This is a genomic window from Paenibacillus cremeus, assembly GCF_007786445.1.
Lineage (GTDB): Bacteria > Bacillota > Bacilli > Paenibacillales > NBRC-103111 > Paenibacillus_G > Paenibacillus_G cremeus.
This window is the reverse complement of the sequence record NZ_VNJI01000028.1, coordinates 1-57671: the sequence shown is the minus strand read 5'-3', so window position 1 is coordinate 57671 and position 57671 is coordinate 1. Positions and strand designations below refer to the sequence as shown.

The 57671-nt window shown below is 48.7% G+C and carries 55 protein-coding genes and 1 pseudogene (1 of these 56 running past the window's edge); 6 read left to right on the top strand and 50 right to left on the bottom strand.

All coding sequences use genetic code 11. From position 1 onward, the window contains the following. From FPZ49_RS37530 to FPZ49_RS20800, 3 genes and pseudogenes are all read right to left on the bottom strand, one after another. A pseudogene (locus tag FPZ49_RS37530) lies at positions 1-30 on the bottom strand (DUF3231 family protein); its annotated part reaches 300 nt to the left of the window's first position; the annotation flags it as partial. Positions 31-107: 77 nt separating this feature from the next. Beyond that, on the bottom strand, positions 108-206 hold the full coding sequence (locus tag FPZ49_RS37525) for a hypothetical protein (RefSeq protein WP_186445962.1): 99 nt from the start codon (positions 204-206) through the stop codon (positions 108-110). Between the two features lie 7 nt (positions 207-213). Continuing rightward, on the bottom strand, positions 214-450 hold the full coding sequence (locus FPZ49_RS20800) for a DUF3231 family protein (protein ID WP_186445961.1): 237 nt from the start codon (positions 448-450) through the stop codon (positions 214-216). A 180-nt stretch (positions 451-630) separates the two neighbouring features. Here FPZ49_RS20800 and FPZ49_RS20795 point away from each other — a divergent pair, with 180 nt between their 5' ends. From FPZ49_RS20795 to FPZ49_RS20775, 5 genes are all read left to right on the top strand, one after another. Then, entirely contained in the window at positions 631-1134 is a 504-nt protein-coding gene (locus FPZ49_RS20795) for a CBO0543 family protein (RefSeq protein WP_144850519.1), read from the top strand. Positions 1135-1253: 119 nt separating this feature from the next. Continuing rightward, entirely contained in the window at positions 1254-1739 is a 486-nt protein-coding gene (locus FPZ49_RS20790; RefSeq protein ID WP_144850517.1) for a MarR family winged helix-turn-helix transcriptional regulator, read from the top strand. 17 nt (positions 1740-1756) lie between these two features. Continuing rightward, positions 1757-2683, top strand: a complete 927-nt coding sequence (locus FPZ49_RS20785; RefSeq protein WP_261381515.1) for an HD-GYP domain-containing protein — start codon at positions 1757-1759, stop codon at positions 2681-2683. Positions 2684-3176: 493 nt separating this feature from the next. Then, positions 3177-3686, top strand: a complete 510-nt coding sequence (locus tag FPZ49_RS20780) for a hypothetical protein (protein ID WP_144850515.1) — start codon at positions 3177-3179, stop codon at positions 3684-3686. 228 nt (positions 3687-3914) lie between these two features. Continuing rightward, positions 3915-4190 (top strand): DUF2653 family protein, encoded by a 276-nt coding sequence (locus FPZ49_RS20775; RefSeq protein WP_144850513.1) that lies wholly within the window; start codon positions 3915-3917, stop codon positions 4188-4190. A 233-nt stretch (positions 4191-4423) separates the two neighbouring features. On the opposite strand, the gene FPZ49_RS20765 is transcribed toward FPZ49_RS20775, so the two are convergent. The 29 genes from FPZ49_RS20765 to nagA all read right to left on the bottom strand — a co-directional run bounded on the left by FPZ49_RS20765 (position 4424) and on the right by nagA (position 35413). Then, positions 4424-5212: an SDR family NAD(P)-dependent oxidoreductase gene (locus tag FPZ49_RS20765; RefSeq protein WP_144850511.1), complete on the bottom strand. Its 789-nt coding sequence runs from the start codon at positions 5210-5212 to the stop codon at positions 4424-4426. Between the two features lie 60 nt (positions 5213-5272). Then, positions 5273-6043: an SDR family oxidoreductase gene (locus tag FPZ49_RS20760; protein ID WP_144850581.1), complete on the bottom strand. Its 771-nt coding sequence runs from the start codon at positions 6041-6043 to the stop codon at positions 5273-5275. A 40-nt stretch (positions 6044-6083) separates the two neighbouring features. Next, on the bottom strand, positions 6084-6914 hold the full coding sequence (locus FPZ49_RS20755; protein WP_144850509.1) for an HpcH/HpaI aldolase family protein: 831 nt from the start codon (positions 6912-6914) through the stop codon (positions 6084-6086). Positions 6915-6960: 46 nt separating this feature from the next. Then, positions 6961-7902: a Gfo/Idh/MocA family oxidoreductase gene (locus FPZ49_RS20750; protein ID WP_144850507.1), complete on the bottom strand. Its 942-nt coding sequence runs from the start codon at positions 7900-7902 to the stop codon at positions 6961-6963. A gap of 28 nt (positions 7903-7930) precedes the next feature. Continuing rightward, on the bottom strand, positions 7931-8881 hold the full coding sequence (locus tag FPZ49_RS20745) for an aldo/keto reductase (RefSeq protein WP_144850505.1): 951 nt from the start codon (positions 8879-8881) through the stop codon (positions 7931-7933). A 60-nt stretch (positions 8882-8941) separates the two neighbouring features. Further along, a complete protein-coding gene (locus tag FPZ49_RS20740; protein WP_144850503.1) occupies positions 8942-9700 on the bottom strand; it encodes an SDR family NAD(P)-dependent oxidoreductase in 759 nt (252 codons plus the stop codon). After that, positions 9697-11022, bottom strand: a complete 1326-nt coding sequence (locus tag FPZ49_RS20735) for an aspartate aminotransferase family protein (RefSeq protein WP_144850501.1) — start codon at positions 11020-11022, stop codon at positions 9697-9699. Before FPZ49_RS20735 ends, FPZ49_RS20740 begins: the two co-directional genes overlap by 4 nt. A gap of 13 nt (positions 11023-11035) precedes the next feature. Then, a complete protein-coding gene (locus FPZ49_RS20730; RefSeq protein WP_261381514.1) occupies positions 11036-12535 on the bottom strand; it encodes a M81 family metallopeptidase in 1500 nt (499 codons plus the stop codon). A 66-nt stretch (positions 12536-12601) separates the two neighbouring features. Continuing rightward, positions 12602-12994, bottom strand: coding sequence for a RidA family protein (locus FPZ49_RS20725; protein WP_144850499.1), 393 nt, complete (start codon positions 12992-12994; stop codon positions 12602-12604). Between the two features lie 87 nt (positions 12995-13081). Then, positions 13082-14191: an alanine racemase gene (locus FPZ49_RS20720; RefSeq protein ID WP_144850496.1), complete on the bottom strand. Its 1110-nt coding sequence runs from the start codon at positions 14189-14191 to the stop codon at positions 13082-13084. Between the two features lie 31 nt (positions 14192-14222). Further along, positions 14223-15380: a trans-sulfuration enzyme family protein gene (locus FPZ49_RS20715; RefSeq protein WP_144850494.1), complete on the bottom strand. Its 1158-nt coding sequence runs from the start codon at positions 15378-15380 to the stop codon at positions 14223-14225. Continuing rightward, positions 15377-16390: a Gfo/Idh/MocA family protein gene (locus tag FPZ49_RS20710; RefSeq protein WP_144850493.1), complete on the bottom strand. Its 1014-nt coding sequence runs from the start codon at positions 16388-16390 to the stop codon at positions 15377-15379. Before FPZ49_RS20710 ends, FPZ49_RS20715 begins: the two co-directional genes overlap by 4 nt. Before the next feature lie 15 nt (positions 16391-16405). Then, the gene (locus FPZ49_RS20705) at positions 16406-17203 is read right to left on the bottom strand and encodes an SDR family oxidoreductase (protein WP_222429936.1); all 798 of its coding nucleotides are present in this window, start codon (positions 17201-17203) and stop codon (positions 16406-16408) included. A gap of 14 nt (positions 17204-17217) precedes the next feature. After that, positions 17218-18315, bottom strand: a complete 1098-nt coding sequence (locus FPZ49_RS20700; RefSeq protein ID WP_144850491.1) for a Gfo/Idh/MocA family protein — start codon at positions 18313-18315, stop codon at positions 17218-17220. Positions 18316-18346: 31 nt separating this feature from the next. Further along, positions 18347-19798, bottom strand: coding sequence for a hypothetical protein (locus tag FPZ49_RS20695; protein ID WP_144850489.1), 1452 nt, complete (start codon positions 19796-19798; stop codon positions 18347-18349). Positions 19799-19809: 11 nt separating this feature from the next. Further along, positions 19810-21216, bottom strand: coding sequence for a hypothetical protein (locus FPZ49_RS20690; protein WP_144850487.1), 1407 nt, complete (start codon positions 21214-21216; stop codon positions 19810-19812). Between the two features lie 51 nt (positions 21217-21267). After that, positions 21268-22314, bottom strand: coding sequence for an ABC transporter ATP-binding protein (locus tag FPZ49_RS20685; protein ID WP_144850485.1), 1047 nt, complete (start codon positions 22312-22314; stop codon positions 21268-21270). Beyond that, the gene (locus FPZ49_RS20680) at positions 22311-23315 is read right to left on the bottom strand and encodes an ABC transporter ATP-binding protein (protein WP_144850483.1); all 1005 of its coding nucleotides are present in this window, start codon (positions 23313-23315) and stop codon (positions 22311-22313) included. Before FPZ49_RS20680 ends, FPZ49_RS20685 begins: the two co-directional genes overlap by 4 nt. 29 nt (positions 23316-23344) lie before the next feature. Further along, positions 23345-24205: an ABC transporter permease gene (locus tag FPZ49_RS20675; RefSeq protein ID WP_144850481.1), complete on the bottom strand. Its 861-nt coding sequence runs from the start codon at positions 24203-24205 to the stop codon at positions 23345-23347. 50 nt (positions 24206-24255) lie between these two features. Beyond that, a complete protein-coding gene (locus FPZ49_RS20670) occupies positions 24256-25212 on the bottom strand; it encodes an ABC transporter permease (RefSeq protein ID WP_261381513.1) in 957 nt (318 codons plus the stop codon). A 90-nt stretch (positions 25213-25302) separates the two neighbouring features. Beyond that, positions 25303-26997 carry an ABC transporter substrate-binding protein gene (locus FPZ49_RS20665; RefSeq protein WP_186445959.1) on the bottom strand — a complete coding sequence of 565 codons (1695 nt, stop codon included), beginning with the start codon at positions 26995-26997 and terminating at the stop codon, positions 25303-25305. A 127-nt stretch (positions 26998-27124) separates the two neighbouring features. Continuing rightward, entirely contained in the window at positions 27125-27937 is an 813-nt protein-coding gene (locus FPZ49_RS20660) for an IclR family transcriptional regulator (RefSeq protein WP_186445958.1), read from the bottom strand. A 2-nt stretch (positions 27938-27939) separates the two neighbouring features. After that, on the bottom strand, positions 27940-29184 hold the full coding sequence (locus tag FPZ49_RS20655) for an MFS transporter (RefSeq protein ID WP_391563846.1): 1245 nt from the start codon (positions 29182-29184) through the stop codon (positions 27940-27942). A gap of 50 nt (positions 29185-29234) precedes the next feature. Further along, positions 29235-30155 (bottom strand): dihydrodipicolinate synthase family protein, encoded by a 921-nt coding sequence (locus tag FPZ49_RS20650; protein ID WP_144850473.1) that lies wholly within the window; start codon positions 30153-30155, stop codon positions 29235-29237. Between the two features lie 23 nt (positions 30156-30178). After that, on the bottom strand, positions 30179-31201 hold the full coding sequence (locus FPZ49_RS20645; protein WP_144850471.1) for a succinylglutamate desuccinylase/aspartoacylase family protein: 1023 nt from the start codon (positions 31199-31201) through the stop codon (positions 30179-30181). A 17-nt stretch (positions 31202-31218) separates the two neighbouring features. Further along, the gene (locus FPZ49_RS20640; protein WP_144850468.1) at positions 31219-31953 is read right to left on the bottom strand and encodes an MBL fold metallo-hydrolase; all 735 of its coding nucleotides are present in this window, start codon (positions 31951-31953) and stop codon (positions 31219-31221) included. Next, positions 31950-32969: a Gfo/Idh/MocA family protein gene (locus tag FPZ49_RS20635; RefSeq protein WP_144850466.1), complete on the bottom strand. Its 1020-nt coding sequence runs from the start codon at positions 32967-32969 to the stop codon at positions 31950-31952. The genes FPZ49_RS20640 and FPZ49_RS20635 overlap by 4 nt, the downstream gene beginning before the upstream one ends. A gap of 23 nt (positions 32970-32992) precedes the next feature. Continuing rightward, entirely contained in the window at positions 32993-34201 is a 1209-nt protein-coding gene (locus FPZ49_RS20630; protein ID WP_144850465.1) for a pyridoxal-phosphate dependent enzyme, read from the bottom strand. A 36-nt stretch (positions 34202-34237) separates the two neighbouring features. Beyond that, positions 34238-35413 (bottom strand): N-acetylglucosamine-6-phosphate deacetylase, encoded by a 1176-nt coding sequence (nagA, locus tag FPZ49_RS20625; RefSeq protein WP_144850463.1) that lies wholly within the window; start codon positions 35411-35413, stop codon positions 34238-34240. A 420-nt stretch (positions 35414-35833) separates the two neighbouring features. Here nagA and FPZ49_RS20620 point away from each other — a divergent pair, with 420 nt between their 5' ends. Beyond that, positions 35834-36604 (top strand): GDSL-type esterase/lipase family protein, encoded by a 771-nt coding sequence (locus tag FPZ49_RS20620; protein WP_144850461.1) that lies wholly within the window; start codon positions 35834-35836, stop codon positions 36602-36604. Between the two features lie 370 nt (positions 36605-36974). Here FPZ49_RS20620 and FPZ49_RS35895 read toward each other — a convergent pair whose 3' ends face one another. From FPZ49_RS35895 to FPZ49_RS20535, 18 genes are all read right to left on the bottom strand, one after another. Further along, entirely contained in the window at positions 36975-37145 is a 171-nt protein-coding gene (locus FPZ49_RS35895; RefSeq protein WP_186445956.1) for a hypothetical protein, read from the bottom strand. 985 nt (positions 37146-38130) lie between these two features. Then, positions 38131-38553 (bottom strand): hypothetical protein, encoded by a 423-nt coding sequence (locus tag FPZ49_RS20615; RefSeq protein WP_144850459.1) that lies wholly within the window; start codon positions 38551-38553, stop codon positions 38131-38133. A gap of 111 nt (positions 38554-38664) precedes the next feature. Further along, entirely contained in the window at positions 38665-39084 is a 420-nt protein-coding gene (locus FPZ49_RS20610; RefSeq protein ID WP_261381518.1) for a GNAT family N-acetyltransferase, read from the bottom strand. A gap of 995 nt (positions 39085-40079) precedes the next feature. After that, a complete protein-coding gene (locus FPZ49_RS20605; RefSeq protein ID WP_144850455.1) occupies positions 40080-40844 on the bottom strand; it encodes a sugar phosphate isomerase/epimerase family protein in 765 nt (254 codons plus the stop codon). A gap of 161 nt (positions 40845-41005) precedes the next feature. Continuing rightward, positions 41006-42184 (bottom strand): acyltransferase domain-containing protein, encoded by a 1179-nt coding sequence (locus FPZ49_RS20600; RefSeq protein ID WP_144850453.1) that lies wholly within the window; start codon positions 42182-42184, stop codon positions 41006-41008. A 170-nt stretch (positions 42185-42354) separates the two neighbouring features. Continuing rightward, complete coding sequence (locus tag FPZ49_RS20595) at positions 42355-43968, bottom strand: gamma-glutamyltransferase family protein (RefSeq protein ID WP_144850451.1); 1614 nt, start codon at positions 43966-43968, stop codon at positions 42355-42357. Between the two features lie 75 nt (positions 43969-44043). Further along, on the bottom strand, positions 44044-45438 hold the full coding sequence (locus FPZ49_RS20590) for an extracellular solute-binding protein (protein ID WP_144850449.1): 1395 nt from the start codon (positions 45436-45438) through the stop codon (positions 44044-44046). A gap of 97 nt (positions 45439-45535) precedes the next feature. Further along, on the bottom strand, positions 45536-46528 hold the full coding sequence (locus FPZ49_RS20585; RefSeq protein WP_144850447.1) for a Gfo/Idh/MocA family protein: 993 nt from the start codon (positions 46526-46528) through the stop codon (positions 45536-45538). 64 nt (positions 46529-46592) lie between these two features. Further along, positions 46593-47456 carry a sugar phosphate isomerase/epimerase family protein gene (locus FPZ49_RS20580; RefSeq protein ID WP_144850445.1) on the bottom strand — a complete coding sequence of 288 codons (864 nt, stop codon included), beginning with the start codon at positions 47454-47456 and terminating at the stop codon, positions 46593-46595. Between the two features lie 25 nt (positions 47457-47481). After that, positions 47482-48312: a sugar phosphate isomerase/epimerase family protein gene (locus FPZ49_RS20575; protein WP_144850443.1), complete on the bottom strand. Its 831-nt coding sequence runs from the start codon at positions 48310-48312 to the stop codon at positions 47482-47484. Positions 48313-48326: 14 nt separating this feature from the next. Continuing rightward, a complete protein-coding gene (locus FPZ49_RS20570) occupies positions 48327-49709 on the bottom strand; it encodes an ABC transporter substrate-binding protein (protein ID WP_144850441.1) in 1383 nt (460 codons plus the stop codon). 54 nt (positions 49710-49763) lie between these two features. Then, positions 49764-50630, bottom strand: coding sequence for a carbohydrate ABC transporter permease (locus FPZ49_RS20565; protein WP_144850439.1), 867 nt, complete (start codon positions 50628-50630; stop codon positions 49764-49766). A 15-nt stretch (positions 50631-50645) separates the two neighbouring features. Further along, on the bottom strand, positions 50646-51596 hold the full coding sequence (locus FPZ49_RS20560; RefSeq protein WP_144850437.1) for a carbohydrate ABC transporter permease: 951 nt from the start codon (positions 51594-51596) through the stop codon (positions 50646-50648). A gap of 20 nt (positions 51597-51616) precedes the next feature. Beyond that, positions 51617-52630, bottom strand: coding sequence for a Gfo/Idh/MocA family protein (locus FPZ49_RS20555; protein ID WP_144850435.1), 1014 nt, complete (start codon positions 52628-52630; stop codon positions 51617-51619). A 36-nt stretch (positions 52631-52666) separates the two neighbouring features. Then, positions 52667-53371: a PIG-L deacetylase family protein gene (locus tag FPZ49_RS20550; protein WP_144850433.1), complete on the bottom strand. Its 705-nt coding sequence runs from the start codon at positions 53369-53371 to the stop codon at positions 52667-52669. A 21-nt stretch (positions 53372-53392) separates the two neighbouring features. Then, positions 53393-54343, bottom strand: a complete 951-nt coding sequence (locus FPZ49_RS20545; RefSeq protein WP_144850431.1) for a glucosamine-6-phosphate isomerase — start codon at positions 54341-54343, stop codon at positions 53393-53395. Between the two features lie 125 nt (positions 54344-54468). Continuing rightward, on the bottom strand, positions 54469-55689 hold the full coding sequence (locus FPZ49_RS20540; RefSeq protein WP_144850429.1) for an ROK family transcriptional regulator: 1221 nt from the start codon (positions 55687-55689) through the stop codon (positions 54469-54471). 335 nt (positions 55690-56024) lie between these two features. Then, positions 56025-57242, bottom strand: coding sequence for an ROK family transcriptional regulator (locus tag FPZ49_RS20535; protein ID WP_144850427.1), 1218 nt, complete (start codon positions 57240-57242; stop codon positions 56025-56027). Positions 57243-57671: the final 429 nt, after the last annotated feature.

The window sequence follows — 57671 nt, the reverse complement described above, 5'->3', positions numbered from 1 at the left end:
AAACAATCCCTTTTGCAACAAACAATCCATTATTCTGTCTGTAAACTGAATAAAGGTGTTGATTCCGCTGATGAAAAACTGGCGAATATCTGCTCTGGAAGATATCGTTACCCAATTCGATAATTATCAATCGCCATTGTCGCCATGTAATAAACGTAATGCGCCATAAACGCATCGGTAAACAATCGCGGCGCGCTTACATTCATATCTTGATTAGTAAACCCCATTGGAACAGGGAGGGAAGTTCTCTTTTTTAAAAATTTCCGTTAAAGTCCGTATACGTTGCTCTTTTGTGTTTAACTTGTCTTTAATGATTGTAGCTATTTCATTGTCTTCAACCGTTGCGGTAAGTGCTTTAAGATACAGCGGTTTAACGTTTTCGAATATATACGTTTTCCAAAGGATGGACATCTCTGAGGAGGTTAAGTCCATCTTCGTTTTGTCTTCCATTAATTTAAACCTCCATCCAAGTGCATTTCGTCTTATTATTCCAAAATATACGTTATACATTCATCATGATTTAACAATCAGTAGGATTGCAAACTCAAATAATTTGATGATATAAGGATAAAATAATTTTAAGTTGCGGATACAAGTCAAATCCTTAGTTAAAACCGGGAGGTGTATCATTTGAAGGAAAAAACCATATTGAAGATAGCTACCGGCATTTCCGTTCTTTTGATACCAACCTTGTATAGAAAACCGTCGGTAAAATATTGGTCGAGTTTGTTTTTGCTTAGCGGCGTTATCAATCACGGCATTAATCGGTATTTGACTAAGAAAAGGTATATCACATACCCAAAACGCTTTGCGCCAAAGGTATTTAAAATTGAATTGGTTTATGATTATTTAATTTGCCCCTACATTTCAATTTGGTTTTGCCAAGCGACATACAAAGCAAATGTCAAAAAAATATTTGGTACATCCTTTTTATTCGCTCTTCCGCAAATGCTGCTTGAGCTTTGGGCGCTTAAGAAAACAAAACTTATCAGGTACCATAACCATTGGACATTGTTGCATACGTTTGTTGCTATTTTGTCTGTAAAATTGCTCTCCAGAGGAATATTGGGTGTAAGCAAAAAAGTCCCTTTTATCAACAAGACATTTTTAAATAATGAAAATCAGATAAAGTGAGCCAAGGCGCCTTCTACAGGGTGCTTTTTCTTTTTGTTAATCTTTGGAATAATATTTCCCAATATGCGCAAATTAATTTTGAGTTGTATATACATCTGACTTTGAGGTGACAATGGCAAATGGATAATGAAATGAAAAAGCAAATGGTTTTAATGATTCGCGCTTTGTATTTTTCCATCCTGGATCAGTGGTCACATATCGATAAAGAACATGGTCTCTCCTCAGCGCAGCAGCATCTTTTGTTTATTTTATCAACAAGTGATATAGCATTAACATTTAGCGATATCAGCAGATTAGGATGCTGGCACTTATCAACGGTCAGTCGGCTGCTGCCACCTTTAGTTAAAGAAAACTTCGTCCGTATTGAAAAGAATAAAACCAAATTCAAGTACGTTTCCCTAACTAGCCGGGGAATGGAGAAACTGATGGCTATTGCAATACAAGTCATGCCGCAAAAAGATTTTTTGTTTAATTCTTCAACTGTTAAACGCGAGGAGATACAAGCGTTCCTCGAAAATGGAATGGCGCTGCTACAGCATTACAAAGGGGAAAATTTTGTATCCTGGTTAACCCAGCCAAGCTCAACTAAATTTCAAATGCACTAGAAGAAAGTGGTGTTTATTTGAGTTCAAGATTTGTCAGTTCACTGGAAAATATCGTGGTGAATTGTAAGTTTTTTCGCTATGGTTTCTTTGTTCTTTTGGTTTTAGTTCCACTTGCAACGAAGGTTACTCATCAAGATATTTCGTCGCTGTACATTCTGACTTTAATATTTTTAGGTCTTGGCTTTTCAGAAATATCAAAGCCAGTCTTATTTCTTCTTTGTACATTTGTTGTATTTGCCCGTTCATTCGTTGATGACGGTATAGAACACATTGAAGCAATGTTGTGCCGTTTAATCTCATTTACGTTAGTTGTTTTTATTTCAGCCACTATGACAAAACACTATCACAAAATAAAAAAGCAAGAAAAAGAACTAACCATTGCACTTGCAAAAGCATTAGACTCAAGGGATTCGTACACGGCAAACCATTCTGAAAATGTAGCGAATTACGCTATTAAGATTGCTAAAGAAATGAATTTGAACGCCACTCAGTGCGAAGATATTAATACCGGTGGTTTGCTGCACGATATCGGGAAAATCGGCGTTCCGGAACATATTTTGATGAAAGCAGATAAACTAACCGCCGAAGAATATGAGTTAATAAAATTACATCCTGTAATTGGTTATGAAACGCTAAAGCATATTTCTGATTTTAAAACAAATGGCATATTGGACATCGTGTTATTTCATCACGAAAGATACGATGGCAAGGGCTATCCAAAGGGCTTAAAGGGAGAGCAAATTCCACTTTTTGCGCGCATTGTTTCCGTTGCAGATTCCTTCGATGCGATGGCTTCAAGACGGCTTTATAGAAATGTCATGGCACTTGACGACATCATGAGTGAAATAGATAAGAACAAGGGCACGCAATTCGATCCACAGATAGTCGAAGTTTTTATTAAGCTTTTGAAGATCGGGGAAATAAAAATCCGATCAGAACAATAAATTCTTTGGAGAGAGGAATATGCTATGGCGATAACCATATGTCTATCTGCAAGCTTGGCGTTTTTTATCTTTTTTATTGTTACAGACAGGCATCTTCATCTATTCGAAATTTTCGTTTGCTGGATGGTTTTCATTTTCATCTACGGGGATATAATGGCAATCTTAACTTTGAATTTAAAATTCATCACTTTAGATACCGATCTTGAAAAGATTTGGTCTTTTTTTTGTATCCGGTTTATGTTAGTTCCTTCGATCGTCGTATGTCTTATTGATCGCTTTGCATCGATTCGTTTTTGGGGTATGAAGATCATTTTATTTTCAATTGCTACAAGCTGTCTGGTAGGCATAGAATATACACTTGATTGGGCGAGCATTCTTCATCATACGCATTGGCATCTATGGTGGTCGTTTATTGTGTGGAGTGCGCTTATTTTAGTTGCTTATGCGCTAACTAGTGTGTTTCGTATTATTTTCAAGAAGGATGTGATACGTTATGATCGAGCTTCCAGTTAGCTTCGATGCCAACGAGTGGTTTATTCTATCATCGCTCATTATAACGTATGGTTTCATGTTATTACTCCCACAGAGGTTTCCAACCACCATCACGATCCTGCTCTTCTTATTTACAACGATTATCGCCAAAATGTTTGATTTAATTTTAGCAACACCGCCATATGATCTTTATGACATCAATGATACACCGGGATATGAGTTATTTGATTTTTTTACGTGGTTTCTTTATCCTCCATTTGGTTATTTTCTGGTTTATCTTTATGACCGATGGCATTTGCGCGGCGTTTCTAAATGGGTTTATATCTTGACTTACTCTCTGTTTTCAGTTGGATTTGAATGGCTTACAGATCAATTTCATGTTTATCAATACAAAGGATGGCATGTGATGTATTCACTCCCCATTTATTTAATCGTTATCTGTCTTACTTTACTGTTTTACCATTTTATTAAATGGTATTTCTTAAAAACGATAAATAAACGCACAATATAACAAACCGCTGCAATCCATCTGCAGCGGTTTGTTATATATAAGATCATAATGCCTTTCAAAAAGTATACGTTTTGAAATACATAAAAAACATTGTTTTGCGAGTTATGAAATATGGCAATATGTTCATCAGCCGTTCTCTTTCATGGCACTAATCTTAGATTTAGCAGTTGCAGCTTTAGTCATTTGGCTTATTGTGGTTATATTTAAATCTTTGAGAGGACGAAGATCATGAACATTCAATTTGATGAACAAGACATCATTGACTCCGTTTGTGTAGCGATTGCAGCAAAAGTAAACCATGGTCGAGTTGAAGGCAGTGAGCCGCACCATGTCAATGAGATAAAATTATTTTTTGAAGAGCACAAAGGATTCTCCGCTCGAGGTAGACTGAATTATCAAGAATTTTTCTTGAATCAGCAGGAATTAATTGATGCTGTAGCTCTTTATCTGTCTGCCTATTATTCGTTTAACGCAGCAAGATTGCTTATTAATTTGTCATGGTGATGAAATTACGAAAATATTTAGTGGTGATATTTCAGTAGAAAGATAAGGTTTACCTTTATATTAACAAAAAACAAAAACCCCACCAGCCGAAGGTGGGGCTCCTTTGAAGAAGGGTTACCCTTTGATATAAGGGTAACCTTAGCATATCCAACTGTTGGGAATGTTACTCTACCGTCTGCCCGCTAACCTTCCGCAGCTCGTTCGCCAGGCGGTGGAACTCATCTCGCGCTTCCTCATTTGGCTGTATATCCGCCATCCACAGGAAGATTCGTTCCCGTGATGTACAACGATGCATCAGAAGCCAGAAAAACAATTGGCCCCCAAATATCGTCCGCTCTGGCCATACGGCCGAGCATCGTTTTGGCATTGTACCGTGCAACGAATTCAGGTATATTTTTATCCGTTTGAAAGCCCCCCGGCGATATACAATTGCATCGGACCTTCTTAGCACCGTAATAGCTGGCAATAAAGCGGGTAAAGTTGATCATGCCGCCCTTATGAAAAAAATAATCTGGTATCAACCCGTTGCTCGAAAGTCCTTCGTATAACCCCGGCTCAGGGCCTACCATCCCTTGAATCGAGCCAATGTTAATAATTGAACCGCCCCCTTGTTCTCCCATCCAATCTCCGATAACTCGAGTCAGCTCAAACAATCCTGTTGCATTAACTGCCATGCTTCGGGCGAAGGCTTCGAGAGGAGCATTGTAATGCGACATAGTCCGAGCAACCGCATTATTTACAAGTACATCGCATTTGCCTGCCAAAGCATCCAGTTTGCCGCGTATAGATGGGATCGCGTCTAGCTGCTCCTGGTCAAATTGGATCGCTCGGACATTCAAACCGAGATTGCGAAATTCGGCTTCAATCCCGCTAAGCCGCGATTCCTCCCGTGAGGTTACAAAGACCTCGCCTCCTGCTTGTGCACACGCAATAGCTATCTGTTTACCATACAGTCCAGCGCCTCCCGTAATTAATACGGTTTTGTTCGTCAAAGAAAAGCTGTTTAAGACATGGGTATTCAAACTTTCCCCTCCTTTCTGAACGTTATGCTTATCTGAGTCCAAATCACAGCGGACACCCTGTTACCAGGCGGTCCAGCCTCCATCAATCATCAGGTTTGCACCGGTCATGTAGCTTGAAGCGTCCGATGCCAGTAAAAGCACCGCTCCAGCTACCTCATACGGCTTACCCGGTCGACCTAGCATCGTTTTTGCAGAGAGTCGCACCAAAAAGTCTTTATTCTCGCTGATGGACAAATTGGGGAAAGGCCCCGGCGATATGCTGTTGCAACGGATATTATGTTTGGCCAAGTGGGCGGCGCAATACTTGGTAAGCTGCACGACGGCCGCTTTACCGGCGCCATAATTAGGTGGATTATTGGCTCCGCTATCCCCGTAAATCGATGGATCCGGCGAAACGACACCATACATGGATGCAAAATTAATAATCGAGCCGCCTCCATTTTGTCTCAAGTACGGGATCGCTTCACGTGTGCAGCGAAAAGCTGTTCCAACCGCACCATCCACGCCTGTATGCCATACTTCGTCGGTCATAAACTCCAGCTCCGCCCCTTGGCCGTACCCGGCTCCGTAGGTAGCGCAGTTGATCAGAACATCTAGCTTGCTGCTCGTCGCCTGATGTAGCTTCAGCATATTGCGGATCGACTCGGTGCTGGACACATCACACACCAGATGCCTCAGCCGCCCCTCTTGAACCCCTTGCTCCAAAGCCGGACTGGCTCGGAACACTTTGTCGGCAACCGTCACCTCCGCGCCAAATTCAAGCAACGCTTCGACTATAGCTGAGCCCAAATAACCAGATCCCCCTGTAATAACTACACTTTTCCCGTGCATAGAGAATAGCTCTGTGTACAATGCCTAGCTCCCCCTTACCTTAGCTTTTAGCGGAACCATAAATCGAGTCAGCAGCTGGGGTTTCCGTACCGCTTGAGATCCCCTTGGCAATCCCGCTTAAATATTGACCGAAGCCAACGACATCTGCACCCACACTAACAAACCGGTAGCCCATGGCCTTCAGTTCGTCGAGATTGGCGGTACTGCCAACCGTGCCAGCGTATTTTCCATGCTTTTGCGCAAGCCGCGCTATCGTTTCACGAGTTTCCTTAATCAGAGGATGATTCCACTCACCGGGAGCGCCGATCCCTTGACTGAAATCTCCCGGTCCGAAGAAAATCAGATCCAAACCTGGCTCGGCGATAATGTCTTCCAGCTCAGAAAGCGGCTCCGGATCCTCGATTTGCAGCACGTTAAATCGCTGCTCGTTCGCCTGATGCATGTAGTCCGTTAAATCCAGATTGCAATAAGCTCCATCTGCATTGCCTCCATCCAGCGGTCTTCTGCCGACCGGATGAAATTTTGTATAATGGATGACCTGTCTGGCATCGGACAAGCTCATAATATGCGGTATCATAATTCCTGCAGCATCCATCTCCAGCGGACGGGTTAGATCGCTATAGCTGCCTCTTGGAACCCTAACGAGTACATCCACATCGTAAGCCTTAGCCGCCCAAATCTGCCGCTCGATTACGGCATAATCGTTCGGGACATGTTCCATATCCGTCCATAGACAGTCCACTCCTGAAAACCTTGCCGCCATCTCCGCGATTCTCGGATCGGCTAGGTTCAGCTTCAGGGCAATCGCCGTCTGTCCGCTGCGCAGCTTTCGCATTACTCGGCTTGGCCTCATCGTATATCGCTGGCTCATAGGAATATTGCCTCGCTTCCAAATAAAAATGGTTGGGCTGTAAAACTTATTCCGTTGCGATCTCCTCTAGCAGGACAACCCTGCCGTTCTCCTCCCGGCTGCGAATGCCCGCGATTAGCATTCGCATCAGTTCCTCCGTTTCGCTAAAAGGAAACGGACGCTCGCCTGTTTGCAAATAACCAACAAATGCCTGCAGCTGAGCTTTAAAAGAATAAAATGTATCCTGCAGTACCGCTGACGCGCTTCCTTTCGTACCGCACAGCTGCAGCTGACCGAATGCGCCATGCATATCGTCCATCGCCGCCACGACGACATCGCCGTGAACCCGATGCTTGAACAAAACAACATTACGTTCCTTGTTTCCACTGTTCTGGGCGGAAATAAATCCAGGTCCTAATATCGGATAAATAGATTCCAGGGCATGAATGCCATACCGCTCCCAGCTTTTAAACGTCGTGACCGTGGAAAACCGAAGCTCACCCAGGTCGTGGATGGAGGCGCGGTACGGCATAAACTCCTTGCAGTAGCGCATACAGCTGGAGGACATGAGTTTGGCTCCGTCACGCACCCAACGGGAAAATTGCATGAGATCGCTTTCGTTATCCGTCAGCGGCTTATCTACAAACACCGGCACACCAGCTTCAATAAAAGGCCGGCAGCGCTCTACATGCTCAGAGCCGATGTCAGTGGTAATCAATACACCGTCCACTTGACCGATTACGTCCTCGGGCCGATTCACCACATGGGGAATCAGCGACGCTTGTGCAACGTGCCTTGCCTCCTCCAGCCGGTCCGTCCAAATATGAGTAATGCGAGCTCCATGGAGTTGCAGCTGTTCCTTGGGTTCCTTTTCCAAATACCGCGGGATGCCCGGATAAGGGCATTGCTCCATCACGTTCGGTTCATACCCGTTAAAGATAGCGCTCCAGGAATATGGGTGCCCATTACCATCCACCATGCCAAGCACCGCAAGATTAATCTGCCTCATACAGCTCCTCCTTTCGAAACAAATGGGCTCAAGCTTTCCAAAGCGCAGGCGTAATAAGCTCTTCCGGTACATCGGCGAATACCCGCTGGATACGCTCCCGCGTCTGTTCTCGCAGCGGTCCTACCTGGAGGAGCTGCAAATTTTCACGAACCTGTTCCTCCGTCTCCGCCCCAATCAGTACACTTGTCACTCCGGTAGTAAAGCGGACATAAGAAAAACAAAATTCGGCAACGGTCAACCCCTCCTGCTCTGCCAGCCGGTGAAGCTCGGCTAGCCAAGGGGCCGCTTCCGCTAGATGCCTGGGAAGCGTCTGTGTATCCATAAGCAATAGCCCCTGCAGATAGGCGCTTCTAGCAAGTACTAGCTTTCCCGAGCTTTGCAGCGTTTTAAGCGCCCCATCTCGAATCAGACGCTGATCCCAAACATTGAGTGGTATTTGTACGATGGAATATAAGTCATCCTCAATGATCTCCCGCAACTCATCCAGCTCACGGTCCACATGCACACCAAGCGACACACCCACCTTGCCGATTCGGCCCTCCTGCACCCGTTCTCGAAGTAACCTTGTGATCTCTGCACCGTATTCCTTCAACATGAGTGGGGTGTGCAGCAGAAGGGCCGGAATGGGACAACGTTTCAGCCGATCCTCTCGTTCCTTAAGCATATCATCAAGCTGCTCCCGCAGTTCTGCCTCGGTTAATCGGGAGTTCCCATGATGTAATCCCCACTTAGTAATAATAAATGGCGCCGAGTCAAATTCCGAAAAATATTGTCCCAATATCTGCTCGGAACTGCCGTAAGTGGGAGCAGTGTCAAAGGAGGTAATTCCTCCTTCGACGGCAGCGTCCAGGATTTTTCGAGAACGAAGTTCATCCGGCTGGCCGGACCGATTCGCAATGCCATATGGTATGCCCAACTGCACCGTTCCCAATGTGATAGGTGAAAAACATGCATTGGGCTTCGGATTATTTACTCCCATGGCTACTTCTCTCCTTTTTTCACTTGCGTCAATCCCAAAAAAAGAAGCATGTAAAACCCGTCAAGACAGTTTGATCAACTGACCGCCGTCTACAACCATACAATGTCCGGTCATATAGCGGGAGTCGTTTGAAGCCAGAAACAAAGCTGCGTCAGCGATTTCGTCCGGCACCCCCGCTCTTCCCATAGGGATTGTATTTAAATATGGTCCGAATGCAGCGGAATTGTCGATGAGCGGCTTCGTTAATCGTGTTTCGATGAAACCAGGACATAACGCATTCACCCGAATGCGATAAGGAGCCAGCTCAAGCGCCATCGACATGGAAAGCAGATTCATGCCTCCCTTGGTGGCATTGTAATGAGCCTGATTGGCTTCCGCTGCCAGTCCGTTGACACTGGACATATTGATGATGGAACCTGGTTTGCCTTGCTTAACGAGCTCTTTTGCCACTGCCTGACCGGTTAGAAAGGTTCCTTTTAGATTGATGTCCATATGCTGATCCCATTCCGACTCTTCCAATTCAAGAAAGGGAGCCGGCTGACAAATACCCGCATTATTCACCAGAACATCCAATGTGCCCCAGCGCTCCAACACCGCACTGACCATACGACGTACATCTGTTGTGAATTGAACATCGCCCTCAATCCATATGGCCTCGCCGCCGGCAGCCTCGATCTCACCAGCTGTCTCTTGCAGCAGACCCCGGCTGCGGCCGGATATGGCCACCTTGGCGCCTTCCTTCGCAAACCGCAAGGCAATCGCCTTGCCGATACCGGTCGACCCGCCAGTAATCAGTGCTATTTGCTGTTTTAGCCTCATACTGAGGTTCCTCCCTGCAGCTTCTGGAATACCCGATCCACAGCGGCGAGCGTTTCGTCAACCTCCCGTAAACCATGTGCGGTCGATACGTACCATAAGCCATTAGGGCGCACGAGGATTCCCTCGTGCAGCAGATACGCTGCAAATTCAGCATAACGGGCTACATCCCTCTGATTAAATGAAGCAAAATCATCCACCTTTAGTTCACGGGTAAACATCATGTGAAAGACAGCTCCAGCCTGGTTGATAATTCCCGCAATGCCGTTCTTAGCGAACAACCCGCGGATTCCTTCAACCAATTGGGATGCGGTTTGCTCCAGACGGCTATATACCGCCCCACCATCTTTGGACAACTCGGAGATTGTAGCCAATGCGGCAGCAGTGGCAATACAGTTGCCATTTAATGTGCCGAGGTGGCTAACCGTTCCGCTGGCTATGAGATCCATGATGTCCTTGCGTCCTACTACAGCGCTGATAGCGATGCCTCCGCCGAGCGCTTTGCCAATGGTAACCAAATCCGGCTTCAGCCCAAATTTCCCGTGAGCTCCGCCTAGACCGAGCCGAAAACCGGTAATCACCTCGTCGAGAATCATGACGATATCCAGTTCTTCTGTTAGCTCTCTCATCCGCTCAAGATAGCCTGGTTTGGGCAAAATGCAGCCAGAGTTACACATGACCGGCTCAGAAATGATTGCGGCGATCTCGCCATGATTTTGCCGTAAAGTGACCTCCAGCGCTTCCGGATCGTTCCATGGAAGCAAGATAATGTCCTCCAAGGCTAACTGGCTCTGGCCTCCTGTTCCCGGCAAAATGAGGTCTGTTGATACGACGGAATCGGACTGTCGCATATCGGAACTTGGGAAGGAAGTAAAGATGGAGTCGGCCCACCCATGATAGTGTCCGTGGAAGCGCACAATTTTCCGTTTGCCCGTATGTGCCCTGGCAAGCCTAAGCGCCAGCATAACGGCTTCCGTGCCGGACCCGCTTATTGCAACCTGCTCCGCACAGGGCAGTAGCTCCGTTAATCTGCGGGCGAGCTCGATTTCCCCGATATGCTGGAGGCCAAAGGTGGTACCGCGTTTTAGCGCTTCATGAATACCGCTTACTATCGCTTGATGACCATGACCAAGCAGCAGCGGCCCGTATCCTAGCAAGTAATCGATGTACTCATGACCGTCAGCATCTTGAAGCCTTGGGCCTGAGCCTTCCGCAGCAAATAGTGGCACCGGCTTCATAGCGCTTCGTAGTGAACTGGCTACGCCCCCTGCCAAAAAGACTTGTGATTCGACGTAGTGTGCGCTCGATTGGTCTAGCGTCCTCATGCACATTCCTCCTCTACGGTCCAAGCCTGGGCTCTGGCGCTAAATCCAAAGGATAGATGGGCCTTCTTACATGCCGATAGTCAAAATGGTGGAGATTCGCGCTGCAACACCCAGGAGAATCCACGTGTATAGCATGTTTGGCAAACTTTCCGAAAGCCGTTTGCCAGGCAATCGCAGATTTGGCTACGATAATTTTGAAGTCCTCCGGCCATAAGCCAGCCGAGATGACATGACCTAAATCCCATGGAGGGACCCGTTTTTCTGTCAAAATCACCGCTAGCTTCCTGCATTGGACAACGGCCGATTTACCCATCTCGGCTTGCTGACCGGTCATATAGGGACCGATGTGTTTGTAATGTCCGTCAAACAGTACGCGGACCACACCTTCCAGAGCAACAGGCTTGCCATGCACCCCATCGGATTTGCCACCTGTTGGCATGGCGAAGTCTCCGCCCACTCCGACCTGATAAGCATGCTTCACTGCTTCCGGATCACAAATAACGACAAGTGCGGGTTGCCCGGTACCAACTAACTCCGCCAGCACGTGCGTAGCATCAGCTGGGGCTCCGCCCCCTACATTATCTGAGCCTTCGGCCAAAATCACTGGTCCATCTGGCCAAGCCAATGCTTCAGCCACTGCTTTCTTCGGCGAGGCATAGACGACATTAAACGATTCCTTGCGTTCCAAGGCCAAACTCACCAATTCCTGAGCATACCGTTCCGCTAGCCTGCGGTCTTCATCTACGGTTACGACAAAGGACATCCCAGCATCAGGGACGTCACTGTAAGGGAACCCCCCAGCTACTGTCACGTTAAGAACCTTCGGATCATCCTCAATGGCAAACGCTCGTTCCATGATCTCCTTCATGCTCGACAGTTCAGTCATCATCCCTTGCGGAACGACGAGCATGCCGGTATGACCGTAAGCGGTTGCGGGTCGGACCTCGCCCCGAATGGTCTTTACCAACAGTTGGACGGCCTCTACTGCGCGCTCATACATGTCAATATGGGGATAGGTATCGTAACCAACAATCACATCCGCTTGCCTTACCATATCTGGGCTAATATTGCCATGCAGGTCAAGTGTCATGGTAATCGGAAAGTAACTGCCAAGCTTATCCCGTAAACGGCGCAAACACTCTCCCTCAAAATCCTGATACTGCTCCGAAACCATCGCACCATGCATAATTAGAAGCAGCCCATCCGTCGTTTCGTCTATGGAGTCAACTAATGCGGCAAGCAAGGTATCCGCTGCTTCCGCACTGACTATACCGCTGGGTGTCGCAGCCGTGTACAAGCCAGGAGCAAGTTGAATGCCCAGATCTGACGCTGCTGTCAGGACGCCGCCCATCGTAGTTCGAGTACCAAAATACCTGTTGGAGAATGCCGCAAGACCCTCCGTCCATTCGCTTTGAAAGCGATCGAGCCCCGAAACACCTGGAGCAAACGTATTCGTTTCATGCACGATACCGGCAACCGCGAGGGTCAAGCGCTTCGGTTCGGTTCCTGTCATGTTACATAACCTCCTTGTAAAGCACACCATAGATCAAGTGCTTCTTTCTTCCGTTTTGCCGAAACCTCAATCGCCACTGCGAACCGAAGGAGCATAAGCAACGGCGTCAATTTCAACGAGGTAAGAACCGATGGAGCAGCCAATGGACGTGCGTGCGGGAAACGGCCGCTTCATAATTTCTTCGTAGGCCTTGTTATAGCCCGGGAAATCCTCAGCTCTTAAAAGATATGCGTTGATTTTCACAACATGGTCCAACGTCAGACCCGCTTCGTTTAAGATCGTCCCTATATTTCGAAGGCATTGTACCGTTTGTTCCTCGATGGTCTCGCCTATCACCTTCCGGGTTTGCGGATCTACGCCTACCTGCCCGGAAACAAAGATGAAATCCCCAGCCCGTAAAGCCTGGGAAAAAGGAAGAGGAAATTCCGGCGCTTCGTTCGTATGCAACTGAATGGACATTTAGTTTCACTCCCTACTCGCAATGTAGACGTTTTTTGGGGTTGAACTACTATGATGCAAACCGCTTGCGCTCTTCGAATGCGCAGTCTACGTTATTTGGCCTCTCGCATCAATGTTGATCATGCACTCAACCACACCCCCGCGCAAACCAACCAACTGGTCATGCAGATTCACAACCGTACAGCAATGATTTGGAATGATGGACAACCGATCGCCGATTCGAAACTTCGTCTTCTCCGGTACCGATAAAATACCATGCTCCTCGCTCAGACGCTCGATGAACACCTGCGGATGCTCTGCGATAAAGCCATATCCGAAGCGGTGTGGACTGGTATCGTTAGTCAATGTTTTTGAGCCGGCGTCAATGATGACCGTGCCCGGCCTCGGCGTACTGACGACGGTCGCCACAATACGCATCGCGCATTCGGCTTCATTGATCATTGCTGGATACAGTTGGGAACCGTCACCAAATACATACGCCCCCGGTCGTATTTCCGTAATTCCTGACCCAGACAGCTGCCCTATAAATTTAGACGTAGGCGTCGAACCGACACTGAGCTCAGTTACTTCAACACCTTTACGCCGCAGCACACGTTGGCTTTCCACAAGCGCTTCCGCTTCAGAGCGGGCGATTGCCAACCAATCCTCCGCACTACCCTTTCCGTAAGCATGACCAGCATGGGTCATGAGCGCAGCCAGCCGAATGCCAGGTAGCTTGGCGATGTGCAACCCGAGCTCTGCTGTCTCCTCTCCCGGCTCTTTTCCGCAACGATCGAGACCGCTATTTACGTCCAGATAAAGCGGAATACGCTGGCCCAGATGCTCTCCCAGCTCCGATAACCCTCGGGCGGCCTCATAGCTATCCACACTGACGGAAAACGTACTCCTTCTCAGCAACTGGCCCAGTCTTTCCAGCTTCTGACGGCCGACTAGAGGAAAAGCGATCAGGATGTCGTCGATTCCCCCCTCCACCATGATTTCGGCTTCACCTAACTTGGCGACCGTAATACCGGAAGCGCCATACTTTAGCTGCTCACCCGCTAACCATATGCTTTTATGAGTTTTCGTATGCGGTCTGAGTCGTACGCCAGCTTTGGTGGCTAGGTCAGCCGTCCGGCGAAGATTTGCATTCAGCCGGTCCAGATCAATAATGACGGCAGGTGTATCAATGGATTCGGGAATCGTTACAAACGGCATCGGATCCCCACCTTTCCTGAGTGGTTATGTTCTAAATTAGCTGGAGTGCAGTATGCAGGTCTTCCAGCAACGTATCGGCCACCTCCAGTCCTACGGACAACCGGATCTGTGTAAAGCCGAAGCCGCGTGCCGTTACTTCCGCTTCCGTTCCCGACATGGCTGCAGCATACAGAATACTTTCAAAACCTCCCCAACTTCCACCGATACTAATATGCCGAAGCGAGTCGATAAAGGACCGTATCCCTGCCTCATTTGCATCCAGGTGAAATGACATCAATCCGCTACACCCGGACATTTGAGATTGCGCTAGCTCGTATTGATGATAGCTTGCCAAGCCCGGATAGTTCACTCGGGTCACCTTATTCTCCTGCTCCAGAAAAGCGGCAATGCGCAGCGCGCTTTGTTCATGCCTTTCCATACGCAGAGCCAATGTACGAACACCCCTCAGCAATTTGGCTGACTCGTATGGGGATAGCACAGCGCCCAACTGGGGCAAATCGGAAATCCAAGTTTTCGGTCCAATCACGACACCGGCAACCAAATCGCTGTGGCCTCCCAAATATTTAGAGGCGGAATGAATGACAGCGTCCGCGCCAAGCTCGAGCGGATTCTGAAATACCGGTGTCGCCCACGTATTATCGATCACTACCTTGATGCCATGTTGTTTGGCAAGCTGGGAAACAGCACGAATCGGTTGCAATTCAAATTGCCAGGAGGTTGGGCTTTCGAGATAAATCAGCCTTGTATTTGGTTGGATGGCCTCCTCAAACTCCTCTAACCATTCACCTGACACAAACGTGGTCTGCACATTGAACTTATGAAAGGTTCGTTTTAAAAAGTCCGAGGTACGGCCGTAGACATTCTTGACGGTAATGACATGACTTCCCGGCTCCAGCACACTTAAAAGTACGGTATAGATCGCCGCTGTTCCAGAGGAAAAGCATTTGGCCGCTTCTCCCTTTTCGAGCGCCGCCAGCACTCGTTCCACCGCTTCGGTTGTCGGATTCCCGTTCTTGCTGTAGCCGTACCGATGCGCACGACCTTCTGCGACCTGCTTCACTGCTTCGTAATCGGGATACCGATAGATCGTATTTTCAAACGTAGGCGGAACGACAGCGCCAAACAAATCCTCACTATGCACATCGATGGAGGTTATTATCTCCTGTACTCGTTTTAAATCAGATCTCACGGTGTTATCACCACCTTTTCGTTAGACCTGTTGTTCCGGTACGAACGATTTATCGCTTCAGCTACATACATCGGATACATCCCGTCCTCGAGCGAGCATATGGGCTTCGCTCCACTTCGGAGTATCTCGACGAGATGCTCCGCCGCGTTCATTATCATACTGGACCTGCTGTTTAGGTCTTGCTCCGTCAACTCCAGAACGAGCTGATTCGTACCTCCCAGCATAGGATGCGTGTCAGTTGTATAGAAACGGATTTCGTCACCACTCTGGCGCATTTCGATTTTTCCCTTCTCCAGAAACAGGTCCATCTCAAAGATCAAATAATCCCGGTCGTCGAATGCTTCGGCATACCCAGGAATCGTCCCGTTCTCCGCCGTGAAGATAAAGGAATACGTCCAGTCCTCTCGATTGTCGAGCCGGGTGGGAACCCGCCGCAGCACTTGAACTGTATCGATCGTTCCAGCGATAAAACGTACAAGATCAAATAAATGGGAGCCATAATTGTAAATTCCTCTTGTATACCGAAGGTGGATCCTGTTCACTTTTCCGTAATGTCCGGATTGTACAGCTTGCCGCATGAGCCCTGCCGCTTCGCTCCATCTCCGGGATAAATTAACTACCACGGTTCGGTTATACTGCTGGGCTAAGGCTACAATGGCTTCCCCTTCTGCAAGACTTGTCGCAACCGGCTTCTCTAGAAAAATCAACTTCACGGGCGACTGCTGAAATACGTTTCGGAGCAGTTCGAGCCTTATCTCCGAGGGTGTGCAAATGCTGATCAGATCCAGCTCATGCTCCTTTAACATAGTATTTAAATCAGTATAAAACTTAGCTTCGGGTGCGATCGATACCAAAGCGTCCCCTTGTTCCAGGCGGACACCTGCCGCCGCGACAAACTCGATGTCCTTGTGTAAGTGATACGCTAATGAATGACTCTGTGGCATCACTTTTCTCGGGATGTCAAACAGCAACCCTATATTACCGAGTCCGATCACAGCTGCGCGATACATGGTACGCCCCCTTGGTTACCAATTGGTCCAGCCGCCATCCACAATCAGATTTTGCCCTGTGACATATCGGGAAGCCTCTGAAGCGAGAAACACCGTTGGTCCTTTGATGTCGTCCTCCTCGGCGAACCGGCCCATAGGTGTCAGTTTGCGATAATTGTCAGCGAATTGCGCCTTGCTCTCATCCTGCAGCAGCCCTGGATTATACCCGCCAGGGCTTATACAGTTGGCTCGAATGTGATAACCAGCATAGTAATTGGCCACCCATTTGGTAAAGCCGATCATTCCCCACTTGGTGTAGGTATATTCGATTCCGCTCGACATCCCGGTGTCGCCATATACGGGAAAATGCGGCCCAACCACGCCCTGGATCGATGCGATATTAATAATGGATCCATGTCGCTGCCTGCACATGTGCCCAACGACGGCCTTCGTCATCAGCATCAGCCCCGTACCGTTCACCCGCTCAGCGTCCTCCCAGCCCTCCGAAGTCGTTTCGTCCAGATTCGCAAGGCCTGTTCTCGAGACAGCGTTATTAACAAGCGTATCGATTCGGCCGAATTCCTCGACCACCTCCTCAGTCAAACGGTGAATACTTGCCTCGCTCCCCAGATCTAGCTGTTTGGCGACCACCTGCAACCCCTCACCTTTGAGTTTGTCGGCGGCAGCCCCGCAGCCTTCCAGCCCGCGCGAGGCCATCACGACCTGAGCCCCCGCTTCAGCCAGCGCGCGAACGATCAGCAGGCCGTACAGCCCCGCGCCACCGGTTACGACGGCAACCCGACCATCCAAACGAAACAAGTTCATCGTATGCATAGCAGGTGTCCTCCTTAGTTGTACCCGATTTGAACCCACCGTTTTTCCTTTAAGGAGATAATCGCCGCCTCCGCTGCAGCTATGGATGAGCGTGCTGCCCTGCCATCAAACAGCGATTTTAGGTACCCAGGAATCGGGCAGCCAAGGAGACAATCACGAAAAGTCGTCATTTCCGCTTCCATTACACCCTTCAGAAAAGATGCGATTTCCGAATTATGTTTGCCGTAGGCGATCCCTCCGTCCATTCCTCGGTAAAAGCTCGCCCGCTCCTCGTCCTCTGTTTCTGTACGGTGTAGTAAATGCTCGGATTCCTGACCGTCTTTCCTCAAATAAATCTTCGACCTTTTAAAATCGATTCGGATTGCACCTTTGGTTCCATTGATCTTGACAAAATGCTCGCCCCAGTGGAAGCCCGAGCCATACTGCATTGTCCCTACTGCTCCACCTTGGAATTCCAAGGTCAGCATCAGCACATCCTCTTCGTTGCCGTAGCCATCCCCCTGATGAGTCAAATTGCCGCCCGCCGTACAAATGGCTATCGCTGGTCCCATAATCGTTTGCAGAAAATCCAGTTCATGAATATGGTGAAATAAATGGCCCCCGGAGGTTTCAACGTTCTTTTTCCAACTGACCACCGCTTGCGGTGACTCCCAACCGGTCCTCTCTGAATGGATGGCCACGGGCTTGCCGATGACACCTTCATCCACCCATCGGCGCACTTGAAGCAGGCCGTCTATAAAGTAATAGCTATGTCCGACCATCATCTGAACATGGGCCTTCTCACAAGCCCGCACCATGTCCGTACAATCAATAAGGGAAAGTGCCGTCGGCTTTTCACAAAAGACATGCTTTCCTGCTTGGGCCGCTAAGATGACTGGATCGCGATGAAGATGACTGGGCGTAGCAACGATCACAGCATCAATGTCGCTGCTGTTCATCATGTCTTCCAGCGCTAAGACTTGACGGCAGCCAAGCTCCTCCGCCAGTTTCCCCGCCCTTGTACCACCATACACAAGCTTCACTTCGCTGTGCGGGAGTCCCGACAATACTTTGGCGAGCCCTCCGCCGAAATATCCGCTGCCCACAATCCCAAATCGGACGTTTTCCATCATGACCGTTCTCCTTATCGACTACTGGCCCGAATTAGCTAATGTCGTACTTTAAAGGATTCAAGCAAGACACTTCCTTAAACCTCCAGTATGCCTTTATATCTTCGCCATGTGGGAAAAAGATGGAGTACACCTTGGCATTGGACGCACGAAGCTTAAGCCGAATCACTTGATGTGTGAAGCTAGAAATGTCTGGATTTCCCTTCCACTCAACCCTAGCTGCCGTGCTATCTCCGGTAAACGGAATGTGATCGTCAAAAGAAAACCCCTTTAGTGCTCTTCCTTCCGTATCACAAATCTCCACCTTAACCACTCCACTGGCGGCGGCTGCATTTAGATATAGATCTCCATGTTCTATTGCAAAGGGCCGCGTCAACAACTCGCATTCATCCTGATCGGCTTGTAAATAGACAAAGGCGTCCGGCCGCAACTCCGCTAACCCTATGCATTCCTTATCGATCTCGTCGTATGGAATGCGACTGAAACCGGAATGGTCAAACGGCACAGCCGAATAATACAGCTTCATGGCATCTGGACGATAAATGATGGTGGAAGACGGCATGATACAAGTGGAGTCCCACTCTCCCTCCACGCCCAGGGAGATCACCTTTTCCCCCTGCTTGCACCTATGCCAGCCAAATCCGTCACGACTGTAGGCCAACTGAACATCCATGGTACCGGCCATCTTATTGAAGTTCGGATCGGTAATGAAATCGTACGTGTCATACATGGATATCAGGCCGATCGTAAGCGGACCATATGGGGTCATCTGCATCCCGTAAAACTGCGTAAAGCAGGAATCGATTTGATCCGGCTCCAAGGCCAGTACTGGCTTTGTCCAATGCAGCAGGTCTTGACTTTCAGCCACCCAGACACGTCGGTCGGGACAGCGCATGCGAAAGGACAGGCGGTACGCCCCGGATGCCGGATCGCGATAAAATCCAGTGTGACAGTCGCTTTCGACCTCCAGCACGGGCTTATCGAACATCGGCTTCCAATGGATGCCGTCGGGGGAAGCGTAAATAAAGATGCTGCAGTGCTTCGTATAGGGTGACATGGCCAGCTTAAAACGCTGCTTGGGGTTCGGCTCCTCGGAATCGAGAATTACAGACGGGCCGTGCGTTCTCTCTTCATTATCCAGCACGATGTTCGTGCCAGGTACGACGTCCAGCTGTGGTTTGATAAAGTGAATGCCATCCGACGAATACGCATAATTCAGGTAGGAATAGGCCTTCGGATCGGACTCTCCGATTGCAGCGCCATAGAAATGTGAGGAATACCAGGTTTTGTACAGCTGTTCGTCTTCATCATATAAAGCGGTTCCGTAATAATGCGCCCTTTTAAATTCGTTGGGTAACTCAGGGGTGAGGACCGGATTGCCGCTATATTTCTGCGCTTGGCCCAGTTTTCGTTCGAAGCCCCGGATATATTCGTAGGTGCGGTTATCGAAAAAGGTGAATTTCACATTACGGCTCGTAGCCTCCATAGGATCCTCCTTTAGCTTTCCGCACCAATTTGCATCGCGTAAATGTCTGCATCCTTCAGCTCGAACTTCAATCGAACCGCCTTGCCAATAAATTGGGACAGATCCGAATTTCCCCGCCATGTCACCGTGTGCTCCAGCTCATCGCCATAGATAATATCGCAATCCTCCGTACTGAAATGGGAAATGGGCCAACCTGCGTCATCGATGAGGCCCACCTTAACTGAACCTGGTGCCGAAGTGGCGTAGTTGATGCTTAGCGTATTGCCTTCCACGACCAGTAGTTTGGTTGTAAATATACCGCCGGTATAATCTCCGTGAACGGAAGCAAACCGGTGACGTGGCACCGTCACTCTGCGGATTCGGGAATCATCCCATTGATAATGTTCATTAATGAACAGTGAAAACTCCTCGGGGGAAGTTTCCAATATGCCCCAGGCGGGTGCCGAGCTTCTTTGAGTCCAGTTGCGTGGATCGAGACCGGGACGGGTCCAAGCTTCACGAAACGGCCTCTTCCAGAACATTCCATCGCGGCTGGACATAAACGTGTTATCAGATATGCCCACCTTACTGTGTCCTGCGATTTTGAACCGCTCCGGCATAAATCTCATTGGAAAGGATAAATAAATATGTTCCGCCCCGGGGCATGGCACGGTGCTATTCGTATAAAAGTGCTCTAGCGGCCCACGATCATATCGGTTCGGTTGCGGCTCCGTCCAATGGATAAAGTCTTCCGAGGTGCTGTACTGAATCGCCCTTACTCCGACGAACACGGCTGAATCCTGTGGTGCTTCAATGTTCGGTTCTAGGGAGGATGCAAAATAACGGGAATAACAAATATAGCTGTTTCTTTCCGTATCCCAATAAGCAAGATTGTGAGAATCAAATGCTCCCTTCGTTAAGACGGGCCCCTCTTGCAGCTTTCTGAAGTGAAAGCCATCTTCGGACACAAAGGTAAACAACCCTCTGGGCGCGTAACCTGCTACTGCCTTGTATTTCTCACTGGTAGGAACACCCGGACGAGTATCGAGAAAGGGACTGAAATTGTGGGCAATTTGCCCGAGCATCACAATATTGTTACGGGTCGAGCCATTAAACTCGTGAATCCCTAGTTCCGGTCGTTCCCAATGAATCCCATCGCTACTTTCTGCATAACAGCAGGCCTGACCATGGGAATGATCAGAACTGTTGTCAAAGGTTCCTCGGTAGTACATCCGGTATTTATCGCCCTCCTTAAAAACCGTACAATAAATCCCGCTGCCGGAGCCTTCCCAGGGCTGATCCATCGTTAATACAATTTCCTTCTTTTCCGGAGGATTCAGCTTAAGATAAGCCTTTTCCATTCGATGGATTAGGGTATCGTCAACAAATAGTTCCACCCGATTACCAATTCTCAGCACTTCCCGTTTCGGATCGCTCATTTGGTTCTCTCCTTGTCATTCACTAAACGCCGGCACTTCGCACCGTTTCTTTTACAGCATCGTCGGAAGGGTATCGGCTAGATGACATGCAACATAATGATCCTTTGCGCCTGCGACCCGGCGAAGCGTTGGCGCCTCCGTCCGGCAAATGGCCTCACACTTTGAACACCTAGGATGAAATCGGCAGCCCTTTGGAGGATCGATTGGGCTTGGGACCTCCCCCTTCAGCACAATCCTTTCTTTGGGCCGGTCTAGTTCCGGCGTAGGGACTGCAGATAAGAGTGCCTCTGTATAGGGATGTTGTGGTGATGCGTACAAGCTGTCCGAAGCGGCAATTTCCACCACTTGCCCTAGGTACATTACCGCGATTCTATCGCTCATGTACTTCACCACACTGAGATCATGTGCAATGAAAATATAGGTTAAATTCAATTGTCGCTGTAAATCCTTCATCAGATTCAGAACCTGTGCCTGAATCGACACATCGAGCGCTGAAACTGGCTCATCGCAAACCATTAGCTCGGGCTGTATGCACAGCGCCCGGGCTATGCAAATGCGCTGCCGCTGCCCGCCGGAAAATTCGTGCGGATACCGGTACATATAATCCGACCGTAAATTGACCGATTCCAGCACCTGGGCGATGATCTCCTTACGCTGCGATTTACTGCCCATGCCATGAATACGGAGCGGCTCGTCAAAGGAAGCATAAATGGTTTTGACCGGATTTAACGAGGAATACGGGTCTTGGAATACAATTTGAATTCTTTTGCGAACTTCAAAGCTTTCGTGTCGCGTTAATGTTAAAATATCGCGCAGTTGCGCGCTGCCGTTACTGCTTTCACTCCGGCCATAGTTGTACAGCATTTCGCCGGAGGTGGGCATATGCAGCCTGACTAGACATTTGCCAAGCGTCGTTTTGCCACAACCGCTTTCACCAACTAGACCAAGCGTCTCCCCCCTGCGGACATACACACTGACACCGTCAACCGCTTTGACCTGACCGACCTCTTTTTTGAAGAGGCCCTTATAAACCGGATAATATTTTTTGATATCCTTAATTTCAAGCAGCACCTCTGGCGTATTTAGACTTGCCGTCATGCGATTCCTCCTCTGCAGTTCCAGCATCTCACACGGTGGCCGTCAGGCAATATCGACTCACTCGGAACTGTTCTGCAGCGATCCGCTGCATAGTCGCAGCGGGGTGCAAATTCACAGCCTTCTAGCTTTTCGGATGGATCCGGTGTGCTTCCCCGGATGGTTTGAAGCCTTGCATTCGGGTCAATGCCAAGCACCGGTACGGATCGGAGTAACGCTTGCGTATATGGATGCTGTGGTGAACCCAGCACCTGGCGCACGGAGCCAAACTCTACAATCCGTCCCATATACATCACAGCGACATCATCCGCCATATCGGCGACGATGCCCATATTATGTGTAATTAGAATAATGGACGTGCCGTATTGGGCCTGCACATCCTTCATCAATTCCAGAATTTGCGCCTGGATCGTGACATCGAGTGCGGTGGTAGGCTCATCGGCGATCAACAGTCTAGGCTTGCATACCATGGCCATGGCGATCATGACACGCTGCTTCATCCCCCCGCTAAATTGATGCGGGTAATCCTTCATCCGGGCTGAGACCTTCGGAATACCGAGTAACGTCAGCATCTCAACGGCTTTCTCCATCGCTTCCTTACGTGAAATTGGTTCATGCTGCTGCAAATTTTCACAAATTTGATCCCCTATCGTATACACCGGGTTAAGAGAGGCCATAGGGTCTTGGAAAATCATGCCGATCTCCTTGCCACGTATGGAACGAATCGCTGTTCCATTGCGCTTAAGCTGGCTGAGCACGACTTCCTGCTGGTCCTTATAGTAAGTGATGCTTCCTTCTGTTATTTTCCCTAGCCTGGGCAGCAGCTGTAAAATCGAGTGTGCCGTCACGCTTTTGCCGCAGCCGCTTTCACCAACGATCCCCAGTGTCCTACCTTTTCTGACGTTAAACGAGACGCCGTTCACGGCTCGCACCACTCTTCTGCCCAAGTCAAACTGCGTTTGCAAATTATCAACCTTCAGAATCAAATCATCGACGGTGGACAAGCCTCATCTCTCCCCTCGGGATTGCATTTTTATTGGTTAGGGTCCAACACATCCCGAAGCCCGTCTCCAAAAAAATTGACACCTAGAACGAACAGGGAGATAGCAAAGCCGGGAGGTAACCATAGCCATGGATTGTTACGGATGACATCGACCGCCTTGGCCGCATTAATAATATTTCCCCATGTCGGAATCCCCGATGGGACGCCCAGCCCGAGAAAGCTAAGGCCCGATTCCGCAAGAATGTAGCCTGCAGTGGATAGTGTCACGGTCACAATCACAGGGCTTAATGTATTGGGTAAAATATGCCTGAACATGATGGACATCTCCCCGATTCCAAAGGCACGACAGGAGTCCACAAAGCTTTCTTCCCGTAGAGATAGAACTCTTCCCCTCACAAGCCGGTACGTTCCTGTCCATCCGGTTACCGCAAAAATAAAGATAAGATTAAACAAGCCCTGGCCAATGTAGACCACCAAGATTAAGATCAGAATCAGTTGCGGGAATGTCATAAACAACTCGGAAATACGCAGCAGCAGCTTGTCGAGCCAACCGCCCAAATAACCGCTGAAGCAGCCGAGCACTGTACCGATCACTGCCCCGCCCAGAGCTCCGCTCAAACCGATGAAAATCGAGATTCTCGCCCCGTATAGAATGCGAGTGAGCACATCCCGTCCGATTTTATCCGTTCCGAGTAAGTGCTCAGAAGATGGCGGCATCAGACGATTGCCAAGATCGATCTCATCAGGTTGAAAGGGGGTCAAGACCGGGGCCAAAATGGCGCACAGCAGCATCAGTAGTATGATCGAAAATCCGATCATAGCCAGTTTGTTACGTCTAAGCTTCTCCCAATTTCTTAATGCCAGGCTGGATTTTGCTGCTGTCGCTTCCATAGATAGGCTCCCCCTTCTCCGGCTAATTTGCTGGACCATACCACAACTGCTTATTCAAAACGCACTCTCGGATCTAGCAATGCGGTTAGCAGATCGACAAGAAAGCTGGCAAATAGAACCATACAAGCTGTCATCATCGTCGTAATCATCACGACGGGGTAATCTTTCGCCGACACTGCGTTTAGGATCATTCCACCCATGCCCGGCCACCCGAATACACTCTCGATGATGACGGTACCTCCGATTAATAACGGGAGCCGAAAGCAGAGCAGCAGAACTACGGGCATCAGTGCATTGCGGAAGGCATGTTTCAAGTTGACCTTCCATTCGGGAAGTCCCTTGCTGCGCGCCGTCTTGATGTAATCCTTCCCCAACACATCAAGCATGGTGCCCCGCGTATACCGCATCAATGCGGCGGTCAGGGCAAAGCCAAGCACAAGTGAAGGCATCAGTAAATGCCGAAGCCGATCGATGATGCCTGAGTCCGCGTACTCGTACTGCCCTCCGATCGGGAGCCAGCCGAGCTTGATCGCAAAGATTTGAATTGCACAGATGCCGATGAAAAACTCTGGGATCGAGATGCCGATAATGCCGATGACCGTGTTGGCGTAGTCCGTAGACGAGTTTTGTCTAATAGAGGATAAGAGACCCAGAAGAATGCCGAGTACTGAAGATATAATCAATGCGGCAGCCGCCAGCGCTAAGGTCGCAGGCAGACGATTGGAAATCATTTTGGCAATATTGGATCCGTCCACCAAACTGTAGCCGAGCTTACCTTGCACAAGATCCGTAAACCAATGAAAAAACTGGATGTATACCGGAGCGTCAAGTCCCATGGCTTTCTTGTAGGCCGCCAAATCGAAATTCGCTGAACTGAGTACCTCGGGCGGGATCATGTAGGTTAGCGGATCGCCGGGAGTTAGCTGCAAGCCTATGAAGATGAGGACGAGTACGAGAAACAACATCGGAAAGATTGATAAGAATCGGAACGTGAAGTAGTTTAACAACGCAACCCTCTCCTCAACGAGTAAAATAGAATCGGTAAGGCGCCGGCGAATGTTGGGGCTGACGCCTTACCGTTTAAGGTTGAGCTGGCGCTATTTCACTTTAAGCTCCCAATTTTGCTGCTGCCGGTCATAGTTGGTCCATTCATTGCCGAAAATGCCGGCTGTTTTCAACCGGGATTCATTCACTAGCACATACTGCTTCAGCGAGAAGAGCGGCATATGCCATAAAAATTGGCTTTCCATGTCCTGCAGCTTACCTACGGCTTCTTTGCGCTTCTGGGGATCGGTAGCTCTTCTAAGGTCGTCAATGAGCGGATCCCATTTATCTTTGGCTCCGCCGAAGACCTGCATGCCAAGCGGGCTATCCGTATGGAAAAGTCCGTACGCTTCCTCAAGAGCCATAGCGGAAAGTCCGGCATACAGAAAGTCATAATCGCGCTTCGTATAAATGAGCTCCAGCAGGTTGCCCTTCATAAGCGAGGTTTCTACCTTGACACCGGCCTGCTCCCAATAATATTTGATCGTATCGATCAGATCGACGGTTTGCTGATCCGTGTAATAATATTGCAGCTTGACCGGCTGGTTGAAATCAAAGCCCGCGTCCTTCAGCAGCTTTTTCGCTTTTTCCAAATCGTACGGGTACGTCACCGCATTTTTGTTGTACTCCGGCAATTTCGTTGGAATTTTCGTTTCGAGCAGCTCCGCCTGCCCCTTAAACAGCTTCGTGGCCAATGCCTTCCGGTCGATCGCATAAAGCAGTGCCTGACGGATTCGCAAATCCGCAATTTTTTTGTTCGGCTTGCCGTCCGCTCCCATCATGTTGGCCTGCAGGTAACGATCAAAGAAAATATCGACAGGATACGCTTTGTATGCCGGATTTTTAAGCGCTTCATTGACTTGGTCCAGGCTCATGACGGAAATATAATCCAATTGGTTGGCTTGCGTTTTCGTCACGATTTTATCCTCGGTCATCGTTTGCAGTTTAATTTTTTCTATTTTTGGTTTCGAGCCGTAGAAGTCTTTAAAAATTTCCATGATCGCATAATTGTTCGGTACTACCTCGGTCAGTCTATACGGTCCGTTGCCTATCGGCTTCTCCCAGAACGAAGACAAATGGATTTTCGCCGGATCCTCTTTCTCTAGCAAATGCTTCGGGTAAGGCGGCCATTGCGCCATCGTCAACAGGAACACCCCTACCGGCTCGGTCAGCTTGATCGTGACCTTATTGCCATCGACGGTAACCCCGCTTAAATTATTTGCCTTTCCCGTCTTCCAGTCATCGGCGCCTACGATTTTGCTAAAGGCACCGGAGAAGATGGCGTTGATTGAAGTGGACTTAATAGCGGTCGCCAAGCTCCATCGGACATCCTCTGCGGTAAAGCTTACGCCGTCATGCCACTTAACATCGTCGCGAAGCGTGAAGGTATAGGTGAGTGCATCAGGAGAAACGGTGTAATCCTTGGCCAGGTCCTTTTCCACCGGCTCGCCTTTTTCATTGAGCATCAGCAAACGGCGGAATAGGTTGGTTTTCATAAAGCCGCCGTAATCCGCCCAGGAGGCACCAAATTTGTCATCCGGCCCCCAGTTCGTCAGCAGCAGCTTTTCGCCTGTCGCTTCAGGCATCGGTTGGGTTGAATTTTTCGGCGCGGAATCCGCCGGCGTGGCACCAGGCGTTTCCTTTTTGGCGGAGCCTGGAGCGGGTGTATTCGTACTCGTACTGGTGCATGCGACTAAAAATCCCGCAAACATCATGACTGACAGCAGTGCGATCCATACTCTTTTCATGGCTAACCCCCTAATCTTAATGGCTTGCTCTCGAATCATTCGACACCATCCAAGCTTCTGCTATCGTATCTATACGAAGGGCTGAAATGAAATATGTTCGTTTGGGGCCAAAAATAAAACCATAGTTTTAAAATTGGAGGTTCGGATCTGCAGCTGGCGTCAATACATGGCCCAGTTTTAACGAAACGGCTGCAGCAGCGGCGGCCACATGCCGGGACAACTCTGGAATTTTATCCGCCGTATATCTGTGCATAGGGCCGGAGATGCTGATCGCGCCGTACACCTGTCCGAACATTCCGAAGATAGGACTAGCAACACAGCGAGCTCCTTCGACAATCTCTTGGTCATCGATCGCATAGCCTTCACTACGCACCTTCTCCAGCTCCTGGCGGAAACGTACCTTCGAAGTGATTGTCTGCGGTGTGAATGGGGGCAGACCGAATTGGTCCATCAGCTGTTCCAGCTGTTGCTCCGAAAGATAGGCCGTAATGGCTTTGCCCATCGCTGTTGCGTGAAATGGTGATTTTGATCCAACGGAATCCGTCATCCGTAAAGCATGGATACTCTCGATGATTTCCAGATACATAATTTCTCCATCCAGAAGTACCCCCAGGTTGACCGTATCGCCGAATAGATCTGAGAGCTTTTTCATCTCAGGAAAGGCAGCAGTTCGGATATTGTTGCGCTCCAATAAATGCTTGGTCACCAGGAGCAGCTTGTAACCAAGGCAGTACTTACCGTCCTCGTCGCTGCGGGCGATCACTCCCCGGTTCTCCAAGGTCAGGAGGATACGGTAGGTTGAGGACTTAGGCTGGTTTAGAAGTTCTGTCAGCTCTATCAGGCTAAGTGATCCCCGCTCGGCAAGCAGTTCGACTAAATCCAGCGCTTTATCGATGGATTGGATGGTATACCGTTCTTGTTTTTCTTCGGTTTCCTTCATGATTATCTCTCCTTCCGTGAGATCTGGGGTAAAGCCTCGCTTTCTTCTTCCTCCGCCGTCTTGATCTTCCATACTAAGGTAATTCCAATAAGCTGAATGATCAGCATAACAAGTCCAAATACGGCCGGCTGGCGCTCGACGAGTACCCCAAGGAACGGAATGCTTACTGTAGCCGGAACCGCAGCCAATGTAAAAAACGTAAAGCGCCCTTTAAACGTGAGTTCATCGGAGCGGTCGAACAAATGATTCAGGAAATACACATAAGCCATGGGCATTATGTTTGTAGCAATTAGTATGAGAATGAAATAATCGACTGGTAAAAAGAGTGAGGTTAAAGGCGATGCTAAACCCACCATCCCGATCGCGATCAGAATCGACTTATTACCGTATCGATTGGCGAGTTGGCCGCAAAGATAATAGCATGCCGCCTTTATGAACGTTCGGACAAAAATGCCGGAAGCCAAAATCTCGTTCATCCGCACAGCATTCTCACGGTAGCCAAGCCCAATGAATAATCCGGTGGCCGACCAGTTGAAGGCATAAAGGATGACTGCCGCCATAAAGAGCTGAAGCGATTTGTTTTGCCTAAGTTCTGTGAATTGTTCGCCATACAACGTGCTAAAGCGAAGCGGTGCCGCAGTTCCCCGGTTAACCTCTACTCGTTCTAGTCGCAGCGTCGTTAAGGCATTAAGGCCACAGAACAGGACGGCTACTCCAAAAATCCAGCGGTAATGAAGGAATGGATTCGAAGCAGGAAGGCTTAATAGCCATGCAATCCCTAAGCTCATGAACATGGAGGCAAGTTGGCCAATCGCCAAGCAGTTGCTCATGACCACAATTCGTGATCGTTTGTCTACAAACAGATTCAAGAGTTCATACAAGGGCAAAGATACACTACCGGTAAAAAAGTAATATAAAAATACGGTGAGCAGCGTAATGCCGATCACGACCTGAGGCGAAGCTGCAAGCAGGCATACCACTAACCCGGTCAGGCTAACCAGACTGCAAACGCTAAAAGTAAGAAACATATGCCTGTAGAAGCGGAATCGACTAAGCAAATACGCCGAGAACACGGCACTGAGCACAGCGCCCAGATTAACCAGAGAATCGACACTGCCTGCCTGAAAAGCGTACCCTCCCAAAAGCATTATTAAAGAGGCTGAGATGCTAGAATCGAGCAACATGGTCAGAACAACCCCGTAAAGAGAAATGAGCAAATACGTTATAACAAAATGACGATTTACCATTTTCACAGCTATAACCTCGCTCACCGGGGTGTATTAGTTTGGCTAAAAAATTATGAGTTTGGGATAAATGTATCTATGGCTCCCCTAATTTTCTCATGCAATAAGGCTACCATCGGTTGTTGGGACTCCGTGATTTCCTCCATCGGGGCGCGAACCGACCCGCAGTCCACTCCGCGCAAGCGAAGCAGTTCTTTGAGCGCTGAATGAATTGGCAGACCTAGCAGTCCGGAAATAATGTCATTGATTGCCGTTTGTAGCTTCTGTGCCTCATTTAACCGGCCGGCCGCATACAACTGCTCCATCCTGACAAACAGTTCGGGCATTACTCCGTAGGTTCCACCAATTCCGGCATCTGCCCCCATAATCCGACCGGCTAAATATTGTTCGTCTGGACCGTTGAACAGTAGAAAATCATCGCCTCCTACCGCTTTAAAACGTTCCAACTCGTAGGTGCTTCCAGAAGATATTTTGACACCGATCACTTTGGGATCTTCAATCATTTCCCTTAGTAGTCCGCTCGTTAAGCTAAATCCCGTCGTGGAGGGAATGTGGTAAATAATGAAAGGAAGATCTGAGCTCATGAGGATAGCCTGCCAATGCTTACGCACAGCTTTTTCACTGTACCGGTAATAAAACGGCGGCACTGCGGATACTGCATCGGCACCTACCCGCTCTGCATGAACGGCCAACTCAACGCTGTCCCTCGTGTTGATCGCTCCGATGTGAGCCATCACTGTGATCTCACCGCGACTCTCCTGAATCACAGCTTCAAGTACCTGCTTTCGTTCATCCACGGTTTGAAGAAGCCCCTCGCCTGTGCTGCCACCTACATAAACACCGTTCACTTTGCGCTCAATTAAAAATCGGATGAGTCGTCTTACAGCCGCCGTACTAATATTGCCTTCTGTGTCATAGCAAGAGCTGATCGCCACATGAATTCCCTTAAATTGGTTCAAATTGCTCCTCGTCATCGCCCGCTCCTCCTCCTCATTGCTTAAGTCAAAGCTGCCAATAAATAGACCGGCTCCTGCTTCCGGATCACCGGTGTCCCAAGTAGCATAACGACGATGCCAGCCGTCTCGGCTTTAACCTGCTGCAGCTCGGTTCCATCCAGATGATATATCGTTCCGATTCGATCGCCTTGCCGAACCTCGTCAAGCAGGGAAACCTCGGGAATGAAGAAGCCGTCCGTCTCCGAAAGCATGGAATGATCAAAGTTGCCATCGCTATAGATCGTCCGGCTAATCACCGGCGCATCATCACCGGTACCGACTTCCGGATTGTCGCACATGCCCAAATGCTTCAGTAAACGCAGCGTGCCCTCATAAAAAAATGTCCGATCCTCAGGTCTAATCCTTCTGCCGCCAAAGGCTTCTGTATATAGCCATGGAATGCCCAGCGATTGGGCGGAGGAGATAGACCTGCCCGGAGCAATTTCCGCATGTGCCCACAACAACTTCGCACCAAAAGCCTCTGCCGCTTCCCGGCAGCTTCTTCCGAAAGCCGTGGACGGATTATGATAATATCCCGTCAGCGTTGCTACGGCATATTGGGTGCCTCCGCTGTGAAGATCCAGCAGAAAGTCCGCTTTTGAGATAAAGCGGTGATGAAGCTCATAAGCCAGCCGCTCGGTGACCGTCCCTGTGGCATTGCCTGGAAATGCTCTTGCCAGGTTCACCCCATCCTCCGGGCTCATACGCGTTCCCCCCCGATAAGAATAGGGGTTCGCCGCAGTGATCATAAGCAGATTGCCCTTGAGCTTATGCGGAGCTAGTTGATGAAAAAGCCGGATTATCAACTCAATCCCCTCGTATTCGTCACCATGCACGCCTGCAAGCAGCAACAGTGAAGGTCCTTCCTCTGCTCCGGCGATTTCTAGCACCGGGAGCCATGCCGCTTCTGTAGCTTCGGATGCCGTATCGTCACCAAGAGACAGCCTGATGCTACGCTTGCTGTTTCTTATGCTCCGATCCCATACGAACTCTGTGATTGGAGTAATTCCCATACTATCGCTCATTGGTACAAGCCCCCTTTCTATACAATACTCACCGGAGGAAGCCCTTGCTCAAACCGACGCTGAGCCGCCAGCAACGATGCTTTAGCATCGATAAGAACCGCTGGTCCATGACCCGGATACAGGCGGTTGATCTCCAGCTTGGCAAGGCGTTCAATCGATTTCTGATACTGCTCCAGAGAAAAGTCAGGCGTAGAGAGCACAGCCAGTTGCCCTCCTTCGAAGACGACGTCTCCTGAGAACAAGCTCTTCGAGACGGGTTCATAGAAAGCGATTAAATCCGCGCTATGTCCAGGCACCTGAATAACCTGAAGCCTGAAGGTCTCATCACCAATACAATCACCTTCTTCTATAACCAGATCAATAGGGCAAGGCGCATAACGGTACCCCACTGGGTATACCCCATCTTTTCTCGCTTGATCAAGTGAGCTTCGTTCTTCATCACCGGCCTCCACAATGGAAGCAGTCAAGACGGAAGCAAGTACTCTGACTCCAAGTCTTGCTCTCAGTCCACTCGCTCCTCCCGCATGATCCGCATGAGCATGTGTAAGTACAAGTGTATGAATCCTATCGATAGGCAAACCGTCCGCGCGAAGATTTCGCACTAAAGCGTCCTCTCCCATTCCGGAACCAGCATCAATGAGAATTACACCGGTGTTTTGTACCACCGCATAGACATTACAATCATAGGGACTGCTGACGTCGTAGCCCAAGCTTCCCCCGCCAACGACATACACATTATCCTGCAGCCTCACGACTCTGTCTCCTCCATTGTCGAGAGTTTGACCGGTCGGCCCAGAGCTGCGGAGCGCTCAATAGCCCAGGCTATTCTAACAGCCTGAAGCGCATCCTCAGGCTGCAAGATGGTGGAACGTGTACCAGTTACAACACAGTCTACAAAATGAGCTAGTTCATCAAAGAGCGCTCCGCTTAAACGGCCGTGCGTTTCATGTAGGCCAGTTAAGGAAGGTACCTCCGACTTTACCCCACCGTTATATAGGACGGATGCATCCGGATCTTGAATATGGATGCATCCCTGCTCTGCTGTAATTTCCATGCGAATATCTTGAAAGGAGAGCGCGCCTTCAGGCAGCAGCCAGTTGCATTCCAATATCCCAATACCTCCCCGCCCAAAGCGAAGAATTGCTCCATTCAAGTCGGGAGCCATGGATCCATCCGGGAAGGAGTTCACAGCGTATACCTCGGCTACTTCATCTTCCATATACCAGCGCATCAAGTCGATATCGTGGATACCCAATATAAAAACAGGGGAAACCCGGTTATACAGGGGGAAATAAGCCTTCCCGTTATTTCGCTTCGCATAAATCGAACGGATCATTCCCATGGCCCCGCTGCTAACTTGTTCCTTTACCGCGATATACCGATGATCAAAACGCAATACATGACCCGTCATCAGCAGCCGACCGCAATCGATCGACTCCTGTACAAGCCGATATGCGGCTTCCGGTGTATTAGCCAACGGCTTCTCGACGAACACATGGGCCCCTGCTCGTAATGCATCACGCACAGGCTCCTCGTGTAAATGCTCCGGCGTCAATATATCCACAGCATCCAAGTGTTCGACAGTCAGCATCTCTTCCCAGTTGATGTAACAACGCGCTTTCGGGAACCACTGCTTAAAGCGATCATGCCGCTGAAGATTAGAATCACATATAGCGGTAACCTCCACTTGAGGGAGACGGGAATAAATACGGGCATGCAGCTCCGCGAATCGTCCCAGCCCGATCATGCCCAATCGGATTCGTTCCATAGGCACTTTTCCTCATCCTTTCATTAGATATCGAGTTCCGAAACGTCCAAGCAGGGGACTGTCCGATACCGAGTCATTTCAGATAAGCGTCCGCTATCCTTAAAGCCGGAGCCGCTAAGAATACAAACGATTCGTTCACCGGATAATTCCGATCCATCACGATGCGCTTGGATTAGACCAGCTACGGAAGCTGCCGCCGCAGTCTCACAAAAGATCCCCTCCTGCTCGGCAAGCATCTCTTGCGCTTCCCAGATCAATGCATCCGACACAGTGAGGGCGGATCCGTCTCCGCTCTTCATGATCTTCAGCGCCAATCGGCCATCGGGCGGATTCGGTACCTGCAAACCGGAAATCGATGTTGTGGACGGGCCATAGAGCGGTGTCTCCGATCCATTAAGATACGCTCTTGCCATATTGGAGCAGCCCTCCGGTTGAACGGCCACTAGATGTGGCGTGGCACTTACCCAACCGTCACTTTGCAATTCGTGGAACCCTTTCCATATGCCGCAATACAATCCACCTCCGCCAGCCGGTGAGTAAATGCGCGAAGGAACTCCCTGCAATTGATCGAATAGCTCATAGGCGATCGTTTTCACACCTTCCATTGCAAACGGATTGTAGCGGTACGCGGTTATCATCACCTCCCAATTCCTCTTGGCAGCTGCAGCAAATATTCGCTCAAAGATAAGCTCGCCCACTGCCGGGTCGGTTCCGAAACCCTTGATTTTCCGCACATCCGCATGGTGCAGCAGCACTTGTGCTAGCTTGGCTTCCGCCATATGTTCCAGCACATAGAGATGATAGGGAATTTCTGCTCTCCTGGCATAAGCCGCCACGGCAGCTCCGGCATTGCCCGAAGTGGTACCGATACAGGATGTTCGTCCGGCTGCCTGAGCCCAGGACACACCCATCGCAGCAATTCGGTCTTTGTATGATCCGGTCGGATTGCCCCCCTCATATTTGAAGTACAGCTCACCGATCTCTAGTGTTTTTCCTAGTTTTACACTAGGTATTAAAGGTGTACTCCCTTCCCCCAGATAAATCCGATGATGCTTCGATACCGGAGGAAGATAGCGGTGATATTTCCAAATGCCATTCTGCTCCCTATCCTGCAAGGAGCTGTCTACCTTATTACGAAAAACCGGCAAAATAATGCCGGAGCACGCCACGCATGCATACGCAGTCGGATCTTGATGCTCCAGACCGCACTCGATGCAGACGGTATGTAGCATTTGATCAACTCCATTCTCTAAGATACTGATCAAGGATCAACGTGTTGAACTTTCATTCGTTTCATGTACGATCCGTCCAGACAACATGACCTTCTTCACGTTAACTTCCTCATCCACAATCACCAGGTTGGCCAACTTCCCCTTCTCAATACTGCCAATACGATGATCCAATTGAATCACTTTAGCCGGATTTAAGGATGCCATGCGAAACACCTCCACCCATCCGACAGATGCATGTCGCATCATATTTCGAACAGCTTCATCCATTGTCAGACGGCTGCCTGCTAACTGTCCCAGATGGTTCCAATTTACATCTGAAACATCTCCGTTATCTTCACCGGCTGACGGCATTGCATCGGTAATTATTATGACGCGATCCGCGCCCTTGGTTTTGTATATTAATTTCAGCATTAAAGGTCTGACATGAATTCCTTCGCGATCCGGAATCACCTCGGCAAAAATATCGTCGTGAACAAGCACCGCTTCATCGACGCCTACTTCACGCGTTCCGCCATACCGCGAGGGTGACGGGGTCGTACCGGAAGCATTCGTGCAATGGCAGCCGATGCGTAGCCCAAAGGGTACATACCGGAAAATTTGCTCTGCTGTCGCCTCTGAATGGCCTACGGAAAAGGAAATGTTGTATCGTGCGCCCTCTGCAATAAACGCTTCTTGACCATCCAACTCGGGGGCTAGCGTCCATACCTTGATCCGCTCCCCGGCCAGCTGAAAAATTTCATGATACTCCTCGGGATTGACCGGGCGAATCGGCGACGTCACCGCGCCATATTTTTTGTTGATATACGGACCCTCCATATGGATACCCGCAATAACCTCCACATAAGGCAACTGGGAATCCATCGTCTCCATAATAGTCCGAATCCCCCTCCTTACCTGCTCCCGACTTTCATTATATGTAAAGGTAGGAAGAATGGCGGTTGTTCCGTGCTTCAAATGCGCGAGTGCAAACTCATGGGGTTGCTCCCATGACCAAACTCCTCCACCCCCATGGCAATGAATGTCTACAAAGCCTGGTGCGATATAGGCGCCTCCCGCATCGATGATCTCCGCTTCCCCCGGCACCTCTATCCTGCTTGCTTCGCCGTAATCGCTGATCAAGCCGTTCTCAATCAGTACAACGCCATCCTGAATCAGCCCGTTGGCAGTTATAATCGTGCCATGGTTAATGGCGATCAGCGAAATCCCTTTCATGGACTTCACGCTCCCCGTATAGGTGGCTAAATGAATGAAGTGAAACCGATGTTTCACTTGCGGAACACTTCATGTATATTTCAGTTTTAGAAATATATGAAAAATGATTAGATGGCTTGACCACTGCCCTGATGTAGTGCCCCGTATATATTCCCATAATTACAGAATAGGCACCCGATCAACTGGCCGGGTGCTCAGTACATCTAATTTTTAGCACAACGCTATTGAGGACAACTGTTCTAATTAAATGCCAAATATAATATGTTACGATATGTATCTAGATGTGAGGTGGAAGGAGGAGCTATCGTATGGATAACTCCGTGGGCAGTCTGACACGGGCCTCCTGATGATTCTAGGAGGCATATTCATACTAGGGAACTACGTTATTTTGAAGGACTGAACCATTTAGGAGGATGCTGAATGAAGCTGAAAAAATTATTTCATGTATTTGTGGTTATTCTGATGTTTTCCATGGTTTTTGCTCAAACTTCCATGGCAAAAGCTGATGACAGCAAAAAGGCAAATGGCAAACGGTCACTTGTTGCACTTGGAGATTCGATCAGCTTTGGCTACAATTTGGAAGTCACTAACAACGCCCCGTCTCAATCTGCCTTCCCTGCAGTGATTGCTTCGGAGGAAAAGCTGCGCCAAGTAAACCTGTCGGTAGTAGGTCTTACGAGTACGAATTTGCTTCCCCTTTTAAAAACCGAATCTTATCGTAGTGCTCTTCTTGAAGCTAATGTCATTACGCTGGACATTGGCAGTAACGATTTCCTTCAAGGTGCAAAGCCAATTATCGATAAACTCGTAACCACTCCAGGCTACCAACCTACTCAAGCAGATATGCTCCTTATTGGTGCAATTACACAGCAGTTTGGAGTTAATTTATCACTTATCATTCAAGAAATACGCACCCTTACGGATGCTCCGATCGTTTTGTATACGCTCTATAATCCTTTTTATGGTTTGGACGCTGTAGCTGGCGCAATGCTTGTTAATGCTAATCAACTAATTAGTAGCTACGATCCCGACCCTTCCATTGTAGTTTCGGATTCATTTTCGGTTTTTGCTGGACATCAGAATACACTGATTTTGCCAGGTGATGTTCACCCAAATAGCACAGGTCAACTTTTGCTTGCAAAAATCGGCGAACAAGCTATTGAAACGTTGCCGAAAAAATCACTTCATTGATAGCAAAAAGTCAGACTGGGTTATCAAGACCAAAATTAAAAAATCAATAAAAACAAAGGGTTTTACAAATAAGAGGTTATCCCTCAGTCATTTTATGACTTATGGGACATTGTTTTTCTCACGTAGGTTATTCCAAATGGGCGCCGAATAACTTTAATTATGCGCACCCGCACCCCTTTACTAATCAGTTGCTGCGCCTGTGCCACGTTGATTTTTACGAGTACCGCGCCATCGTTCTTAATAATTTGCGGCTGGCGACAATGTGTTGATTTGATTAGCTCCGTTTATTAACACGCTCTCGTGACACAAAGATGCCCCTTGATGATGATTTCAAGGAGCATCTTTGTTCGGGGTTCGATTAACTACTAAATTACATTTCCGGTTTTGCCTCCGGCTTGGCAGCAAAATTCACCCCAGGTTTTGTGGTTTTCGCCGCCTCCGGCTTCGCTTCCGGCTTTGCACTAACCGTTGCGGGAACGGCTATTGATGCAAGCAATGTAGCTCCAAACATCCATCTCACGGCTTTGTTCACTTTGATCATCAGTGTAACCTCCTCCAACATTTAAATTTGCTTCCTGTATTTATCATACAACATGGAAACTCCATTTTTCTTGAGACATGACTGGGAGTAGTTTGGGAAGACGTTGGGAAGTGATTCCGGAATCAATCACACAAACATAGAAAATACCTCTCATTTCGCTTGATACGATCTGGAGAGGTGTTTGATTTTTGATTTAGCATCAATGAAAAGTTCGTCAATTTCGTGTCTGAGCGTATGCTCAAGTACAGGATGTGCAATCAAAGTGCCGACACCGCGCCGACAACGGATGGTCGTTGACGACAAAAATACTCAGCTTCTTCAAGAAGCCTCTCCCCCCCTCACGCGTCTGTGGCCGTTCAATACGGCAGTCCTCCGCCCAACTCGGCAGCCCGCTCGCGCATCGAGGTCTGGCCGAGCCCGCCCCGTTGCACGGCGTCGGAGATCCGACATCAATCCTGGGGAGGGCTTAGGAGAAAATAAACAAAAAGGCTTACGCGGCTGTTGCCCGGCGCAATTCACGCTCCGAGGCATCGACCCCATCCGATCTGACGTTGACTCAGAAAAGGGTGGTCAAACACTTCCTCTTAAAGATACGGTTGAACACGGTTCAGGTAATAATTAAATACAAAAAGGCTGAGGGAGTCCCTGAGCCCATATTGTATATTCATTCATTGAATTTTGCTTGATTCCTGGTCAAACCAATACTCTTGAAAATTCCCAAGTCCGTACTCTTTGAGTAATATTTCTTGTTTCTTCTGTAAGTTTTCATAGCAAAATTCCAAGTATTCATCGAACTGGCTATCTGTCATTGACATTAAATACACCATGCTTTCATATCTGGTTTGTTATAAAATAGTTCGCCTAATGATTGCAAACTCCTTTTATATATCAGGGTTATTACACTACCGGGCCAGTTAGTTCAGCGACATGTACCGAAACTAATAGTAGCGATGGGTCGGTTCCATCGCCACGCTATCTGTACCCTTTAGTTTAACAACCCTTTTACTACGCTACTTTTCCCTTTGATGAATTGTTGGAGTTGGTTAATAAAGTCATCAAGTTGGTTCAACTCAGTAATTACGCACGAGTGTGAGCGCATTTTATCAGGTGGGCTATCTTTATTATCAAGTATAAATTCAATCCCGACATGCCCTTGTTTATCATATAAGTACCATCTTGTATGTACATAATGGGTTGAATTTTTTTTATCCTTGCCAGATCTCCAAACATACTCATTTTCTGACAATGATGAAATTAATAATAACCCCCGTCTTAGTTCATCTAACTCAGTATTATCTGTATAGAATTTTATATCCGAAACGCAAAAGCATGAACGAACTTCAAGATTTATTTCAAAAAAATGTTCATCTTCCCAAATCTTTATTATTGTGACCCCTGTATTTGGCAACGAAAGTCTGCCCTCCTTTCATTTAGATCTCTGCCCTTTAGCTCAGCAGCTTGTACCGAAACTAAAAGAAGCGATGGGTCGTTTGCATCGCCACGCTATCGTACCCTTAGCTTAGTGATTTGAACCGTAGTAATCCTTACATATCATTCCATAATAATAAACATTACAATAATTATTATTTATCCGAGCATAATTCCTAAGGGTTCCCTCTAGTATAAATCCCGATTTCTCCAATACTTTTTTTGATGATTCATTGCCATCTGCAACTAAAGCTTCAACCCGTTCCATCTTCATTTCTTCGAAGGAGAATTTAACCAAAGCCTTCGTTATCTCCGTTGCATAACCATGACCCCAGTAATCGGGAAGCAAATTGTAGCCCAATACACCTCTGTTACTATTCGATTTATAAGATAAAACTCCAGCTTCCCCAATATATTCATTCGTATGCTTTAAAAATAAAGCTTGAAAATCATATATACCACTTTTATAGTTCTCCATAGTTTTAACCAGATGGTTTCTAGTTTCTTCAATATCGTTTAATACTTTTTATCAGAGTACCGCCATACATTAGGATTTGATTTGAGAAGATGTAAGCTTTCCAAGTTGTTTTCAAGATAATTTCTTAAGACAAGGCGTTCTGTCTCTAACGATTTAATCAAATGTTCCACCACCTTTTAGGGTTTCGGTTTATTTCATACTAACACATTTACCAACTTAAGGAAGTATCTTGCCCGTTAAAAAAGGCCACCAGATTTATACCGCGGCGGCCTCATGATAGATGTAACTATCGTTCCCATTAGCGCAATCCCCTTCGGCCTTTACCGTGTGCGAGAGTGGACTCACTATTATGGGTATTGAAAAACCACCCCTTGTACTACAAAGAGGAGCTGCTATGTCGCTTGCTCCTCTCTTTGCACGTTGGTCGTAAAACATTAATCTGTCCCTGAACCGTCACTTCCTCCATCAGAGTCAGAGTCATTCGCATCATTTAGTTCAATATCATTTTCCTGTTTAACTTCCTGCTTCTTTAGCGTCTCAACCTACTATAGATATGAATATTTCCTAAAATCGAATTTCTCTTTCGGCTATCAGTCCATGTACTTCAGTTTAATGCTTCAGCTAAAGGAGGATAAGATCTCAAAAATCAACGTGTATGGGGACTGGATCGCTTGTCGATACCGTCATCGGAATGGCGTATTCTTTTGGGATAACCCTTGGATTTGTAATCGCGGGTAAGGATAAAGTGGGGACTCGTACATGGGGAAGTTTTATTTACTCCGAACTTGAAGAAGCAGCCTTATCAAAAGAACCCCATAACTACGTTATTGCAAGCCTTCGGAACGTGGATACCATTATTTCGAACATCCAAAATGCATATAAAAATCAAAATGGAAATATACCAGTAATCTATTATCCTAAGGTTGCTGACAAATAAGTTTGCTTGCGAAAAATTTTCTTGCCCTAGGTGCGTCAGGTTAGTGAATGTACCCGGCGCACCTGCCTCCTTTACACTATCGGATACCTCGCTATAAATTAAATGCTTGTTGAACAAACCTTCTGGAATCCGCCGCTTCTTTCGCGAAATCATTCCAAACGCATTCGATGGATATACGGCCGTCATAGTTAGCCCGCTTTATGCAATCCACAAAGCTTGGATACGGATACTCGCCTTTCCCTGGCGGAGTGTAATTATCCGAAGTATGAATATGTCGAATATAGTCCTTATATTTCACAATGTTTTCCAAGGGGTCGCTTTCCTCAACCATATGAAAAAAATCAGCTAAAACACAAATCGATTTACGATTTACCTTTCGGGCCATCTCTACAGCCTCAGGGATCACGTTCATTGTATTCGATGCTTTTTTATACAAAGGTTCAATAACAATGGTAATGTCGAGCGGATCGGCATAATCCGCTATCATGTGAAGAAACTGAACAATTTGTTCATTCCCTTTTTCACGAGAAAACCCGTCTGGCAATCTTCTTGCTCCGCCGCTTCCGAAAACAATCGTTTCACCGCCAATTCGCTTTACCCGTTCCAGCGCCTTCTCCAAATATCGCTTCACCCGGTCATAATCTACTGCTTCACCGACAATTTTTAATTCGCCAGGCAAAAGGATGTTAAAGGCCTCGACGGGCAATGGGCTCTCAAGGAATCGAGTCATCGTATCCCGAAATGCATAATCGCTTTCTTCCGGTTTTAAGGACCTTACTGTGCACTCCAAGTAATCGTAACCGGCTTCAAAAGCGATATCGGCTTGCTCAATGTCTACACAAGCTCCGAGCTTCATCCAAACACTTCCTTTTATTATGTAGTCTAAAAGCATGTTCGTTCTTTGTAGCCAATCAGCACTCCGCATCCGTCATCTATTCAAAAAATTTAATGTGAATTCTTCTTTGGACATTAATACGGATGAAACCGGAGCGGCCATGTCTTGATTTGGTTTGCACTTCATTTAGAAACTCCCCAAACTCGAGCACCATCGGCAGCTTCGCTGTAGGATACTGTTCCAAAAGTACCGCATAAATCAAGAAATACCCCATTCATATCAAATATCTCTCTATCTTCTTCTAAATAATTAAGGACTTGTTTCCTTAAAGTGGTGTCAGGTTTTGCATCCTTTACCTCGGTCAATTCATTAAATACAAAATTCCATAAAAAACGCACTGAACCCGCTGTCGGATAGAGGTAGAACTGTTTTTGGAACTTTACGATATTGCTGGAAGGCGGTAACATCTCTCGAAGTTGGGGAGTAAACAGCCACGTATGGCATACCATACCTTTATACTTGACCTCAGGAAAGTAGGTAGCATAAAATTTCTTAGCTTTAGTATATGTGTCTTTTATAGATTCCATATCAAAAGCTGTATCTCTTGGGATGTGGATCTCAAGCAAAGTATCATCCTTGTCCAGTACTTTTTTCCATTCGTCCCTTTTAAGTTTTATTGGTTTGTTTAAGCCTTTACCAATGGGAGTTATTGGATTTCCAATGAAATAATCTTCCGTTTCCTCATATTCCGTCACAAAGCCATCGGTTGTTTTCTCTTTTTTACATACTCCTTGCATATCACCATTTGCTCTTAACTCCATCCCTTCGCTGCTTAAGAGCAAAAAGATATCTTCCTTCTCATTGTAAAAGCCTTTTACGACCCCGGAAAATTTCGTTGCCATAAATTGCATTCCACCCAGGCGAAACATTCTGGCTTCAAGATGCCTCCAGATCCAGCTGAAATTTCTAATGGCATAATAGCCCACTAAATTATATGCATTTTGAACCCATACACCGATATCCCTTAGGGTTTCTACAAATAACTCTTCACTCAGTCCCCTTTCGGAATACTTCTGCTCAGTAAGAGGTAGTCTTTGCAGTGCTGCGTGCAGATAAAAAAGCGAAGCTTCCTTTCCGAAGACTTCTTCCACGTAAGAATGAATAGTCAATGGTTCCCAAACTGTTGTCCAATATCCGCTTTCTATATTACTCTTATAAAATTCCATATAAACGTCTAAAAGTTTTTGATCATTGTTTATTTTATTGGTGATGTCCACCAATAATTCGGTTGCCCCTTCAGGCATCAAAATTTTCCGGCAGTAATGCTGTGTTAAGTCTTCTGATAATAACAAAAGTTCCATTCATTTACTCCTCTCTTATTAACCAATTGCTGGCTAACCATACTCCATGCGAATTCACCTGTACAATGTTTAGAAAGGGCAGTCTTAGAACTAAAAAAACTATGGATCGGTTCCAATGCCGAGCCGTCAACCGAGGTAAACCCAGTTGACGGCTCTCAAATCGAGGCTATTTACCAAGCGGCGATAGCTCCATCCACTCTCGGATCGGTTGCTGCCGCAAGCACATCCGTGTGCAAATCCTTCAATATAACTTGTCCACGGCCAAAATTGAACGCATCCATTGCCCGTTGTACATGATGCCCCTTCCTCGCGATTGCTTGGGCGACATGATCGGGGAAGCCCGGCTCAAACTCTACCGTCTTATCCTTGACCCATCTCCATCTGGGCTTATCAAGAGCTGCCTGAGGGTTTAAATGAAAGTCGATCATGCTCGACACGACTTGAACATGAGCTTGAGGCTGCGTCATGCCTCCGGTAATGCCGAACGGACCGACAGGCTGGTTTCGATAGGTAATAAACCCGGGGATGATGGTATGGTACGTTCTCTTGCCCGGCTCCAGGCAATTATGATGGTCGGGATTAAGCGAGAAGCCGCTGCCGCGATTTTGCATGCAAATGCCCGTTCCCGGTATCACAATGCTCGATCCGAAATCTCCGGCATGACTTTGAATGAGCGACACCATATTGCCGTCTCCGTCGGCTGCAGCCAAATAGACAGTGCCACCTGGCTGCGGCTCCCCAGGCTCCGGCTGCAGCGCGACGTCGGAAATTAACGAACGTCTCAGCTGCGTATAGTTGTCGGACAGCAAATTTTCTACACTGCACTTCATTCGCTTCGGATCGGTGATGTACTTTAACCCGTCTGCAAAGGCCAGCTTTATCGCTTCAATTTGCTTATGGTACGTATCGGCCGAATGCATATCCGCCCATTCGTAATCCTTGAGCATATTCAACGCCATCAGGACGACCAGGCCCTGCCCGTTCGGCGGGAGCTCCCAAATGTCATAGCCTTTGTAGGTCACCTTGATCGGGTCTACCCATTCCGGCCGGAATTCGGCTAAATCCTCTTTGGTCAGGAAGCCTCCGAACTGTTTGATATAATCGTGGATTTTGTCGGCCAGCTCCCCCCGATAGAAGGCTTCGGCCTTCGTTTCAGCGATTGCTTGCATCGTTCTCGCATGATCGGCGGAGCTCCACATTTCCCCGCTTTGAGGGGGTCTGCCGTTAGGGGCATACGTTTGGAACCACGGCTCAAACTCTTTGCCCGTAAGCGATTCTTTATTGATGTCATACTTCAGCTTCCACGATTTTGCGATGTAAGGCGATATCGGGTAGCCTTGCTCTGCATATTCGATGGCCGGCTTCAGTACTTCGGTTAAAGGCAGCTTGCCGAACCTTTCCGACAACGCGACCCAGGCCGCAGGCGTACCGGGCACCGTGATCGGAAGCATCCCCGACCCCGGTATCCTGTCGTAGCCCATTTTCTTGACGGCTTCGATGGAAATGCTTCTTGGGGCAGGACCGCTGGAATTCAAGCCGTGCAGCTTCCCCTGCGTCCATACGATGGCGAAGGTGTCGCCGCCGAAGCTGTTCGAATGGGGCTCGACGACGATTAAGGCGGCGGCGGTCGCGATGGCCGCATCGATGGCGTTGCCTCCCTTCTTCAGAATATCGAGCCCGGCCTGAGCCGCAAGCGGCTGGGACGTGGCGACGATTCCTTTTCTTGCATACGTTACGACTCTCTGCGAGCCGAAAGGATGATATAACGGGTCATAGTTAAGCATGAAGTTCGGTTCCTCCTCTAATGGAATTGAGAAAGGTGAGATATGTCATCTCACCTTTCAACTTTCTCGGAGCTATTATTTCTGGTTCGCCGACCAGTTTTCCGCTCTCTTTTGCAGATCATCTAAGTACTTCTGAATGTCCGGAGCATTGCCGGTGGCCGCTTTACTTACAAATCCGTTAATGGCCGGAACGATCTCGGCGCTAAAGAACGGATTCGCTTCATCCATTAAGGTAGGGGTGGTAACGGCGGCGATTTTCTTGGCGGTTGCGGCGTAATTGTCCTTCGGATCCACATAATCCTGGTTGGTCAAAATGCTGGAGTTGCCGAAGTTGTTGTACCAATGCTTATGTCTGTCGTAGCCAGCCAAAAATTTCATAACTTCCCAAGAGGCTTCAATGTTTTTGGCATCCTTGGCCATAATGATCGGGTCGAGCGACACCCAACCGCTGCCCTTAGGTCCAAGATTCATGACCGGTATAAATCGGTCCATCAGACTCGTATTTCCTGTAGCTTTATAGTCGCTAAGCGTATTTTGGCCGGAATAATCGAGTGCGATGGCGATTTTATTATCCTTCAAACCGAACTTTTCCGCACCCTGCCCATTCACAAAAGCCGGAGGATTAAGTCTCGAAGCTTCCTTCAGCCAGTTAAGCACCTTCACCATTTCAGGCGCGTTCAACTGCCATTTGATATTTTTGGGATCGCTGAGATTTCCTTGCGCCCCCGGGGCATTGAATGCATAGGTGAGAGCCACAATGGTCGAACCGTTCAGGGCATTACCGCTCCACCACAGGCCATAATTCTTTTCACCTGTAACCGGATTGGTGCCAGTCATTTTTACCGCCTTCGTAAAAATTTCTTCCGGAGTCGGCGTTTCCGACAAGGGTTCTACGCCCCATTGTTTGAACAACTCCTTATCGTATACGGTCATCCTTCTGCCTGTCGAAGCCGGCAGTCCGTAGTGCTTGCCGTTTTTCACCAGACTATAGGCGCTGTTATAAATGCTTTGGATGTACATGTTTGGATCGAAGCTGCCATCGGATTTGATCAAATCGTCAATGTCTCTCAGGAAACCCTGGTTATAAAATTGGGAAGCAAACGCCCCGCCGGTATAAAGGACATCCACGTCCTTCGAAATTAACATAGCTTGCTGCTTGGCCTGTGCATTTTCCCATGGAATCTGGGTGACTTTGATTTGAATATCAGGAAATTGCTTATTGAATGTATCTTTAATAAACTGGTTAAGTCCGATGCTTTCTTTGCCGGTGATCGGGTCAAGTCCGTTTTCAACCTGCCAGCCTGCAATTGCGACCCGCACCTCGCCTGAAAGCTTCTTTTTGCCGCTATCTTGCTTTGGAGTGTCGTTGCTGCTCGGAGTAGCGCTTTCCGTCGTGGACGTTCCTGATGAACAAGCCGCTAGTGTAAAGACTAAGATGAAGATGATGAAACCGACTACATACTTCCTCAATTTATCCCAGCTCCTTAAGATAATTCTAAAGCCGTCCTGTAAAATGCTAGTCAACAGCGGCAAAGTTCTCATCCGACCAGTACCGGTAAAAGTATCCTTATCCGAGGGTCGTAGCCTTTTCTTTATACGGCGACAAGATCACGAATGTTCCCGTTTCGGAGGATTGGTGCGCGGCAAGCGTAACCTCAAGCGTTCTTGCCGCAACCTCGTAAGGCACCAGGATGCCGGCGCGATTCCCGGTCTTCACGGCTTGGATGAACGCATCGTCCTGCTCTTTGTAGAAGCTGATGTTGCTCTTGTACGTAACGGATTTATTTTTTTCCAGAATCGTGAGCGACGTACCCTCAAGAGTGACCCGGAAGCCGCGGCCGATCACTTCGAGAACGGAGCGTCCGTCCGGTTGGTCGACGAAGGAAGTGTCGATATGCCCGACAGCGCCGGAGGCGAAGCGGAAGTTCACGGAATACACGTCCGGAATGTCGATTCCCTCTACATCGTCCATAACCCGGAGAGCGGTATCCGCAGACACTCTCTCGACATCTCCTGCCAAATACAGCATCAGATCGACGTTGTGCGTCGTTTGTTCAACGAGCTGGCCGCCGGATTTGGCCATTACTTTCCACCAAGCAAGCGGAATGATGGAGCCGAACCGGTGAGCGCGAACCATAGCAATCTTCTTGTCTTGCAAATATTGCTTGGCGATCGCCACAGTATCCAGGTAGCGCAAGCAATAACCGGTTCCGGTGATGATGCCGGCTTCCTTCAATACCTTGGCTTTGCGCTGCACAGTCTCCATATCGAGCCCGACCGGCTTCTCGACAAAGAGATGGATACCGCGTGCGGCAGCCTTCTCCTCCATATCCCCGTGGGCGAAAGGAGGCACGCAAAGGAACAGCGCGTCGATATCTTCGTTGTCGAGCATAGCGTCGAAATCCGTGTAAGGGACCGCGCCGTATTGCTGCCCGACCTTTTCGGCATTTTCTTTGATGATATCGCACACGGCGACTAACTGTGCGTCCTCATTTTGTTGCAGATTCTTTAAATGCTCGGCGGCAATGACGCCCACCCCGACTACGGCTACACGTACCATGAACAACATCCTCCCATATTCATCGGCTTAGTTACCATTACTTGGTGCGGTTACTGCTTAAAGCTTACGCCTCTTCCCACAAGCGTTTGGCGTTCTCCATTCCGATTCTGGAGCCTAACCGGCAATCTTCCATTCCCTCAAATTCGATGGAAATATAGCCGTCATAGCCCGAGCTTTTGACGATTCGAATGACCTCGGGCATATCGACATCGCCTTGGCCGACGATTGCTCCCCGCAAGTAGTTCCCTCCCGACGATTGGAACCACCCTTCGCCTGGGTTGCGGTACGACGGGCGAAGGTAAAAATCTTTCAGGTGAACCATGGAGGCATAGGCGATATTTTTTTTCACGGCGGAAACCGAATCTTCGTCGACGCACATGAAATTACCGATATCCATGGTCGTTTTGTAATTGCTGCGATTGACGGCATGAATCAGTCTTTGCACTCTGTCACTGGCTTGGATGAAATAACCGTGGTTTTCAACGCTGGTCGTGATGCCGAATTGGGCCGCATAATCGGCTACGCTGCGTGTCGCGTGAACCAGGCTTTCCAAATCGGCTTCGAACTGCTCAATGGCGCATTCGTTTTTCGGCCGAAAAGCGACGTCGTGTCGCATCGTTTTCACGCCGAGCCGCCGTGCAATATCGACGTGCCTCTTCACACGCTCGATTTCGGCCTCGTATTCAGCGGCACTCGGTTTAATAAAGTTGGACGAAATACAGTAGTTGGAAATGTCGATCGCTCTTTCCTGCGCCTTGCGCACGATCGCGTCCACAAGCTCCGGCGTTTCCTCCAGATCAATGCCGAAAGTGGAGATTTCCACATGCTCCCCGCCGTTGTCGGCGATCCATTCAATCGCCTGCAAAACATCCATCTCTCCGGCCTTGATAGCCCTAGACAAGCTGTACGTGCTTAAACCGATTTTCATACCATAGCCTCCGATCTCGTGGGGGTTATCTTACTTCCCCATGGATGATAAAGTCGATATGTCTGGCCGTATCGTAAATCAGCTGATCCGGCGTGCTGGCATAGGCATCCAGCTCCGCAGTGAGCGTATCCGTATAGCCGATATCGCGCAGAGCCTGCCTTACCCGGGCCCAAGGGACGTCGCCAGCAAGCAGCGGAACGAATCCGTTGTAATTGCCTACATTCGGCTTAAAGTCTTTCACGTGAACCTTCTTGATTCTGCTGCCGAGGATGCGGATCCATTGATCCGGGAAGCCAATGCTCAGCGTGTTACCTACATCGTAGTAAGCGGCTGCATATGGAGATTGAAGCTCGTCGATATACCTCGCCATTTCAAGCGGAGACTGCAAAAACTTGTTCCACACGTTCTCGATGCCGAGATAAATTCCGTACTTTTCAGCGTCCGGCACTACTTTCTTGAGCTCCTCTTGGCTTCGGGTATAGCACACGTCATAGGAGATTTCATCATTGACTCTGCCCGGAATGACGAGAATCGTATCGATGCCGAGGAGGCTGGCGATTTCCAGCTGCTTCCTAATCGTCTTAAGTGCCGCTTCCCGGATCGATTCGTCTTTCGACGACAGCTGGTATTTCCCAAACAAACCGGTGGACAAGCTGCGGAGCTGCAGGCCGTACTTTCGAGCGAGCGCTCCGATCGATTCAACTTCCGCCGCCGTCGAATCGATCGTGAGCCCGACACCGCCGGGCTCATACATATTTAATTCTACTGCATCGTATCCGGCCTTCTGGCACGTGTCGAAAATGTGCTCCAGTGGTGTGCCGACCGGAAAACACCATTGATTAAGCCCCTTAAGCATGTACGAAACACTCCTTATTTTAAGTTTTTAGACCAAGCTTCTGCGCGTTTCTGTAAATCGTCGAGGAATTGCTTGCTGTCAGGCGCGTTCCCTTTGGCTGCTTGGCTAATGAAGCCGTTGACCGCCGGTACGATGTCGCTCAAGAAGAAAGGGTTCGCTTCGTCCATCAGCTCGGAGTGTGCGAGGTCGGCGATTTTCAACGCTTCTTGTACGTATTTGTCCTCTTTCGTAATGAAATCCGGTTTTTTCAATGTCGGCGTGTAAGAGAAATATTTGTAATTATGCTTCTGCGTTTCGTAACCGGCTAAAAATTTCATTGCTTCCCACGCCGCTTTTTCGTCTTTCACATTTTTGGACATAATGAACGGGTCGACGGCAACCCAGCTTTCGCCTTTCGGTCCGACGTTCATGGCAGGGATAAAGCGGTTAAGATTCTCAGTAGTTTTATTGACCCGGAAATCGCTCATTGTGGAGCCGCCGTTGACGTCGATGCCGATGCCGATGTTGTTTTTCGCAAGTCCGAAGTTTTCCGAGCCTTGCGCGTTTACGAATCCTGGAGGCGCAAGAGGTGCCGCTTTTCTCAGCCACTCCATCACTTTCACCATTTCAGGGGTGTTCAGTTGCCACTTAATGTTCTTCATGTCCTTCAGGCTGCCCTCAGCGCCCTTGGCTCCGAAAGCAAGCGTCAAGCCGACAAAGGTGGAACCGTTGATCGAGTTGCCGCTCCAGTAAATGCCGTAGTTTTGCTCGCCTGTTTTCGGATTTTTGCCTGTCATTTTCGTGGCTGCGTTTAAAATCTCATCCGGAGTCGCTTTACTCGATAGCGGAGGTACGCCCCAATCGTCGAACAGCTTCTTGTCGTAGATGGTCATCCGTCTGCCGAGTACGGCCGGTAAACCGTACTGATGCGATTTGTCAAGAGACTTGGTGCTGTAAGAGTTGTTCAGTACGCCATCCAGATAAATGGAGGAATCGAACGAAGGGTCCGCTTTGATCAAATCGTCGATGTCTCTTAACAACCCTTCTTGATACCACTGGGCGGCATACGCTCCCCCGGTGTACAGGATGTCTACGTCCTTGGAAAGGAGCATGGCATATTGCTTGGCTTTCGCGTTTTCCCAAGGGATTTGATAAAGCTCCAGCTTGATATTCGGGTACTGCTTCTCAAACGTTTCTTTCAGGAATTGCTTCAATCCGATGCTTTCGCTACCGGTTTGCGCATCGATACCATTATCCAGCTGCCATCCGGCTAAAGCGACCCTTACCGTGCCTTTAAGATCGGATTTTTGAGCTACCTTTGTCGACACCGCTTCATCTGAGGATGTGGATGATGAACAGGCCGTGATAGAAAGAGCGGTTAGAATAGAAAGCGAGGTTAGAAATGTTGTTTTTTTCACAGAAAGGAACTCCCTTCAATTTTAGATTGAAGATTCAGAGCTTGGCGGGTCAGCTTACTGCTTGATCCCGGTCAAGGCGATGCTCTCGATAATGTACCTCTGCAAAAATAAATACACGGCGACGACAGGAATCAGACTGACGGTGGTGGCGGCCATAATAATGGAAGGTAATTTGTTGACGCCGTTGTTGTAAGTAAACATCGCTAGGCCGAGCTGAATCGTATACTTTGAAGATGTTTTGAGTGCCAGCAGCGGCCATAGCAGTTCGTTCCACACCCCAAGGAACAACAGAATTACCATGGTTGCCACGATCGGGGCGCACAGTGGGAAATAAATTTTCCAGAATACAGTAAACTCGCCCGCACCGTCGATTACCGCCGCCTCGCGCAGGCTGGACGGCAGCTGGTCGATAAACGCTTTGGCCAAGAAAGTGCCGAACGCGTAGTTGAGTGCCGGCAAGTAGAACGACCAGTACGTATCAATCAGATGGAGCTTACTGAAGAGCAAGTACTGCGGAATCATGGTCATTTCAAAAGGAATCATCATCGTGCTAAGCGCCAATACCAATACCACGTTCGAGCCTTTGAACTTGATTTTGGACAGAGCGTATCCGGATAACAAGGCGGAGATAATGCTGACAATCATATGACCGACTGCAACGAGGAGCGAATTGCCGATGTATTTGAGCATCGGAACGTTCGTAAACGCAGCACGGTAGTTTTTCAAGGAGGGGTCCTCCGGCCAAAATCTTGGTGGGAAGCTGAGCTCCAGTCTGGCCGCCCAGTCGAAGCTGGTGCTGATCATCCAGATGAGCGGTATGATCATCACTAACGAACCGAGCGATAACAGCGTGATAAAAGTCCATTGAACGGTGGCTTCTTGACGTTTTTTGGAGCCGAGTTTATGAGCAACAGCCGACATGGTCGATCCCTCCTTCTAATCGAAACTATCCTTTTTCCGGTTCAACTTCAGCAGCAGCACCGTCAGAATCAATATGACGATGAACAGCAGGTAAGATGCCGCAGTCGCCAGGCCCATCTGTCCGGCCAAAAAGGCGTTTCGATAAATGTAGAGCACCGAAGTCAGCATCGTTCCACTCGGATTGCCCGCTGTACCGCCTATGAGCCACACATCGGTAAAGCGCTTCATACTTCCGATCGTTCCCATAACAATCATAAATACGAAAATGGGCCGCATATACGGAATCGTAATATACCACCATTTTGTCACTCCGGAGGCACCGTCCACTTCGGCAGCTTCGTATAAATCTCTGGGTACGCTTTGCAGCCCAGCAATGAAGATGATTGTGTTATAGCCGAGCGCTCCCCAGAGACTCATAAGAACGATACTAATCTGAGAATACTTGGGGTCCGTAAACCACCCGACTGGTTGGATACCGATGTACCCCAGCACGTAGTTCAACAATCCTTGTTCGGTTGGGAAGAACAGAAAGCTGAACAACAGTGTGGTGGCTACAGCGGAAATAACGTTGGGCAGGAAAAAGATTCCTTTGAAAATATTTTTCCCTTTCGTCCATTTTACGCTGTTGATCATACTGGCCAAGATGAACGAAACAACGATGCCGAGAGTAACGGATAAAACGCCCATTTTGAGTGTGTTAAAAAGCGACTTCCAGAAGATAGGGTCATTTAGGGCATATTGATAATTGGACCACCCTACCCATTTCCCGGCCAAAGTGGCACCCGAAGTTTGCGTGAAGCTTAACATTAAGGCGGCGAGCATCGGATAAATGGCGAAAGCGAGAATGCCTATGACTAACGGCGCTACGAACACGTAGCCCATCAAGTTGTTTCGCTCCTTCAAATTCCTCCGCACTCGTGCCGATTCGGTCGCCCGAACCGATGCCGGTTGTGTGGAAACTGCCATTGGCTACAGCTCCTTCTTCATCAATTCGGCGCTAATACAACCGTCTTGCCGGTCGCGATCGACTCGTCGATGGCAAAGCTCACTTCCATCGATTTATACGCATCGAAGAAATCGCATCTCGTTTTCTTTTGCGCGTTGAGCGCATCAAGGAAATCGTTAATTTCATGAACAAAAGGATGATGGCTGACATCCCCGCTGTCGGGCAGAATCGTGGGGATTGTGGCATAGTCGGTCTGACCTGGGAGCTTGTGGGAGAACAGATGGTTGTTCATAATGGAACCCTTTTCCCCGAGAAGATGGATGTTGAATTTGTAGGTAGTTTTACATTCGAGGGAAGATGAAACTTTGGCCACGCCACCGTTAGCAAGCTTCATGATGGCGATGGCGTTCGGATCGAATTCGTATTCGGAATGCGACCAGGTGGAGCAGGAATAGGCGGTCACCTCTGTAACGTCTCCTGCAAAATAGCGGACGGCGTCCACCGCGTGGCACCCGGCGGAAAGAATGCTGCTGCCCCCCAGCGCCTTTTTGCTGCTCCAGCTGTATTGGCCGTAATGCGGGCCGATATGATGCCAATAATCGATTTGCGCCATAAATACGCGGCCGAGCGCATCGTCGTCGATCAACGCTTTGATCGTTTCGAAGGCGGGATTCCAGCGAAGCACGAAGCTGGCAACCGTCGTGACCGGATGCTGCTCCAGCGCTTGGGCCATATCGGCCAAGCTCTTTCTATCCATCGTGAGAGGCTTCTCGATGACGATGTGCTTGCCGTGCTGTGCGGCCGAAATCACTTGCTCGGCCCGGACGTCCGGCGTCGAGCAGAGCACGACGGCATCGACGTTCGAATCGCGCACGGCCTGCTCGTAAGATTCGTAAACCCTTGCATCGATGCCAAGCTCGGTCAGGCGTGACTTGGCGTGCTCCCGGCTTCGCGAGACGATGCCGTGCACTTCCGCTTGAGGGCTGTTGTGGATCGCCTTCAAGTACTCCCCGGCAACCCAACCTGTTCCGACAACGACAAACTTTTTCGCCATGCGGCAGCACCCTTTCTCTAAATAGTAGTTGCGGTTTTACACCGGGAACCTGACGGCGTTGGGCCGGGTCCAAACCATGTGCTGAATGAAGCCTTCCGCAAACTTGCATCCGGATTGAATGCCTCTCATTTTGCCGAGCGTTTGAACAAAATCCACAATGTCTACGTTGTCGTGCTCCTTCAGCCAGACGAGCTGGCTTTGATGCTGGCGGAGCATGTTCAGCTTCGTCTCGAACGTATCGGTGACATCGACGTAAATCGTCGGTTGGAAATCGATTCCGGATAAATTGTCCATGTAAAATAATGCCGGAACCTTTAGCGCAAATGGATACCGGTTGGAGAAGCCGGGCAGTGTCGCAACGAACGTCGTATCGAACACGAGCTTGCTTACCGCCACGTGATCCGGCATGTAATCGTTCGGCGCATGTGTGATAACCATATCCGGCTGCACGGAGCGAATCAGGTCGATAAACGCGCTCCGTGCCTCTTCCGATTCGGAAAGGATTTCTCCATCCTTGAGCCCCAGAGAAATAACCGGACAGCTGATCACCGCTCCCGCTTGCTTCGCTTCCTCCTGGCGAATGAGGACCAGCTTCTCAGCCGGAATTACATAATGCCCTTTGTCCCCATTGCTGGCGTGGCACAGCACAACGTCGTGGCCTGCCTGCTTCATCTTGGTAAGCGTACCGGCGCAGGAAATTTCCAAGTCATCCGGGTGCGCTCCGATCGCAAGTATTTTCACGTCGCTCGCCCCACTCTCTCGTTAATTCAGATCCGCCGTAAGCGGTCCGGCCAGCTCTTGCAGGAAGAACAGCTTGCCCGGCAGCGTCGGCATGTAAGAGGATGGCACCCATGGGGATTTCCCGTAGCGAAGCGTCGTCCAGAGCGACATTCCCTGCCACATCATCCCTCTTCCCATTACCCCGTCCGCTCCGCCGATCGCATAGTCGGCTTGGAGGAACAAGCCCGGTCCGATCGTATTCGCGTAGCAGGGGACGAGTGTCGTTCGGCTTTTAAAGCTGGTGAGCGCATTCTGCTCGACGGTTAACGGATGCAGGTTCGCACCCACCCGATGCGTTTGCTTCCCCCACTCCGCTTCGTTATGGAACTCGGCGGCGAAATGCGGCTCCCAGAACGCAATATGGAACACCCGACCGATCCCGTATACGACGATCAGCTTCGCACCCTGTGCCTTCAAATCGCTGATCTGCTCGGCAAACTGCGGAAGCTTCTCCTTCGTTGCGAAATTTCGTTGCCCTTCCGGAATGGTGAACTCACCCAACGGACCGTACAATGCCTGCTCCATTCCGTATTGAAACGACCCCGAGTTCGAAGCCGGCAGCGTATTACCTTCGGCATCGCTCCATTCATCCATATTGAAGCCGTATACATGGTCGGCCTTTACGCCCCAGCTGCGGAGAAAAAATACCGTCCACCGGTACATTCCCATCGGGCCGACCGGTAAAATCATCGCAAGCTTCTCGCCCCGATCTCGCGCCAACTTAATCTGCAAAGCGATTTCATGACCCAAGTATGTATCGAAGTCTGCAAGACTGGCGCAGCCGACCGGTTGAAATCGCTCATGCCAATGCTGCTGCCTGTCGAATATGCGCTCCGGCGTCTCGCTTGCGCATTGATCGATCCTCGTAAGATCCCAGCCCGCCGGCAGCAATGCTTCGAACAACGATCCTTTCAACGTGGACAGTAAGTTCATAGTGACCTCCCCGACTCCCAAATTATCGCCACGGCGAATTTATCCATCGACTGTACAAATAAATGAGATATGCTCGTGGTACATGCGTTGTAATTTGAATCCATTTGTTCCGGAAAAAAATCGTATTAGCCGTTAAACTGATGCTCCAGCCCTTTGGTCAAAGCCAGAATGGAACCGCCTCTGGAAATGGCGTTTTCTGTATGGCGCGACAATACGATCTTGCAAGATTGTAAGAACGGTTGCAGCATCCGTCGGCGTACTTCCTCCAGAACCGTATTTAGCATGAACTCCCCGAGCAGCGAAAATCGTCCGCCGATGACAACAATCTCGGGATTGAATATATTAATGACATTAACGATCCCTTGACCTAAGCTTTTGGACATGCTTCCCACAACCTGCATCGCCAGCGTGTCACGCAGGCGAACAGCCTCCGCCAGCACGCTTTCATTCAGGCGGTTCGGATCGCCCCCCATCAGCTCTTGAATAATGCTTCCGGGAAATTCTCCAAGCTTCGCCTGCACCGTGTGGATAAGAGCCTGGGTCGATACCGCCAATTCAAAGCAGCCGTTGTTCCCGCACGGACACTGCTCTCCGTTGACATCCAGCGACATGTGTCCGATCTCCAGGCCGACACCGTTGGCTCCCTGCAGGTACTCGTTATGATGCATAACGCATGCTCCCAGCCCGTTATTAATTGACAAATAGACGAACGGACCGGCGGTTGTTTCAAATCGTTCCTTCTCATAGGCGGCCGCCAGCATCGTCTCGTTCTCGATGAGGATAGGGTATGGCACCGACTCGCTCAGCTTGTTGTAAATATCCACATTCGTCAGATCGAGCGGCGTGGAAACGAGGATGGATTTCTTATCGCCATCGAGCAGTCCCGGAACGCCGATGCAGATGCCGAGCAGCTCCTTCGACTCGTCTTGGACCGAATCGATCAGCTTACGGATCAAATCGAGAATCGTATGATGCAGTTCCTCTTCGGCAGCCAGCTTCTTCCGGTTCGAGTAATGAGTGATCGTAATAAGCGGCTCGGCTTTTAAATTGAAGATCGTTCCGGAAATGCCTTTGGCGTTAAACTCCATGCCGATCACATATTTGCCCGCGTTATTGAGCTCAAGAGTGATGGCCTTGCGTCCGGCTCCGGGGTTGTCCATAAGCGAGCTTTCCACGACGAGACCTTTCTGAATTAATTCTTCAACGATCGTAGAAATGGTGGTCGGACTTAGGTGCGTCAGCTTGGACAACTTGGCGCGCGATATGCGCCCGCTTGTTTGGATAAGCTGGAAGATGGTTTTCGTATTCGTCTGCTTGATTTGTTGTTGGTTCGCTATTTTAATCATAATCAAGTCCTCCAGCCTGTTCGGATTCGACCTCCTTTTTTTCTTCGGCGACTGAACAAATCAACTGCAAATGCAGTACCGACAGCGGTGAATGTTCACAAAAACCGATTTTTTCGCGTCTTTTTATGGAAAATTTATACAATATAAGCGCTTGCACACATAATGTACTCGTTCTCAGCACATGTTGTCAACGACTATTTCCAAATTAATTCATCGACTTTACTAATTGCGTTATATTTCTCGTGGCAGTAGGTTTCCAGCGTGCGAAAAAAAAGCTGCGGTGCCGTTTGAAGAAACGGCACCGCAGCTTGTCAGTTATATAGCCAAAAATCGTATTAGCAGTTAAACTCATGCTCCAGCCCTTTGGTCAGAGCAAGAATGGAGCCTCCTCTTGAAATAGCGTTTTCTTTATGCCGCGACAATACGATCTTGCACGATTGTAAGAACGGTTTTAGCGCCCGCCGGCGCACTTCCTCCAGAACCGTATTCAGTACAAACTCCCCGAGCAGCGAAAATCGTCCGCCAATGACAACAATTTCGGGGTTGAAAATATTTATGACATTAACGATCCCGTAGCCCAGGCTTTTGGACATGCTTCCCACAACCTGCATCGCCAGCGGGTCACGCAGGCGAACAGCCTCCGCCAACACGATTTCATTCAGGCGGTTCGGATCGCCCTCCATCAGCTCATGAATAATGCTTCCGGGAAATTCGCCAAGCTTCGCCTGCACCGTGTGGATAAGAGCCTGGGTCGATACCAGCAATTCGAAGCAGCCGTTGTTCCCGCACGGACACTGCTCTCCGTTGACATCCAGCGACATGTGTCCGATCTCCAGGCCGACACCGTTGGCTCCCTGCAGGTACTCGTTATGAAGCATGACGCAGGCGCCCAGCCCGTTACTAATCGACAAATAGACGTAAGGGCCGGCGGTTGTTTCGAACCGTTCCTTCTCATAGGTAGCCGCCAGCATCGTCTCGTTCTCGATGAGAATCGGGTATGGCACCGACTCGCTCAGCTTGTTGTAAATATCCACATTCGTCAGATCGAGCGGTGTGGAAACGAGAATCGATTTCTTATCACCATCGAGCAGTCCTGGAACGCCGATGCAGATGCCGAGCAGCTCCTTCGACTCGTCTTGGACCGAATCGATCAGCTTACGGATCAAATCGAGAATCGTATGATGCAGTTCCTCTTCGGCCAGCTTCTTCCGGTTCGAATAATGCGTGATCGTAATGATCGGCTCGGTTTTTAAATTGAAGATCGTCCCGGAAATGCCTTTGGCGTTAAACTCCATGCCGATTACGTATTTGTTGGAGTTATTTATCTCAAGAGTGATGGCCTTGCGTCCGGCTCCGGGGTTGTCCATAAGCGAGCTTTCCACGACGAGGCCTTTCTGAATCAATTCTTCAACGATCGTAGAAATGGTGGTCGGACTCAGCTGCGTCAACTTGGACAACTTGGCGCGCGATATGCGCCCGCTTGTTTGGATGAGCTGAAAGACGGTTTTCATATTCATTTGCTTGATTTGTTGTTGGTTCGCTTTTTTGATCATGTGTAAGTCCCCCTCCCCACGGCATTTTTTGTTTTTATAATATGTCCAACCGATGGATTAAATCCCCGGGGGATTGTCCGTAAAGAGGAGGGGCAGCCCAAAAAAGCCAGAAAATGATCTGAGGACAGCCCTTGTTTACATTTAAATATAGCATGGATCAACTCTGTCTGCCAATGGATATTTGTCAAAAATTGTCCAAAATGATCGTGCCAAAAAGGTTTACCTTTAATAAATAACTCAACTTTCGCAGCTCGAAATTGTAGTTTAAACCTTGCATCATGCGGCTTCTGAGTATAAAAATCAGTTAATTGACAAAAAAACACCTTTCGTTTGGTAAAATGGAAATTGACTAGATCCCCATTCCAAACAGAAAGGTGCATACCATTATGTTACACCAGAAATCTCTGTCTGAAAAGGGCGTTGACCGCC

What these genes read in the sequence shown, in the direction of transcription:
- FPZ49_RS37525 (WP_186445962.1), bottom strand. Translation starts at nt 206, where the DNA reads ATGAATGTAAGCGCGCCGCGATTGTTTACCGATGCGTTTATGGCGCAT.
- FPZ49_RS20800 (WP_186445961.1), bottom strand. Translation starts at nt 450, where the DNA reads ATGGAAGACAAAACGAAGATGGACTTAACCTCCTCAGAGATGTCCATC.
- FPZ49_RS20790 (WP_144850517.1), top strand. Translation starts at nt 1,254, where the DNA reads ATGGATAATGAAATGAAAAAGCAAATGGTTTTAATGATTCGCGCTTTG.
- FPZ49_RS20780 (WP_144850515.1), top strand. Translation starts at nt 3,177, where the DNA reads ATGATCGAGCTTCCAGTTAGCTTCGATGCCAACGAGTGGTTTATTCTA.
- FPZ49_RS20775 (WP_144850513.1), top strand. Translation starts at nt 3,915, where the DNA reads ATGAACATTCAATTTGATGAACAAGACATCATTGACTCCGTTTGTGTA.
- FPZ49_RS20760 (WP_144850581.1), bottom strand. Translation starts at nt 6,043, where the DNA reads ATGCACGGGAAAAGTGTAGTTATTACAGGGGGATCTGGTTATTTGGGC.
- FPZ49_RS20755 (WP_144850509.1), bottom strand. Translation starts at nt 6,914, where the DNA reads ATGAGCCAGCGATATACGATGAGGCCAAGCCGAGTAATGCGAAAGCTG.
- FPZ49_RS20750 (WP_144850507.1), bottom strand. Translation starts at nt 7,902, where the DNA reads ATGAGGCAGATTAATCTTGCGGTGCTTGGCATGGTGGATGGTAATGGG.
- FPZ49_RS20745 (WP_144850505.1), bottom strand. Translation starts at nt 8,881, where the DNA reads ATGGGAGTAAATAATCCGAAGCCCAATGCATGTTTTTCACCTATCACA.
- FPZ49_RS20740 (WP_144850503.1), bottom strand. Translation starts at nt 9,700, where the DNA reads ATGAGGCTAAAACAGCAAATAGCACTGATTACTGGCGGGTCGACCGGT.
- FPZ49_RS20735 (WP_144850501.1), bottom strand. Translation starts at nt 11,022, where the DNA reads ATGAGGACGCTAGACCAATCGAGCGCACACTACGTCGAATCACAAGTC.
- FPZ49_RS20730 (WP_261381514.1), bottom strand. Translation starts at nt 12,535, where the DNA reads ATGACAGGAACCGAACCGAAGCGCTTGACCCTCGCGGTTGCCGGTATC.
- FPZ49_RS20725 (WP_144850499.1), bottom strand. Translation starts at nt 12,994, where the DNA reads ATGTCCATTCAGTTGCATACGAACGAAGCGCCGGAATTTCCTCTTCCT.
- FPZ49_RS20720 (WP_144850496.1), bottom strand. Translation starts at nt 14,191, where the DNA reads ATGCCGTTTGTAACGATTCCCGAATCCATTGATACACCTGCCGTCATT.
- FPZ49_RS20710 (WP_144850493.1), bottom strand. Translation starts at nt 16,390, where the DNA reads ATGTATCGCGCAGCTGTGATCGGACTCGGTAATATAGGGTTGCTGTTT.
- FPZ49_RS20705 (WP_222429936.1), bottom strand. Translation starts at nt 17,203, where the DNA reads ATGCATACGATGAACTTGTTTCGTTTGGATGGTCGGGTTGCCGTCGTA.
- FPZ49_RS20700 (WP_144850491.1), bottom strand. Translation starts at nt 18,315, where the DNA reads ATGATGGAAAACGTCCGATTTGGGATTGTGGGCAGCGGATATTTCGGC.
- FPZ49_RS20695 (WP_144850489.1), bottom strand. Translation starts at nt 19,798, where the DNA reads ATGGAGGCTACGAGCCGTAATGTGAAATTCACCTTTTTCGATAACCGC.
- FPZ49_RS20690 (WP_144850487.1), bottom strand. Translation starts at nt 21,216, where the DNA reads ATGAGCGATCCGAAACGGGAAGTGCTGAGAATTGGTAATCGGGTGGAA.
- FPZ49_RS20685 (WP_144850485.1), bottom strand. Translation starts at nt 22,314, where the DNA reads ATGACGGCAAGTCTAAATACGCCAGAGGTGCTGCTTGAAATTAAGGAT.
- FPZ49_RS20675 (WP_144850481.1), bottom strand. Translation starts at nt 24,205, where the DNA reads ATGGAAGCGACAGCAGCAAAATCCAGCCTGGCATTAAGAAATTGGGAG.
- FPZ49_RS20665 (WP_186445959.1), bottom strand. Translation starts at nt 26,997, where the DNA reads ATGAAAAGAGTATGGATCGCACTGCTGTCAGTCATGATGTTTGCGGGA.
- FPZ49_RS20660 (WP_186445958.1), bottom strand. Translation starts at nt 27,937, where the DNA reads ATGAAGGAAACCGAAGAAAAACAAGAACGGTATACCATCCAATCCATC.
- FPZ49_RS20655 (WP_391563846.1), bottom strand. Translation starts at nt 29,184, where the DNA reads ATGGTAAATCGTCATTTTGTTATAACGTATTTGCTCATTTCTCTTTAC.
- FPZ49_RS20650 (WP_144850473.1), bottom strand. Translation starts at nt 30,155, where the DNA reads ATGACGAGGAGCAATTTGAACCAATTTAAGGGAATTCATGTGGCGATC.
- FPZ49_RS20645 (WP_144850471.1), bottom strand. Translation starts at nt 31,201, where the DNA reads ATGAGCGATAGTATGGGAATTACTCCAATCACAGAGTTCGTATGGGAT.
- FPZ49_RS20635 (WP_144850466.1), bottom strand. Translation starts at nt 32,969, where the DNA reads ATGGAACGAATCCGATTGGGCATGATCGGGCTGGGACGATTCGCGGAG.
- FPZ49_RS20630 (WP_144850465.1), bottom strand. Translation starts at nt 34,201, where the DNA reads ATGCTACATACCGTCTGCATCGAGTGCGGTCTGGAGCATCAAGATCCG.
- nagA (WP_144850463.1), bottom strand. Translation starts at nt 35,413, where the DNA reads ATGAAAGGGATTTCGCTGATCGCCATTAACCATGGCACGATTATAACT.
- FPZ49_RS20620 (WP_144850461.1), top strand. Translation starts at nt 35,834, where the DNA reads ATGAAGCTGAAAAAATTATTTCATGTATTTGTGGTTATTCTGATGTTT.
- FPZ49_RS35895 (WP_186445956.1), bottom strand. Translation starts at nt 37,145, where the DNA reads ATGATCAAAGTGAACAAAGCCGTGAGATGGATGTTTGGAGCTACATTG.
- FPZ49_RS20605 (WP_144850455.1), bottom strand. Translation starts at nt 40,844, where the DNA reads ATGAAGCTCGGAGCTTGTGTAGACATTGAGCAAGCCGATATCGCTTTT.
- FPZ49_RS20600 (WP_144850453.1), bottom strand. Translation starts at nt 42,184, where the DNA reads ATGGAACTTTTGTTATTATCAGAAGACTTAACACAGCATTACTGCCGG.
- FPZ49_RS20595 (WP_144850451.1), bottom strand. Translation starts at nt 43,968, where the DNA reads ATGCTTAACTATGACCCGTTATATCATCCTTTCGGCTCGCAGAGAGTC.
- FPZ49_RS20585 (WP_144850447.1), bottom strand. Translation starts at nt 46,528, where the DNA reads ATGGTACGTGTAGCCGTAGTCGGGGTGGGCGTCATTGCCGCCGAGCAT.
- FPZ49_RS20580 (WP_144850445.1), bottom strand. Translation starts at nt 47,456, where the DNA reads ATGAAAATCGGTTTAAGCACGTACAGCTTGTCTAGGGCTATCAAGGCC.
- FPZ49_RS20575 (WP_144850443.1), bottom strand. Translation starts at nt 48,312, where the DNA reads ATGCTTAAGGGGCTTAATCAATGGTGTTTTCCGGTCGGCACACCACTG.
- FPZ49_RS20565 (WP_144850439.1), bottom strand. Translation starts at nt 50,630, where the DNA reads ATGTCGGCTGTTGCTCATAAACTCGGCTCCAAAAAACGTCAAGAAGCC.
- FPZ49_RS20560 (WP_144850437.1), bottom strand. Translation starts at nt 51,596, where the DNA reads ATGGCAGTTTCCACACAACCGGCATCGGTTCGGGCGACCGAATCGGCA.
- FPZ49_RS20555 (WP_144850435.1), bottom strand. Translation starts at nt 52,630, where the DNA reads ATGGCGAAAAAGTTTGTCGTTGTCGGAACAGGTTGGGTTGCCGGGGAG.
- FPZ49_RS20545 (WP_144850431.1), bottom strand. Translation starts at nt 54,343, where the DNA reads ATGAACTTACTGTCCACGTTGAAAGGATCGTTGTTCGAAGCATTGCTG.
- FPZ49_RS20540 (WP_144850429.1), bottom strand. Translation starts at nt 55,689, where the DNA reads ATGATTAAAATAGCGAACCAACAACAAATCAAGCAGACGAATACGAAA.
- FPZ49_RS20535 (WP_144850427.1), bottom strand. Translation starts at nt 57,242, where the DNA reads ATGATCAAAAAAGCGAACCAACAACAAATCAAGCAAATGAATATGAAA.